The following is a 55279-nucleotide window of genomic DNA, read 5'->3' on the forward strand; positions in this document are numbered from 1 at the left end:
AGCTGCCGATCAAGGTGTTCTCCATCTTCAAGCCCGGTGCGCTCAAACGCGTGGCGATGGGTGAAGACGAAGGCACACTGGTATATATTTGAGCACTTGTCCCCGAATCAGATTCCGGAGAGTTCCATGTCCGTAGCCGACATCAAGAAAACCATGCAGACCAAGATGGATCAGTCCATCGAGGCATTCAAGAACAACCTGACCCGGATCCGCACCGGTCGTGCCAACCCGGCGCTGCTGGACAGCGTCCAGGTCGAGTACTATGGCTCCATGGTGCCGCTGAGCCAGGTGGCCAACGTGTCCGCCATTGATGCGCGCACCCTGAGCGTGCAGCCCTGGGAAAAGAACATGGGTGCCAAGATCGAGAAGGCCATCCGTGAAAGCGACCTGGGCCTGAACCCGGCCTCCATGGGGGACCTGATTCGCGTGCCGATGCCGCCGATGACCGAAGAGCGTCGCAAGGAAATGACCAAGCTGGTGCGCCACGAGGGTGAAAGCGCCAAGATCGCCGTGCGCAACCTGCGTCGTGACGCCAACGACGCAGTCAAGAAGCTGGTCAAGGACAAGGAAATTTCCGAGGATGACCAGAAGCGCTCCGAAGCGGATATCCAGAAGATCACCGACAAGGAAATTGCCACGATCGATCAGTTGGTAGCCGGCAAGGAACAGGATATCATGGCTGTTTGAGCCTAGCGCCACCGTGCAAGAGGTGGCGCCACCGAATCCCGAGATATGTCGAAACAAGCATCGGAAGCCTTAGTTCCCCACCACGTGGCCATCGTGATGGATGGCAATGGTCGCTGGGCCAAGAAACGTTTCATGAACCGGCTGGTTGGGCATCGACAGGGGTTGGAAGCCCTGCGCCTCTGTATCAGCCAGTGCATGAAGCGCGGCATCGGTGTGCTGACGGTGTTTGCCTTTTCCTCTGAAAACTGGAGCCGCCCACAAGAAGAGGTAAGTGGCTTGATGGAGTTGATGGGCAAGGCTTTGACACGTGAAGTCCCCAGGCTGCATGATGCTGGTGTACGCATACATTTGGTCGGTGAGCGCAAGGCGCTTAGCGCTAGGTTGCGCGAAGGCTTGGAACAGGCAGAGCGTCTGACCCGCGACAACGAGCGCCTGATCCTGAACGTCTGCTTCAATTACGGTGGCCGTTGGGACATTGTCCAGGCAGCAGCACGCCTGCATGAACAGGGTCTGCCCTTTACCGAAGACAACCTGTCTTCTGCCATGGCCATGAGCCATGTGCCCGATCCGGACCTGATCATCCGCACGGGGGGCGAGTACCGCATCAGCAATTTCCTGCTTTGGCAGAGTGCCTACAGCGAACTCTATTTCAGCGATATCCTCTGGCCCGATTTCGATGCCGCAGCACTGGATGCCGCCATCGAAGACTACGCGCAGCGTGAACGCCGTTTCGGCAAGACCTCAGCCCAGGTGAGCGACCAGGACGACGCATGCTGAAGCAGCGCATCATCACCGCCATCATCCTGCTTGTCGTCCTGCTGGGGGCCTTGCTGGCACCCGGCCATCAGGCCTTCAGCCTGCTCATGGCCCTGGCAATCGCCTGCGCGGCCTGGGAGTGGGCGCGCCTGAGCGGTTTCTCTGGCATGGCGAATATCCTCTGGGCGCTGGTCGCCGTAGCCGGCTGCCTGCTGATGGGCCTGGCGGGCTGGCAGTTGCAGGCAACGCCGGCTGCCACGGCACTGGTCACGGTGGTCAGCCTGCTCTGGCTGCTGGCCACACCGCTGCTGCTGCGCGCTGGCGTGCCCGTGTGGCAGCGCATCCCGCGCTGGCTGCGTATCGTTGCCGGCTTGTTGGTACTGTGGGCGGCCTGGCTGGCGATTGTCCAGCTGTTGGCCCAGCATGGGCCCTGGTATCTGCTGTCAGCCATGGCACTGGTCTGGGTGGCCGATATTGCCGCCTATTTCTGTGGCCGTGCCTTTGGCAAGCGCAAGCTGGCCCCCTCCATCAGTCCGGGCAAGAGCTGGGCCGGGGCGGTCGGCGGAGCGCTGTTTGTCCAGCTTTTTGCCCTGCTGTGCGCCTTCTTCACGACGCCGGAGCAGACGATTTATGCGGATCTGGCGGCACGCAGCCATCCGGTCGTTATGCTGCTGGCAGTGTTGCTGTTGACCATCATGAGCGTGACGGGTGACCTGGTCGAGTCCCTGATCAAGCGCAGTGCCGGCCTGAAAGACAGCAGCCAGCTGCTGCCCGGTCATGGTGGCGTACTCGATCGCATTGATGCCTTGCTGCCTGTCATGCCGATCGCGCTGGCGCTGCTGCTCTGGCTCTCCTGATTTCCGATTTGCGCATGAATGCTTCTTCCCTTGACTGTCTGCAGGTGACCGTGCTGGGAGCCACCGGCTCGATCGGCACCAGTACGCTGGACGTGATGGCACGTCACCCGGAGCGCTACCAGGTGTTCGCGCTGAGTGCGGCGACCCAGGTGGACAAGATGCTGCAACTTTGCAGCACGTATCAGCCGCGTTATGCCGTGATGGCTTCTGAACCCCATGCGCAGGCGCTGCGACAGGCCTGCCGTGAGGCCGGCCTGAAAACGGAGGTGCTTGCGGGCGAACAGGGCCTGATCGACATCTCCTGCCACCCCGAGGTGGATGCCGTCATGGCCGCCATTGTCGGCGCTGCCGGGCTGGCACCCTGTCTGGCCGCTGCGCGCGCCGGCAAACGGCTGATGCTGGCCAACAAGGAGGCACTGGTGGTGGGTGGCCAGGTGTTTCTGGAAGCCGTGCAGCAGGGCGGCGCCACGCTGCTGCCGGTGGACAGTGAGCACTCGGCCATTTTCCAGGCGCTGCCCGAAGACCCGGCCAGCTGGTCGCAGCGTGTCGACAAGATTATCCTGACGGCTTCAGGCGGTCCGTTTCGCATGGCGGATCCGGCCAGCCTGTGCCAGGTGACACCAGAGCAGGCTTGTGCCCATCCGAACTGGAGCATGGGGCGCAAGATTTCGGTCGATTCCGCCACCATGATGAACAAGGCGCTCGAAGTGATCGAGGCGCACTACCTGTTCGGCATGCCGCCAGAGCGCATGGGGGTGGTGATTCACCCGCAGAGCATCATCCACTCCATGGTGCAGTTCCATGACGCCTCCATCGTGGCACAAATGGGTACGCCGGACATGCGCGTACCGATTGCCTATGCCTTGTCCTGGCCGCAGCGCATTGCCAGTGGTGCTGCCACACTGGACTTTTCCAGTCTGGGCGCGATGACCTTCGAATCGGTCGATGCCCATGGCCATCCGGAACGTTTTCCTTCCCTGCCGCTGGTCTGGCAGGTGTTGCGGGCGCAACCGGGCAGCACGGCAGTGCTCAATGCGGCCAACGAGGTGGCTGTGGCCAGCTTTCTCGACGGTCGCATCCGCTTTGACCAGATTCACCGGATCAACGCCGATACCCTGGCGCAAACCAGCTTCCGCAGTCCGGCCTGCCTGGAAGATCTGCTGGAACTGGACCGTTCCTGCCGCGAACGGGCGCAAGCCCTGGTCGGGGCGCTGCAGCCATGACCACGCTGCTGGCCTTCCTGGTCACGCTGGGAGTGCTGATTACCATTCACGAATACGGCCATTACCGGGTGGCACGAGCTTGCGGCGTCAAGGTCCTGAAGTTTTCTGTCGGCTTCGGCAAGACCCTCTGGAGCCGCACGGATCGCCACGGCACTGAGTTTGCCGTTTCCTGGCTGCCGCTGGGGGGCTATGTGCGCATGCTGGACGAGCGCGAAGCGCCCGTGCCCGAAGCGCTGCGTGCGCAGGCCTTCAACACCCAGCCGGTCAGCCGCCGCATGGCGATCGTGGCTGCCGGCCCGGCGGCCAATCTGCTGCTGGCAGTGCTGCTGTATGCCGGTATCGCCTGGAACGGCATGCAGGAGTTCGCTCCGGTGATTGCCCAGCCGCCAGCCGGCAGCATCGCCGAACAGGCGGGGCTGCACAGCGGGCAACAGATCGTCTCGGCACAGGTGGGCAGCGCTGCCGAGGCCGAGCCGGTACTGTCACTGCAGCGCCTGCAGTGGACCGTGCTGCAGGCTGCCATGGATGAACAGGATGTCCAGTTGCAGGTACGTGAGCAGCAGGGCGGAGACACGCGGACGCTGATCCTGCCCCTGGCCGAAGCAGGTCTGGGCAAGGCAGAGCCGCAAGATCTGCAGCGCATTGGCCTGGGTGCTCCCTGGATGGCTCCGGTGGTTGGAGAAATCGTGCCTGGCAAGGCTGCAGAGCGCGCCGGACTGCGACAGGGGGATACTGTCCTGTCGGTGGATGACACGCGTATCCGGGATGCCATGCAGTTGCGCATGCTGATCCGGGACAACGCTGCGGGACAGGTACAGCGCTGGCAGCTGCGCCGTGACGACCAGCTGCTGGAAATCGAACTGAGTCCGGACAGCACACTGGACGGCGAGCAGCGCGTGGGGCAGATCGGTGCCTATCTGGGCGCGCCGCCAGCCATCAGCACGATCCGGCTGGGTCCGCTGGAGGGACTGGCCTATGGCATCGAGCGTACCTGGGATGTCTCGCTGTTCAGCCTGCGCATGATGGGGCGCATGATCACCGGCCAGGCCTCGCTGCAGAACATCAGCGGGCCGTTGAGCATCGCCGAGTTTGCCGGCCGCTCGGCACAGGCCGGAATCACCAGTTTCCTGGGCTTTCTGGCATTGGTCAGTGTCAGTCTGGGTGTACTCAATTTGTTGCCTGTTCCCATGCTGGATGGCGGACACCTGATGTATTATCTCTGGGAATCTGTTACCGGCAAGCCGGTGTCCGAGGCGTGGATCATGCGTTTGCAGCAAGCAGGCATGCTGCTGCTCCTCGGCCTGATGGGCCTGGCCCTGTTCAATGACCTGTCCCGCTGGATGACCTGAGGCCACACCTTGGCCAGCGATGTAGTACCGTACCTGACGAATTCCATGAAGCGACACTCCCTTCCTTTCCGCCGCACGGCTGCCGCCGCTGTTGCCAGCCTTGCCTTTGTCTCTCATGCCGCCTGGGCGGTTGATCCTTTTGTCGTCCAGGACATCAAGGTGCAGGGACTGCAGCGTGTCGATGCCGGCACGGTGTTCTCCTCCATGCCGGTGCGCATCGGCGAATCCTACGACGATGACAAGGGCGCAGCGACCATCCGCTCCCTGTACGAGCTGGGCCTGTTCAACGATGTGCAGGTGCAGACCCAGGGGCGCGACGTGATCGTGGTGGTGACCGAGCGTCCGACCATCAATACCATTGATGTCAGCTCGGCGAAGCAGTTCGACAAGAACACCGTGCTGGCGGCGCTGGCTGCCAGCGGCTTTGCTTCCGGCCAGCCCTACAGCAAGGCGGTAGAAGACCAGGCGATCCAGGACCTGAAGCGCATGTACCTGAGCCGTGGCTACTACAACCTGGATGTCGAAACCACCATGACGCCCATGGAGCGCAACCAGGTCAACGTCACGCTCAGCGTCCAGGAAGGCCCTTCGGCGCGCATCGATAGCATCAATTTCGTTGGCAACGAGGCTTTCAGCGATTCCACCCTGAAAGGCCAGATGCAGCTGGATACCGGCAACTGGATGTCCTGGTACACCAAGTCCGACCGCTATGCGTCCGACCGCCTCAACCAGGACGTGGAAGCCGTCACGCGCTTCTACAAGAACCGTGGCTACCTCGAATTCAAGGTGGACTCCACCCAGGTGGCCCTGACGCCTGACAAGACCGGCATCAACATCACCATGAATGTGACCGAGGGTCCGCGCTATGTGGTGTCCGGCGTGTCGCTGGCAGGGGACTACCTGCAGCGCGAGAACGAATTCCAGTCGCTGGTCAAGATCAAGCCGGGCGAAGCCTACAAGATTGACGATGTGGACGCCACCGTGCAGGCGATGGAAAACCATTTCGGCAACTACGGCTACGCTTTCGCCAAGGTCAATGCAGTGCCGCAGGTCGACCGCGAGCGCCAGCAGGTGGCCCTGATGCTGGAAGCTGTGCCCAGTGACCGTGCCTATGTGCGCAACATCAACATTTCCGGCAACGCCCGCACGCGTGACGAAGTCATCCGCCGTGAACTGCGCCAATACGAATCGTCCTGGTACAACTCCGACAAGATCCAGACCTCGCGTGCTCGGGTGGACCGCCTGGGCTATTTCACCGATGTGCAGGTCAGCACCCAGCCGGTACCGGGTACCAGTGATCAGGCGGACCTGAATGTCAACGTGAAGGAGGCACACACCGGCTCGCTGCAGCTGGGTCTGGGCTACTCCACCTCTGACAGCGTCTCCTTCCTGGTGGGCGTGTCACAGGACAACATCTTCGGTTCCGGCCAGTCGCTGGCATTCGAGGCCTCCAACAGCGAATACAACCGCACCTTCTCGCTGCGTTCCACCGATCCCTATTTCACCAGGAACGGTGTGTCCCGCAGCTTTGGCCTGAGCTACAGTGATATCGAGCCGTACGAGGCCCAGAGCGGCAACTATTACGACTACAAGATGCAGTACGCGAATGCCAACATGAATTTCGGCATTCCGTTCACCGAGAACGATACGGTGTACTTTGGTGCCGGTTTCGAACAGTACAAGGTCAAGCAGCAGAACCGTGCGCTGCCGAAGGAATACCAGGATTTCCAGAAGGAATATGGCGGCAATTCCGCATACGGTATTCCGCTGACGGTGGGCTGGTCGCGTGACCACCGTGACAGTGCACTGGCCCCGTCTTCGGGCAGCTACCATCGCCTGTTCGGAGCCGTCAGTCCGGCCGGTGACTTGAAGTACGCCCTGGCAACCTATCGCTACCAGTACTTCTACCCGATCTCCAGGAAGTACACCTTTGCTCTGAATACGGACCTGGCCTACGGCAAGGGCTTCGGCGGCAAGAGCTTCCCGATCTTCAAGAACTTCTATGCCGGCGGTCTGAGTTCGGTGCGCGGTTTTGAGCAGAGTTCGCTGGGGCCCAGGAACACGGACCTGAATGGGGATACCTACTCTATCGGCGGCTCCAAGAAATTCAACGTGAACATGGAAGTGGTGGCTCCGTTCCCGGGGGCCGGCACCGACAAGACGCTGCGCATGTTCGGCTTCATGGATGTGGGTAACGTCTATGCCGATGACAGCTCGGTCTACGATCAGCCGCAAAACAAGGATGCCAAGAGCCTGCGCGCTTCCGCCGGTGTCGGTATCCGCTGGATTTCGCCCATGGGTCCGCTGAGCCTGGCTTTCGGCTGGCCGCTGAAGAAGTACGAGGGTGATAAACTCGAAAAAGTCCAATTCCAGATCGGTACGCAATTCTGATGAACAAGATCCGCCCATACCTGATGCAAGCAGCGGCTACGCTGCTGACCTGTGCGGCAGTTGCAGCACCGCTTGCGGTGCAGGCACAGACTGCCGTGGCGACCACCCTGTCGGCGCAGCCGCTGACGGGCCGTATCGGCTTTGTGAACACCGATCGCCTGTTCAGCGAGACGCGTGCTGCCGTCGAGTCGCAGAACAAGCTCAAGCGCGAATTTTCCTCGCGTGAGCATCAACTGACCAATCTTGGCGAGCGCCTGCAGAAGGCGGTCAACAAGTTCGAGCGTGACCAGGCCGACTTGTCGGAAGCGCAGGCCAGCGAGCGTCGTCGCGAGCTGGTTGCCATGGACAACGAGTTTCAGCAGAAGCGCCAGGAGTTCCAGGAAGACCTGAACAACCGCAAGGCGGAAGAAATGCAGGCCCTGCTGGAGCGTGCCAACCGTGCCGTGATCCGGATTGCGGCGCAGGATGGCTACGATGTGATCCTGCAGGAAGTGGTGTTCATCAAGCCGCAACTGAACATCACCGACAAGGTGATTGCCGAACTCGACGCGGGCCGGTAAGCGGGCTGCTGCTGGCTCCCGACAGGGCACCAGCAGGTGCCCTTTTTTGATTGAAAGGCGAACGTATGGACAAGCAGGTGACGGTGGCACGGATCGTGGAAGCGCTGCAATCCCATGGTGGTGAGCTGCATGGTGACGGTAGTATCAGCGTCCAGGCACTGGCCGCCCTGGAGCATGCCCGGCACGGCAGCCTGAGTTTCGTCAACGGCCCACGCTATGCGGCGCAGATGGAGCAGTCGCAGGCATCCTGCCTGATCGTGCCGCCGGCCATGCTTGATGCCGCGCGCCGCGAGGGCAGGGCGTGTATCGTGACCGCCAACCCCTATGCCTACTATGCGCGCGTGACGCAGTGGTGGAAGCAGCACATGCTGCCGCAGCCCGATTACCGCATTCACCCGTCTGCCGTCGTGCATCCCGGGGCAGAGGTGCATCCGGATGCCATCATCGGTCCGCTGTGCGTGGTCGAGCGCGGGGCGCGTATCGGTGCCGGCAGCTGGCTCAAGTCGCGTGTCACCATCAGCGAAGACTGCAGCGTGGGTGCGCGCTGCATTTTGCATCCTGGCGTGGTGATCGGTGCCGATGGCTTTGGGTTTGCCCACGAAAACGGCCAGTGGGTCAAGATCGAGCAGCTGGGTGCGGTGCGCATCGGGGACGATGTGGAAATTGGTGCCAATACCTGTATCGACCGTGGTGCGCTGGATGACACCGTGATCGGCAATGGCGTCAAGATGGATAACCTGATCATGATTGCGCACAACGTGCAGATCGGCGAGCATACCGCCATGGCGGCCAATACCGGCGTGGCTGGCAGCGCCCGCATCGGCGCACACTGCACGATTGGCGGCGCTGCCAATATTGCCGGCCATCTGACGATTGCCGATGGCATCCATATCACGGCAACGTCCATGGTCACGCGCTCGCTGCGCAAGCAGGGCGCCTACACCGGATTCTTCCCGCTGGACGATAATGCCACCTGGGAGAAGAATGCCGCTGCCGTCAAGAGCCTGCACAAGCTGCGTGACCGTGTACGCGCCCTCGAACAACAACTTTCCGATAACAAGACACCATCATGACTGCTGCTGCCATCGACATCCACCAGATCATCAAGCGCCTGCCCCACCGTTACCCGATCCTGCTGGTGGATCGCGTGCTGGAGGTGGAGGGATCCACCCGCATCAAGGCGATCAAGAACGTCACCATCAACGAGCCGTTCTTCGTGGGCCATTTTCCCAGCCGGCCGGTGATGCCGGGCGTGCTGATCCTGGAAGCCATGGCACAGGCTTCGGCGCTGCTGCTGCTGCCGCCGGACAGCAACAAGCTGGATCCGGATGTGGTCTACTATTTTGTCGGTATCGACAATGCCCGTTTCAAGCGTCCGGTGGAGCCGGGCGACCAGCTGGTGATGGAATGCACCGCCGAGCGTTCGCGTGGCGGCATCTACAAGTTCCATGCCGTGGCCCGTGTCGACGGTGAACTCGCCTGCGAAGCCGATCTGATGTGTACGGTACGCCGTATCGAAGCCTGATTGCGGGAGACAGCATGGCACTGATCCATCCTACCGCCCTGATCGATCCTGCTGCGCAGCTGGCCGCCGATGTCGAGGTGGGTCCGTTTGCCATGGTGGGGCCGCATGTGCAGATCGGTGCCCGTACCCGTATTGGTGCCCATTGCGTGATCGACGGCCACACCACGATCGGCGAGGACAACGTCTTCCATCCGCACAGCACGATCGGCGGTCCGCCGCAGGACAAGAAATACGCCGGTGAACCGACGCGCCTCGAGATCGGCCATCGCAACACGGTGCGCGAATACTGCACCTTCAACACCGGCACGGCGCAGGATGTGGGCGTGACCCGCATTGGCGATGACAACTGGATCATGGCCTATGTGCATATCGCGCATGATGTGCAACTGGCCAACAAGACCATCCTGGCCAACAATGCCACGCTCGCCGGGCACGTGCATGTGGGTGACTGGGTCATCATCGGCGGCCTGACCGGGGTGCACCAGTTCGTCAAGATCGGTGCCCATGCCATGATCGGCTTTGCCTCCGCGATCAACCAGGACGTGCCTCCCTTCATCATGGCCGATGGCAATCCGCCGTCGGCGCGTGGTTTCAATATCGAAGGCTTGCGCCGCCGCGGCTTCGGCCCCGAGCGCATTGCCGCTGTCAAGGCGATGTACCGCCAGATCTATCGCAATGGCCTGACGCTGGAGCAGGCGCGCGAAGCTATTGACACCCTGGCGCAGGAGCATCCCGAAGCGCAGCAGGACGTGGCCATGATGCAGGCCTTTCTGCAGGGTTCCACGCGCGGCATCACGCGCTGATTCCGGGCAAGGAGACAGGGCGGATGGCGGGCGACTCCCTGCGCATGGCCATGGTGGCCGGCGAAGCTTCTGGCGATCTGCTGGCCGGCCTGCTGCTGGAGGGCTCGCGCCAGCGTTGGCCGCAACTGCAGTCTGACGGCATTGGCGGCCCGCGCATGCAGGAGCAGGGCTTTGTCGCGCACTGGCCGAGCGAGGCGCTGGCCGTGCATGGCTACAGCCTGGAAGTGCTGGGCAAGGTGTACGGCATCTGGAAGATCCGCAACCAGCTGCGCGAGCGTCTGCTGCGTGATCGCCCCGATGTGTTTGTCGGTGTCGATGCACCCGATTTCAATCTGGGACTCGAGCAATCCCTGCGTGAGCAGGGCATTCCGACCGTGCATTTTGTCTGTCCCTCGATCTGGGCCTGGCGTGCCGAGCGCGTGCACCAGATCCGGCGCAGCGCCGACCATGTGCTGTGCCTGTTCCCGTTCGAGCCGGAGCTGTTGCAGCAACACGGTATCCCGAGCACCTATGTTGGCCATCCGCTGGCAGCCGTGCTGCCGCTGGAGCCGGATCGCATGGCAGCCCGGCAGGCGCTGGGTTTGCCCGAATCGGGTGAAGTCGTGGCGCTGCTGCCAGGCAGCCGCGGTTCCGAGGTGCGCCATCTGGCCCCGCGCTTTCTGCAGGCCGCGCGCCTGTTGCTGGAGCAGCGCCCGGGTTTGCGCTGCATCCTGCCTGCCGTGCCGGCGCAATACGAGCGCCTGCAGCAACAGATCGCACAAGCCGGTCTGGCCGGCAAGGTCCAGTTGCTGCAGGGGCAGTCGCATGCGGCTCTGGCGGCCTGTGATGTCACCCTGATCGCCAGTGGCACGGCCACGCTGGAGGCAGCGCTCTTCAAGCGTCCGATGGTGATTTCCTATGCCATGGCCGACTGGTCCTACCGGCTGATGCAGCGCAAGCAGCTGCAGCCTTGGGTCGGCTTGCCCAATATCCTGTGCCAGGAGTTCGTTGTGCCGGAAATCCTGCAGGATCAGGCCACGCCTCAGGCGTTGGCCGCAGCCACCAGTGACTGGCTGGATCAGTCCGCCCGCGTGGCCGCGCTGCAACAGCGCTTTATCGACCTCCATCTGCTGCTGCGCCGCGATACGGCCGCACTTGCCACCGATGCCATCGCCCAGGTACTTGCTCGCTGAACAGGTGTCGCTGCCCTGGGACAGCCCCGGCTTGCTGGCAGGTGTGGATGAAGCCGGCCGCGGCCCGCTGGCCGGCCCGGTGGTGGCGGCCGCCGTGATCCTGGACGAGCGCCAGCCGATTGCCGGTCTGGCCGATTCCAAGAAGCTGACGGCACGTCGGCGTGAGCTGCTGTATGACGAGATCCTGGCCAAGGCCTTGTGCTGCAGCATCGCCCAGGCCAGCGTGGAAGAGATCGATCAGTTCAACATCCTGCATGCCACCATGCTGGCCATGCGCCGTGCCGTAGAAGGGCTGCGGCTGAAGCCATCCAAGGTGCTGGTCGATGGCAACCGCCTGCCCACGTTGCAGGTGCGTGCCGAAGCGATCGTGCAGGGCGATGCCAAGGTGCCCGCCATTTCCGCAGCCTCGATCCTGGCCAAGGTCACGCGTGACCGCTGGTGCCAGGAGGTGGATGCTCTTTATCCCGGCTATGGTTTTGCCCGCCACAAGGGCTATGGCACAGCCGAGCATCTGCAGGCGCTGCGCAGCCTGGGCGCCACCGTCCAGCACCGTCGCCACTTTGCCCCCGTGGCGCAGGCACTGCTGTGCCATTCCAGCGAGTAGCCCGCATGACCAGTCCGCAGAAACCCGTCTTTATCGCCAGCCGTGACAACGCGCTGGTCAAGTTGCTGCGCAAACTGGCACAGGATCCGGGGGCCTATCGCCGCCAGGGGGTGATCTGGGTCGAAGGTGATCACCTGTGTCGCGCGGCACTGACGCGAGGCGTGCAGCCGCAATGGGCAGTCATCGGCGAGCGTGCCTGGGGGCAGATTCCGGCAGACTGGTACGCAGGTGCCGAGCGCCTTGCAGTCATCAGCGATGCCTTGTTCGCCCAGGCCAGCACGCTGGAATCGCCGGCCAGTATCGGCTTTTTGCTGCCCTGGTCGGATCGGCAAAGCGTACTGCAGTCGCAGCAGGACAGCATTGTGCTGGACCGCGTGCAGGATGCCGGCAATGTCGGCTCCATCCTGCGCAGTGCCAGTGCCATGGGATTCCGGCAGGTGCTGGCGCTGAAAGGTACGGCCGCATTGTGGTCGCCCAAGGTGTTGCGTGCCGGCATGGGGGCGCATTTTGGCCTGCAGTTGCACGAAGGGCTGTCGCCCGAAGATCTGGATGCGCTGCAATTGCCGCTGCTGGTGACCCATCTGCAAGGGACGCAGCTGCTGCATGAGGCGCGCTTGCCGCGTCCCTGTGCCTGGGTCATGGGACACGAAGGGCAGGGCGTCCGGCAGGCGCTGGTCGATCGCGCCAGCCTGCTGCTGCGCATTGCCCAGCCGGGTGGCGAGGAGTCCCTCAATGTGGCCAGCGCGGCGGCCATCTGCCTGTATGCCAGTTCCATAGCCCGGTAAATGGATTTTCATCAGGGAAATCCATACGATGGCAATGCCTCTCGGATATAATGAGGGGCTTCACAGCACACCCGGCGCCTGCCGCGATTCAAGTTCTCATGCTAATTCGGTGCTGAGCCATGCACCCTTTACCCAGGGCATGGTGGTTCTTGCGTCTGCCTGGCGACCGTCCATTTGTCGACCCCGCATCCTCTTCTATCGGAGAACCACGTGCTCTTGTCCCAGCAGGCACCCTTTCCCACCGCTATCCTGACCCTGGCCGACGGCTCGGTTTTCATTGGCCAGTCCATTGGCGCAGCCGGCATCACCACTGGCGAGGTGGTATTCAACACCTCCATGACCGGTTATCAGGAAATCCTGACCGATGCCAGCTACGCCCGCCAGATCGTCACGCTGACCTATCCCCATATTGGCAACTACGGTACCAACCCGGAAGACGTCGAGTCACGCGATCTGTTCGCGGCCGGCCTGGTGATCCGTGACTTGCCGCTGGTGGCGTCCAACTTTCGTTCCACGGCCACGCTGCAGGAGTACCTGCAGCGTCACGGCACCGTCGCCATTGCCGGCATCGATACGCGCCGGCTGACGCGTCACCTGCGTGATCACGGTGCGCAGAACGGCTGCATCATGTCCCTCGACAGCGCACGAGAGCCAACGCAGCAGGAGATCGGGCAGGCGATTGCCGCAGCCAAGGCAGCCCCTTCCATGGCGGGACAGGATCTGGCCCAGGTAGTCACTTGCACCGAGCCCTACAGCTGGACCCAGACGGAATGGGTGCTGGGCGAAGGCTACGGCAACCTCGATGAACCCGAATTTCATGTTGTCGCCTATGACTACGGCGTCAAGCACAACATCCTGCGCATGCTGGCAGGCCGCGGCTGCAAGCTGACCGTGGTGCCGGCACAGACGCCGGCGGCCGAGGTGCTGGCCTTGAATCCGGATGGCGTGTTTCTGAGCAATGGCCCTGGCGACCCGCAACCCTGCGATTACGCCATTGCCGCCATCCGCGACATCGTTGACAGTGGCAAGCCGACCTTCGGCATCTGCCTGGGTCACCAGCTGCTGGCGTTGGCCAGCGGAGCCACGACTTACAAGATGAAGTTCGGCCACCATGGTGGCAACCACCCGGTCAAGGACCTGGACAATGGTCGTGTCAGCATCACTAGCCAGAACCATGGCTTTGCCGTGGACGCCGACCAGTTGCCGGCGAATCTGCGCGTGACGCACCAGAGCCTGTTCGACGGCACGCTGCAGGGCATTGCCCGCACCGACCGTCCGGCCTTCAGCTTCCAGGGTCACCCGGAAGCCTCCTGCGGCCCGCACGATATCGATTATCTGTTCGACCACTTCATCCAGCTGATGCGCGAAGCCCGGGCCTGATACGCCAGCGCTGCCCGGTCCTGCCCACAAGGCGCACCGGGCATCCACAGAACGCACTTCATTCGAAATACCATGCCAAAACGTTCAGACATCAAGAGCATTCTCATCATCGGTGCCGGCCCCATCATCATTGGCCAGGCCTGTGAATTCGACTACTCCGGCGTGCAGGCCTGCAAGGCGCTGCGCGAAGAGGGGTACAAGGTCATCCTGATCAATAGCAACCCCGCCACGATCATGACCGACCCGGCCACGGCCGATGTCACCTACATCGAGCCGATCAACTGGAAGACCGTCGAGAAGATCATCGCCAAGGAGCGTCCCGACGCCATTCTGCCCACCATGGGCGGCCAGACCGCACTCAACTGTGCGCTGGACCTGTGGCGCAACGGCGTGCTCAACAAGTACCGCGTCGAGCTGATCGGTGCTTCGCCCGAAGCCATCGACAAGGCCGAAGACCGCCAGAAGTTCAAGGACGCCATGACGCGCATCGGTCTGGGCTCTGCCCGTTCCGGCATTGCGCACAGCATGGCCGAAGCCTGGGACGTGCAGAAGAGCGTCGGATTCCCGACCATCATCCGCCCCAGCTTCACGCTGGGCGGTACCGGTGGCGGCATCGCCTACAACGCCGAAGAGTTCGAAACCATCTGCAAGCGCGGTCTGGAAGCTTCCCCGACCAACGAGCTGCTGATCGAGGAATCGCTGCTGGGCTGGAAAGAGTACGAGATGGAAGTGGTGCGCGACAAGGCGGACAACTGCATCATCGTGTGCTCGATCGAGAACCTGGACCCGATGGGCGTGCACACCGGTGACTCCATCACCGTGGCGCCGGCGCAGACGCTGACCGACAAGGAATACCAGCTGATGCGCAATGCCTCTCTGGCCGTGCTGCGCGAGATCGGTGTCGATACCGGTGGTTCCAACGTGCAGTTTGCCGTCAATCCCAAGGACGGCCGCATGATCGTGATCGAGATGAACCCGCGCGTGTCGCGTTCCTCGGCACTGGCCTCCAAGGCGACCGGTTTCCCGATTGCCAAGATTGCTGCCAAGCTGGCCGTGGGCTACACGCTGGACGAGCTGCGCAACGAGATCACCGGTGGTGCCACGCCGGCCAGCTTCGAGCCGACGATCGACTACGTGGTCACCAAGATTCCGCGTTTTGCGTTCGAGAAATTCCCGGCGGCAGACAATCGCCTGACCACGCAGATGAAGTCCGTGGGCGAAGTGATGGCCATTGGCCGCACCTTCCAGGAGTCGTTCCAGAAAGCGTTGCGCGGCCTGGAAGTCGGCGTGGATGGCATGAACGAAAAGACCCAGGACCGCGAGATCCTGGAGAAGGAGCTGGGCGAGCCCGGCCCCGAGCGTATCTGGTATGTGGGCGATGCCTTCGCTGCCGGCTGGAGCGTGGAAGAGGTGCACCAGCTGACCAAGATCGACGTCTGGTTCCTGGTGCAGATCGAGGAAATCGTCAAGATCGAACTGGCCATCGACAAGCTGTATGCAGAGCAGGGCGACGCCGCCCTGGCCGCCCTGGATCCAGACACCTTCCGCATGCTCAAGCAGAAGGGTTTCAGTGACCGCCGTCTGGCCAAGCTGCTGCACACCACCGACAAGGTCGTGCGCGAAGCTCGCCAGGCGCTGAACGTGCGCCCGGTCTACAAGCGCGTTGATACCTGTGCTGCCGAGTTTGCTACCGACACCGCCTACATGTACTCCACCTACGAGGAAGAGTGCGAGGCCGAGCCCACTGGCAACAGGAAGATCATGGTGCTGGGCGGTGGTCCCAACCGCATCGGCCAGGGTATCGAGTTCGACTACTGCTGCGTGCACGCCGCGCTGGCGATGCGCGAAGATGGTTACGAGACCATCATGGTCAACTGCAACCCCGAAACCGTCTCCACCGACTACGACACCTCCGACCGTCTGTACTTCGAGCCGCTGACGCTGGAAGACGTGCTGGAAATCGTCGACAAGGAAAAGCCCACTGGCGTGATCGTGCAATATGGTGGCCAGACCCCGCTGAAGCTGGCGCTGGGCCTGGAGGCCGCCGGCGTGCCCATCATCGGTACCTCGCCCGACATGATCGACGCGGCCGAAGACCGCGAACGCTTCCAGCAGCTGCTGCACGAGCTGAGCCTGCTGCAGCCGCCGAACGCCACTGCGCGTACCGAAGCCGAAGCGCTGGAAAAGGCCGCCGAGCTGGGTTATCCGCTGGTGGTGCGCCCCAGCTATGTGCTGGGTGGCCGCGCCATGGAAATCGTGCACGAACAGCGCGACCTGGAGCGCTACATGCGTGAGGCGGTCAAGGTCAGCAACGATTCCCCGGTGCTGCTGGACCGCTTCCTGAGCGATGCCATCGAGTGCGACGTGGACTGCGTGCGTGATGCCGACGGCCGTACCTTCATCGGCGGCGTGATGGAGCACATCGAGCAGGCCGGCGTGCACAGCGGCGACTCCGGCTGCTCGCTGCCGCCGTACTACCTGAGCCAGGCCACGGTAGACGAGATCAAGCGCCAGACGCGTGCCATGGCCGAGGCCCTGAATGTGGTCGGCCTGATGAACGTGCAGTTCGCCATCCAGGAAAAAGTCCAGGAAGACGGCAGCAAGAAGGACATCATCTACGTGCTGGAAGTGAACCCGCGCGCCAGCCGTACCGTGCCCTTTGTCAGCAAGGCCACCGGTGTGCAACTGGCCAAGGTGGCCGCGCGTTGCATGGCCGGCCAGACGCTGGACCAGCAGGGCATTGGCGAAGAAGTCACGCCCCCGTATTTCAGCGTCAAGGAAGCCGTGTTCCCCTTCGTCAAGTTCCCGGGCGTGGACACCATTCTCGGCCCCGAGATGAAGTCCACTGGCGAGGTGATGGGTGTGGGCAAGACCTTTGGCGAAGCCTTCCTGAAGGCACAGCTGGGTGCTGGCGAAAAGCTGCCTACCGCCGGCAAGGTGTTCCTGACCGTGAAGAACAGCGACAAGCCGACGGCGGTCAAGATCGCCGGCCAGCTGGTCGAGATGGGCTTCGAACTGGTCGCGACGCGCGGTACGGCCAAGGCCATCAACGATGCCGGCGTGCCCTGTGCCACCGTCAACAAGGTGGCAGAAGGCCGTCCGCACATCGTCGACATGATCAAGAACAACGAGATCGTGATGGTGATCAACACGGTGGAAGAGCGTCGCAATGCGATTGCAGACAGCCGTGCCATCCGCACCAGCTCGCTGGTGGCCGGTGTCACCACCTACACCACCATCGCGGCTGCGGAAGCCGTGGTGGAGGGCATGCAGTTCGTGGACAAGCTGGGCGTGATTTCCGTCCAGGAGATGCACGCGCACCTCAACGCTTGACCTTGCCTGCCATTTGGGCATAATGAGGCCCACTCATGACCGCCGGGACGCAAGACCCGGCGGTTTCGCTTTATTGGACCGATTCCGGTCATTACCAAGAACAACACGAGACCATGACTACCTATCCCATCACCGTCAACGGTGCCGAAAAACTCAAGACCGAACTGCAACGCCTGAAGAGCAAGGATCGCCCCGAGGTCATCAATGCCATCGCCGAAGCCCGTGCACAGGGTGACCTGAGCGAGAACGCCGAGTACGAGGCCGCCAAGGACCGCCAGGGCTTTATCGAAGGCCGCATCAAGGAAATCGAGGGCAAGCTGGCTGCTGCCAAGATCATCGACCCGGTGGCACTGGATGCCGGCGGCAAGGTGGTGTTCGGTGCTACCGTTGATCTGGAAGAGGAAGAATCCGGCGAAGCCGTTACCTACCAGATCGTGGGCGAAGACGAGGCCGACCTCAAGCTGGGCCTGATCAACGTCGGCAGCCCGATTGCGCGCGCGCTGATCGGCAAGGAAGAGGGCGATACCGCCGTGGTGCAGGCTCCTGGCGGCACCAAGTCCTACGAAATCGTGGGCGTGCGCTACATCTGATGCCGGGAGTTGCCATGAAAGAACGTCATCACCTGATCAGTACCATCGTGGCAGCCATCTGGCTGGGCAGCATGTCGGTGATCGGCTTCATGGCCGTGCCCCTGCTGTTCCGTTACCTGCCAAGCGCGGCCGTGGCCGGCAACATGGCGGGCCAGCTGTTTCTGGCGCAGGGCTGGGTTTCCATCATCAGCATCGTGCTGCTGCTGATGGTCTTCCGCGCCCGTCTGCGCGATTACGCCATGACACGCTATGAAGCGGATGGCCAGCTCAAGGCGCTGGACCCGGAACACAAGCCCAACATGCTCTACTTTGGCGTGCTGGTTGGTGGTCTGCTGCTGACCCTGCTGCTGGTCCTGGTGGCGGCACCGCGCATCCAGGCCAGGGACAACCTGGCGCTGTGGCATGGCGTGGGTACCTTCCTGTATGTGGCGCAGTGGCTGTGCGCCCTGATCGCCGTCATCAGGCTGCAGCAGCGCCGCACCTGATCAGCCAGCCCTGTCTATATCCCTCTAGCGCTGGCTTGGCTGTTGCGCTTCCGGGCGCGGTCGCTGGGCCGGCACCAGCTCCATGGCCTGCGTCTGGCCTTCACGCAGCACGGTGAAGCTGGCTGCCACGCCGGGTGTCAGGGCCGACACGGCCGACAGCACTTCCTGCACGTTGCGGATCGGTTTGCCGTTGACTGCCGTGATGATGTCGCCCGGACGCAGCAGCGCCAGCGCAGCCGGGCCTCCCTGCACGATGCCGGTCACGATCACGCCCTGGTTCGGCTTGGCCTTGAAGGCCTCCGCCATTTCCGGTGTGATGTCGTTCGGCTCCACGCCAATCCAGCCACGCGTGACATGGCCATTGGTGACGATGCTGTCCAGTACGTGCTTGGCGGTGCTGGTGGGCGTGGCAAAGCCGATACCCATGTAGCCGCCGGTACGGGAATAGATGGCAGTATTGATGCCGACCAGGTTGCCGTGGATATCCACCAGGGCGCCGCCCGAATTGCCCGGGTTGATGGCGGCATCGGTCTGGATGAAGTTCTCGAAGGTGTTGATGCCAAGCTGGCTGCGCCCCAGCGCGCTGACGATGCCGCTGGTCACGGTCTGACCGACGCCAAACGGGTTCCCGATGGCCAGTACCGGATCGCCCACCTGCAGGCTCTCGGAATCTCCCAGCGTAATGGCTGGCAATTCCTTGGTTTCGGTCTGCAGCACGGCCAGGTCGGTATCCGGATCGGTACCAACAACGCGTGCCATGGTGCGACGGCCATCGTGCAGCAGCACTTCGATGGTGGTGGCGCCTTCGACCACATGGTTGTTGGTCAGGATATAGCCGGACGGGCTGACGATCACGCCGCTGCCGACACCGGAAAACAGGTCTTCTTCTTCAGGGTTGCTGCCGTCCCCGGGACGGCCTGGCGCAGGCGGTGCCGGGCGCTCATCCGGGTTGGTCAGGATGCTGACCACGGAGGGAGCGGCTTTCTGCGCGGCCGTGCGCAGGGTTTCGGTACTTTCGCTGGCAACCGGCTTGTCGCGTGCCGGAGCCTCAATCACGGTCACGCTCTTGTAATCGCCAGCACCCTTGATCCAGTCCGGACGTACGGCCGAAACGACAAGGAACAGCGCCAGCGCAACCGTCACAACCTGCGAGAATAGCAACCAGAATCTTTTCATCCGGACATTGTCGCTGAAATTGCCTCACTCCACGGGAGAGGCTCAGGCGCAATGCCATCACGGGAGCCGAGCGATGTTGCGATCCGACTTGCTGCAGGAGCTGGACCAGATCCTGCAGCCCTGGAACTTCAAGGACTATGGTCCGAATGGCCTGCAGGTCGAGGGCCGAGCCGAGATCCGACGGCTGGTTACCGGTGTCACGGCCAGCCGGGCCCTGATCGAAGCGGCGATCGAGGCACAGGCCGATGCCATCCTGGTGCACCACGGCCTGTTCTGGCGCGGCCAGACCGGTGTTGTCACCGGCTGGATGCGCCGGCGCCTCGGCTTGTTGCTGGGCCATGACATCAACCTGCTGGCCTACCACTTGCCACTCGATGCCCACCCCGAGCTGGGCAATAACGCGCAGCTGGCGCGTCAGCTCGGCCTGGTCACGCAGCGCCAGTTTGGCGAGCAGAACCTGATCAGCATTGGCCAGCCGGAGCAGGGCGAGTTTGCCAGTGCCCAGGCGCTGGCCGATCATGTCAGTGCCCGGTTGGGGCGCTCCGTGATGTTGGCCGATGGCTTGCCGCCAGGCCGGCCGGTCCGCCGTATTGCCTGGTGCAGCGGCGGTGCCCAGGGCCAGTTCGAGGCGGCCCTCGAGGCTGGTGCCGATGCCTATATCACCGGTGAAATGTCCGAACCGCAGCCGCACTATGCGCGTGAATGCGAAGCGGCTTTCCTCGCCTGCGGGCATCACGCGACAGAGCGTTATGGTGTACAGGCCCTTGGGGCTGATATCGCCCGCCGCTGCGGTCTGGAACATCTGCACATCGATATCGACAATCCGGCATGAAGACGCAACTGCTGGCCCTGAGCATGGGCGACCCTGCCGGCATCGGTCCGGAAATCATCGTCAAGGCGTATGCCGAACAGCCGCAGCTGATGCAGCAGGTCTGTGTCCTGGGAGATGCGCAAGTCATGCGGCGAGCCCTGCAGCTCTGCCGCGAGCATGGGCCCGGACAGTCCTGGCCCGAGCTGCTGCCCGTGCCGGATTGGCAACAGGCCGTGCAGCAGGGCGGACAGGCAGGCCGGCTGCTGCTGTTGCAGGCATGCGACATGCCGGAAACGCTACCGGCATTCGGCCAGGTGCAGGCGCTGGCCGGCCGCATGGCAGCCGATTGCATTGTCGCCGGAGCCCGGGCTGCGCTCGAAGGCCATGCTGCTGCGCTGGTCACGGCCCCCATCCACAAGGAGGCCCTGGCCCTGGGCGGAGTCGACTATCCTGGCCATACCGAATTGCTGCAGGCCTGTGCAGCACGCCATGCCGGTGTGTCTGTGGCGGAGATGCCGGTACGCATGATGCTGGCCAACCCCGAATTGCGCACCGTGCTCAACAGCATCCATGTCAGCCTGCGCGATGCCATCGACCAGGTGACGGCGCAGCAGGTGCTGGAGACCATCCGCATCACGCATGATTTCCTGCAGCGCACGGTGTGCGCGCGCCTGTCGCGGCGGCCGCGCATCGCCCTGGCGGGTCTCAACCCGCACGCCGGCGAGGGCGGACTGTTCGGTCGCGAGGAAATCGATGCCATCCTGCCAGCCATGGCCGCAGCGCGGGACTTGGGCCTGGATGTGCACGGCCCGTATCCGCCCGATACCGTTTTCATGCAGGCGCGTGCCGGTGCCCGGCAGGAACCGCCATTCTGCGATGCCGTGATCGCCATGTACCACGATCAGGGCCTGATCCCGGTCAAGTACCTGGGGGTGGAGCAGGGCGTCAATGTCACGCTCGGACTGCCGCTGGTGCGCACCAGCCCGGACCATGGCACGGCTTTCGACCTGGCCGGCAGCGCGCGCGCCGACTGTGACAGTCTGGTAGCGGCCGTGCGCATGGCCCGCTGGATGACGGGCGACCAGCCCGACTGAACCGCAGGCGAAAAAAAGCCCCGCCGAAGCGGGGCTGAATACGGTGTCAACTGGAAGAATTACTTCTTCAGGCTGTCACGGATTTCGCGCAGCAGCACGATATCTTCCGCCGGAGCCTCGGGGGCTGCCTCTTCCGGCTTGCGCAGGCGGTTGACCTGCTTGATCATCATGAAGATCACGAATGCCAGCAGGAGGAAGTTGATCACGATGGTGATGAAGTTGCCATAGGCCAACACCGGTACACCGGCCTTCTGCAGGTCGGCCAGGTTATTGGCAACACCGGCAGGGATGCTGCCCAGCACGACGTACATGTTGGAGAAGTCGATGTTGCCGATCACGGCACCAATGACGGGCATCACGATGTCCTTCACCAGCGAATCGACAATCTTGCCGAAGGCCGCACCGATGATCACGCCAACGGCCAGATCCATCACATTGCCCTTGGTGGCAAATTCCTTGAATTCCTTGAGCATTCCCATGATTTTTCCTTTCTTTGGGTTGAGGGAGGTCAAAAGCGAGTGCGAGTATGGCACAAATAAAATTGCTGCGAACGCTCTGCTTACATTGAATAACACACTGTCACTGGGCTACAATCTGACGGTTAACCCTGTTGTGAACAAGCGTAACAGCGCATCGTGAGGATTCCCATGAGTAATACAGTAGAACCAGTAGACGCCAGCAAACGCACCTGGCTGATCGCATCCGGTTGTGCAGGTGTGGCAGGGGGTGTCGCTGCTGCAGTGCCCCTGGTGCGGTATTTCCAGCCCTCCGAGGCTGCCAAGGCCGCTGGTGCTGCGGTCCAGGCTGACGTCTCCGCCCTCAAGCCCGGTGAAATGATGACCGTCGAGTGGCGCGGCAAGCCGATCTGGATCCTGCGCCGCACGCAGGAAATGCTGGAGTCCCTGAAGAACATCGAAGGCCAGCTGGCAGATCCCCAGTCCGATCGCAACAACGTCCCGACGCCGGATTACGCCAAGAACCAGTGGCGCTCCACCAATCCGGAGTTCTTCGTGGCCATCGGCATCTGTACCCATCTGGGTTGCTCCCCGAGCAGCAAGTTCACGCCGGGTGCGCAGCCGTCCCTGCCGAATGACTGGCCGGGCGGTTTCTTCTGCCCCTGCCACGGTTCCACCTTCGACCTGGCTGGTCGCGTGTTTGCCAACAAGCCGGCACCCGACAACCTGGAAATCCCGCCCTATACCTTCCTGTCCGAGACGCAGCTGCTGATCGGCGAGACCCAACAGGCTTGAGGTGATTCAACATGGCTGAATTCAAAGAAATTTCTCCCAACGCGCCGGCAACGGCCAAGCTGGGCAACTGGTTCGAGAACCGCTTCCCGACGCTGTTCTCGGCTTATCGCGTGCACATGTCCGAGTACTATGCACCGAAGAACTTCAACTTCTGGTACGTCTTTGGCGTGCTGTCCATGGTGGTGCTGATCATCCAGATCGTGACCGGCATTTTCCTGGTCATGAACTACAAGCCGGATGCCAACCTGGCATTTGCTTCCGTCGAGTACATCATGCGTGACGTGCCGGCGGGCTGGTGGGTGCGCTACATGCACTCCACCGGTGCCTCCGCCTTCTTCGTGGTGGTCTACCTGCACATGTTCCGCGGCATGATGTATGGCAGCTACCGCAAGCCGCGCGAACTGGTGTGGCTGTTCGGTTGCGGCATCTTCCTGGCGCTGATGGCCGAAGCCTTCATGGGTTACCTGCTGCCCTGGGGTCAGATGTCCTACTGGGGCGCCCAGGTGATCGTGAACCTGTTCGCTGCCATTCCGCTGGTCGGTCCCGACCTGGCGCTGCTGATCCGTGGTGACTACGTGGTGAGCGATGCCACCCTGAACCGCTTCTTCAGCCTGCACGTGATTGCCGTTCCGCTGGTCCTGATTGGCCTGGTGGCTGCACACATCTTTGCGCTGCATGACGTGGGTTCCAACAACCCCGACGGCATCGAAATCAAGAAGGGCCCGAAGGGCAACCAGTGGTCTGCCACTGCCCCGGCCGATGGCGTTCCGTTCCATCCCTACTACACCGTGCATGACATCTTTGCCGTGTGCGTGTTCCTGTTCGTGTTCTTTGCCGTGGTGTACTTCGCTCCCGAAATGGGCGGCTACTTCCTGGAGTTCAACAACTTCATCCCGGCTGACCCGATGGTCACCCCGCTGCACATTGCTCCGGTGTGGTACTTCACCAGCTTCTACTCCATGCTGCGTGCCATCACCACCGAAATGGTGTATGTGCTGATGGCGTGTGCGCTGCTGGCGGCCCTGTTTGCCGTGCTGAAGCTCAAGCTGTCCAGCATCACCAAGGCCGTGGTCCTGGTGGCTGCTGTCGTGGCCTGCGTGCTGATGTACTTCCTGGATGCCAAGTTCTGGGGTGTGGTTGCCATGGGTGGTGCCGTGATCATCCTGTTCTTCCTGCCCTGGCTGGATCACAGCCCGGTCAAGTCGATCCGTTACCGCCCGACCTGGCACAAGGTGCTGTACGGCATCTTCGTGATCAACTTCATCGTGCTGGGCTACCTGGGTGTGCTGCCTCCGTTCCCGGTGGGTGAGCGTGTGTCCCAGCTGGGTACGCTGTTCTACTTCGGCTTCTTCCTGCTGATGCCCTGGTGGAGCAAGCTCGGCCAGTTCAAGCCTGTGCCGGAACGCATCACCTACAAGCCTCACTAAGCATGCGGACTGGAGATACCAACATGAAAACATTCAAGAAAGTCATTGCCGGTCTGCTGTGTGCTGCAGGCCTGATGATGGGTTCCAACGCCATGGCGGCCGGCGCAGAAGGCGTCAAGTGGGACAAGGCTCCGGTTGATGTCAACAACCTGCCTTCCCTGCAAAATGGTGTCAAGCTGTTTGCCAACTACTGCCTGAATTGCCACTCTGCGGCCTTCATGCGTTACAACCGCCTGGAAGAAATCGGCCTGACCGAGAAGCAGATCAAGGAAAACCTGATGTTCACCGACATGAAGTACGGTGAAGGCATGAAGGCTGCCATGACCAAGGCGCAGGGCAAGGAGTGGTTCGGCAACGCACCGCCGGACCTGACCTTGGTGGCACGCTCCCGTGCCGGTGCAGGCGGCAGCGGTGCTGACTACCTCTACACCTATCTGCGCGGCTTCTACCGTGACGACAATGCGCCCACGGGCTGGAACAACGTCGTGTTCAACAACGTGGCCATGCCCCACGCCATGTGGGAACTGCAGGGCGAGCGCAAGCCGGTCTTCGAAACCCACAAGGTAGGCGATACCGAAACCCATGTCTTTACGGGCAAGTGGGAGCAGGTGACAGAAGGCACCATGGAACCGGCCCTGTTTGACCAGGCCGTGGGCGATCTGGTCAACTACATGCAGTGGATGGCCGAGCCTGCCCAGCAGACGCGCAAGACCATCGGCTTCTATGTGCTGGCTTTCCTGGCCGTGTGCATTTTCCTGACCTGGCGTCTGAACAAGGCGTTCTGGAAAGAAGTGCGCTGAGCACCGTGCTAAGCTATCCCTGAACTGACAGGGTCATGCGGAGTGGACAGTCCTTCAGGAGGTCCACTCCTTTGGTTTTTTTGCCAATCGCATTCATTGCGTTGTCTTACAGGAGTTTTTTGCCATGATGGTTTTGTATTCGGGAACCACCTGCCCGTTTTCTCACCGTTGCCGTTTCGTGTTGTTCGAGAAGGGCATGGACTTCGAAATCCGTGATGTCGACCTCTACAGCAAGCCGGAAGACATCAATGTGATGAACCCCTACGGCCAGGTGCCGATCCTGGTCGAACGCGATCTGATCCTGTACGAGTCGAACATCATCAACGAGTACATTGACGAGCGCTTTCCGCATCCGCAGCTGATGCCGGGCGATCCGGTGGATCGTGCCCGTGTGCGCCTGTTCCTGCTGAACTTCGAGAAGGAGCTGTTCACGCACGTGTCCGTGCTGGAAAACCGTACGCTCAAGAGCACCGACAAGTCGCTGGACAAGGCACGCAGCCAGATCCGCGACCGCCTGACGCAACTGGCCCCGGTGTTCCTGAAGAACAAGTACATGCTGGGCGAGAATTTCTCCATGCTCGACGTGGCCATTGCACCGCTGCTGTGGCGCCTGGACTACTACGGCATCGACCTGAGCAAGAATGCCTCGCCGCTGCTCAAGTACGCCGAACGCATCTTCTCGCGCCCGGCCTACATTGAGGCGCTGACGCCGTCCGAGAAGGTGATGCGCCGCTGATCCGGAGGGCCACATGTCCGAGATGACCGATATCCGCCCCTACATGATCCGCGCCTGGCACGAATGGTGTACCGACAACGGCCTGACACCTTACCTGCTGGTCAAGGTCAACCATACGGTGGCCGTGCCACGCGAGTTCGTGCAGAACGGCGAGATCGTGCTGAATGTGGATATGGATGCCACCGGAGGCCTGAGCCTGGGCAACGACCTGATTCGCTTCAAGGCCCGTTTTTCCGGCAAGGTGCGTGACATCATCGTACCGGTAGACCGGGTGCAGGCGATTTATGCGCGTGAAAACGGCCAGGGCATGGGCTTCGAGGTAATTGACGCAGACGATGCGCAGACGGATGCACAGGATGCTGCCGAGGTGGATGCGGATGCTGCCGCCGACACGGCTCCTGTTGCAGGCCTGCAAGTGGTCGAAAAGACTGCTGCAGACGCACCAACCAAGGTGGGCGACAAGCAGCCTGCCGGCAAGTCGGGCAGCACGCTGCGCATTGTCAAATAAGTGTGACCTGCATGCGTAAGCATGTGTTTTCCGTGGCTATAATGCAAGCTTCGCCGGCTTAGCTCAGTTGGTAGAGCACCCGCCTTGTAAGCGGTAGGTCGTCAGTTCGAATCCGACAGCCGGCACCAGGCAAAAGGACTATTTTCTAAAAGAAAATGGTCCTTTTTTCATATCTGCTTCCAGGGTTGGCAGGTGCTGCGTCAAGTTTCTGTTTAGCGCCTGCAGGCCAGCGCCCCGCAGGTAGAATAGCGCCATGTCTTATCTGGTCCTCGCCCGCAAATATCGTCCGCGCAGCTTCCTCGAAATGGTGGGGCAGGAGCACGTGGTGCAGGCGCTGACCAATGCCCTGAACACGCAGCGCCTGCACCATGCCTACATGTTCACCGGTACGCGTGGTGTTGGCAAGACCACGGTATCGCGCATTCTGGCCAAGTCACTGAACTGTACCGGGCCGGACGGCCATGGTCAGGTCACGGCCGAGCCTTGTGGTGTGTGCCAGGCCTGTACCGAGATCGATGCCGGCCGCTTTGTCGATTACATCGAGCTCGATGCCGCCTCCAACCGTGGCGTGGACGAGGTGCAGGGTCTGCTGGAACAGGCCGTCTACAAGCCGGTGCAAGGCCGCTTCAAGGTCTTCATGATCGACGAAGTGCACATGCTGACCAATACCGCCTTCAACGCCATGCTGAAGACGCTGGAAGAGCCCCCCGAATATCTCAAGTTCGTGCTGGCCACGACCGATCCGCAGAAGGTGCCGGTGACGGTGCTGAGCCGCTGTCTGCAGTTCAATTTGCGCCCGATGGTGCCGGAAACCGTGTTTGCCCACCTGGAGCATGTGCTGGGTTCGGAGGGCATTGCGGCCGAGCCGGGGGCGTTGCATCTGCTGGCGCGCGCGGCGCGCGGCTCCATGCGCGATGCGCTGTCGCTCACGGATCAGGCGATTGCCTTCAGCGGCGGCCAGGGTGGTGACGGTGGTCTGCGCACCGAATCGATCCGCCAGATGCTGGGCAGTGTCGATGCCGGCTATGTGCATCGCATGGTCGAGGCGCTGGCGCTGGCGCAGCCGGCACAGCTACTGGAGCTGGTCAAGGCGCTGCAGACGCATGGCCTGTCGGCGGCGAATGCCCTGGAGGACATGACCCAGATCCTGCAACGCATGGCGGTCTACCAGATGGTGCCTGATGCGGCCGGGCAGCCGCATCCGGACGAAGAGGAAATCCGCCGTCTGGCAGCGCTGATGCCGGTGGACGAAACGCAGCTGCTCTACAGCATTTGTCTGCAGGGTGGCCAGGAGCTGGGTCTGGCTCCTGATGAATATGCGGCCCTGGTGATGGTGTTGCTGCGCCTGCTGGCCTTCAAGCCTGCGGTAGCCAGCGCAGAAAAAAAAACACTGAAGGCGCCTGAACAGGCTGCGGCTCCGGCTGCTGCGCCAGCCGGGGTGGCACCTGCAACGGTGGCTCCTGCGGAACAGCAAGCGCAGATGACCACCGGCGTGGAGCAGGCCGGGCCCGGCGATCAACCTGTCGCGCAGGCTGTGCCGACCGGGACAGCACGCGTTGCTGCGCCCGAAAAGACGGTTGTTGCCGTGCCGCCAGAGCCTGTGGCAGTGCCTGATGCTGAGGCGGTGGTGGCGGACATGCAACCAGCCGGAGAGCCGCAGGCCGGCATCCCTCCGTGGGAAGATATTCCTCCAGCAGTTCCTGGGGCCGAAATCGCAGTGGCGCCGGTACAGGAAGCTGCCACGGTGCCGGTGGAACCCGCACCGGAGCAGGCTGCCGATGCCGCACCGGCTGCATCGTCCATAGCGCCCCCCGCGGCAGAAGCGCTGGTGCGGCTGCCCGTGGTCAGCATGACAGCGCCGCGTGCAGAGCCGGCCGCGCCGGCTGACAGCAGGATCAGCGAGGCGCGCCGTTTGCTGCCGACCGAATACGGCGATCTCTGGAGCCAGCTCGCCGGACAGATCGTGCAGCAGGGCCTGGTGACAGCCTTCACGCGCGAATTGCTGCTGCAGTCGCAGCTGCTGGAGCAGACGCAGAACGACGGTGGACAGGCGCTCTGGACGCTGCGTGTCGAGTCCGAAACCCTGCAGCATGAGCCCAGCCGCAAACGGTTGGAGCAGGCACTGGCCGATATCGGCTATCCGGTGCTGCTGCAGGTGTCGCTCGGCCGGGTGGTGGACAGTCCGGCCATGCGCACGTCGCAGGCACGCGAAGAGCAGCGCCTGCATGCCGAGCAGCTGTTTGGCAGCCATCCCTTCGTGCAACAGATGGTGCAGCAGCTGGATGCCCAGATTGTGCCCGGCAGCGTGCAGCTGCTGGAATCCGTGGTGCCGGATCCTGAGGGTCCGGCTGCCTGAATCCCTGAATCCATGAAGCGGCCCTGAGCAGGGCTGCCTTGACAAGCAAAGGAAAGAACCATGTTCAACAAAGGACAACTCGCCGGCCTGATGAAGCAGGCGCAAGCCATGCAGGACAACCTGAAGAAGGCGCAGGACGAACTGGCCAACGTCGAAGTGACGGCCGAATCCGGGGCCGGTCTGGTCAAGGTCACCATGACCTGCAAGCATGATGTCAAGCGTGTCGAAATCGATCCGAGCCTGCTCGAAGACGACAAGGAGATGCTGGAAGACCTGGTGGCTGCGGCCTTCAACGCCGCGGTCCGCAAGGCCGAGGAAGTCAGCTCCGAAAAGATGTCCAAACTGATGCCCGCCGGCATGCCGGGTCTGCCGGGCGGCATGAAGTTCCCGTTCTGATGGCATCGTGAGCCAGGCCCACGCGCTGGATGCGCTGATCGAGGCCCTGCGGTGTCTGCCCGGGGTCGGGGTGCGCTCGGCTTCGCGCATGGCTTTTCATCTGCTGCAGCATGACCGTGCCGCGGCCGAACAGCTGGCGCAAGCGCTGCAGCATGCCTGCCAGAGCGTGCGTCATTGCCGTCTGTGCAATACCTTCACCGAGCAGGACATCTGCAGTACCTGCCAGGATCCGACACGCGATTCCGGTCTGCTGTGCGTGGTCGAAACGCCGGCGGACCAGTCGGCGCTGGAACGCACCCAGGCCTATCGCGGCCTGTACTTCGTGCTGATGGGCAAGCTCAGCCCGCTGGATGGCATCGGACCGAAGGATATCGGTCTGTCCCGATTGTTGCGGCGGGTGGAGGAGGGGCAGGTCAGGGAGGTGATTCTGGCCACCAATTTCACTGCCGAAGGCGAAGCCACCGCCCATGTGCTGTCCGAACTGCTGAAGACACGCGGCGTGCAGGTGACCCGACTGTCCCGCGGGGTTCCGGTGGGCAGTGAGCTGGAGTATGTCGATCTGGGTACCATTGCCTATGCGCTGAGTGACCGGCGCTGATACTGACAAGGACGACCCATGGCTGGACTGAGCCCCGATACCCCGCATCCCACCGGCATTACCGTACACACCCAATCGCGACAGCTGGAAATCGGCTTTGCCGATGGCAAGACCTTTCTGCTGCCGTTCGAGCTGTTGCGCGTGTATTCTCCTTCTGCCGAGGTCAAGGGCCATGGCGAGGGTCAGGAAGTGCTGCAGACCGGCAAGCGCCTGGTCGACATCGTGGATCTGACACCGGTCGGGCATTACGCGATCCAGCCACGCTTCAGTGATGGCCATGACAGTGGCATCTATTCCTGGGATTACCTCTACAAGCTCGGCAACGAACAGCAGTCGCTGTGGCAGGCCTACGAGCAGCGGCTGGAGCAGGCCGGTGCCTCGCGTGATCCCTTGCCGCACGAGCAGGTGGTGGCCAGCTCCGGCCAGGGGGGTGGCTGCGGATCGGGCGGTTGTGGCAGCAAGCACTGATCGGCACGGCTAGAATGGGGGTTCCGCTCCCCGTGAGCCCTATTTGCAGTAGCCAGCCATGAGCCAGACCCATTTCGGATTCCAGACCGTCGACGAACAAGACAAGGCCAAGCGTGTGCGCGGGGTGTTCGACTCCGTCGCGTCCAAGTACGACATCATGAACGACCTGATGTCGGGCGGAATGCATCGCGCCTGGAAAGCCTATACCGTGATGGTGGCCAACCTGAAGGAGGGCGATCGCGCACTCGATATCGCGGGCGGTACCGGTGACCTGTCGCTGGCATTCGCCAAAAAGGTCGGCAAGACCGGTCATGTGGTGCATACCGATATCAACTATGCCATGCTCAGCACGGGCCGTGAGCGCCTGCTGAACAAGGGACTGGTGTTGCCGACCGTGGTCTGCGATGCCGAGAAGCTGCCGTTTCCCGACGGTCACTTCGATCTGGTCAGCGTGGCGTTCGGCCTGCGCAACATGACGCACAAGGACGCGGCGCTCAAGGAAATGAACCGCGTGCTCAAGCCGGGCGGCAAGCTGCTGGTGCTGGAGTTTTCGCGCGTGGCCAAGCCGCTGGAAAAGGTCTATGACTGGTACAGCTTCAATGTGCTGCCGCGCATGGGCAGCATGGTGGCGGGCGATGCCGAAAGCTATCGCTATCTGGCGGAATCGATTCGCATGCACCCGGGTCAGGAAGAACTCAAGGCCCTGATGAAGCAGGCCGGTTTTGGTCATGTGGACTACCACAACATGACGGCCGGTGTGGTGGCGCTGCATGTGGGCATCAAGTGCTGATGCAATCCATAGACCACAATTCACATTGATATCGCTTGCAAATGGGGTCCTGGGACCCCATTTGCTTCATAATCAAGCGAATCATTTTCATTATCAGGAGATCCCTTATGCGACGACTTCCGACCATCCTGCTGGCACTGACGCTGGCCCTGACCAGCGTACACGCCGAAGCCAAGCGCATGGGCGGTGGCAAGTCCATGGGTCGCCAGTCTTCCAATGTCACGCAGCAGCAGTCCACCACGCCTCCGGGTGGTGCAGCCCAGGGTACGGCCACGCAGGCACAGCAGCAGCCTGGCCGCCAGGCCAACCAGACGGCTCCGGCAGCCAACGCGGCTCCCAAGCGTCCGTGGGCCGGCATGCTGGGTGGCCTGGCTGCAGGTCTGGGCCTGGCCTGGCTGGCGAATGCACTGGGCTTTGGCGAAGGCCTGGCCAATGTGATGCTGATCCTGCTGGTGGTCATGGCTGGCGTGTTCCTGTGGCGCATGTTCCGCCGCAATACGGCATCGGCACGTCCGAATCGGCCGGATCTGGCCTACCAGGGGGCTGCCGAAGCGCCGCGCAGCTACAACCCCAAGAACGTGGGTAATGACGCTTCCGCCCGCCCGTGGGAGCAGCAGACCAGCAACTTCCAGGCCAGCCAGCCGGCCGCCAGTGGCAGCATGATTGGCTCGGCCCTGTCCGGTTCGCAGAACTGGGGCGTGCCGGCAGGTTTTGACATCGACGGCTTCCTGACGGCAGCCAAGCGCAACTTCACCACGCTGCAGGACGCCTGGGATCGTGCCGATGCCAGCAGCCTGCGTGCCATGATGACCGACGAGATGCTGGCCGAGGTGCGCCAGCAACTGGCCGAGCGCGAGGCAGCGGGCAAGACCAGCAAGACGGTGGTCGAGAAGCTGGACGCCCAGCTGCTGGGGATCGAGGAAACCGCTGATGACTACCTGGCCAGCGTCGAATTCTCCGGCATGGTGAACGAGGACGACTCCGGTCTGAGCCCGTTCCGCGAAGTCTGGAACATGAGCAAGTCCAAGTCCGGCCAGAGCGGCTGGCTGGTGGCGGGTATCCAGTCCATGCAGTAAGAGCCAGTCCGGCCGTGGCGCCCGGCCACGGTTTGTGACACGGCAGTGTCGCCCGGGGCGGCAGCTGTCATCAAAATCAGGGAGAATGGGGGACTATGGAAACACCACAGTCCCCCTTTTCTATTCTTGGCCGTCTGGCCGACTCCGCGTCCGGCCTGCTGGACAAATTCTCCCTGCCTGCAGGTCTGGTGCAGGAGCTGCAACGCCGTGTCGTGCTGCTGCTCAATCATGTCGTGATGCAGGAGCCCGAGGCGCAGCAGCGTCTGGTGCGCCAGAAGGGCCGTGTCGTGCTGGCGCAGTGGCGCCAGTTCGACATGCGGCTGCAGATCACGCCGGCCGGCCTGTTCGATCTGGCCGATGCTGCCGGCACGCCGGATCTGCTCATCACCATTGACCAGACTTCGCCGCTGGATCTGGCGAAAACGGCGATCCAGGGAGACAAGCCGGCCGTGCGCATCGAGGGTGATGTGCAGCTGGCTGCCGAAATCAACTGGATGGCCGATCACCTGCGCTGGGATATCGAGGAAGACCTGGCGCGCCTGGTAGGCGATGTACCGGCGCATACGCTGGCACGCGTGGGCCGTGGCGTGGCCGATGCGGCGCGCAGCGTGATCGGCAAGGTGGTACCGGGGGCGGACGCTGCCGGTACGCCGAAGCAGGGCGGCGGGCAATGAAATTTGCACGTGGCCTGTACATCATCTGGGTCTTTTTCCGCTACGGGCTGGATGAACTGCTGCTGAGTTCCGTGCCGCACCGGGGCTTGCGCATGGTGTCGCGCGTGCTCACGGTGGGACGCAAGCTGGATGAACCGCGTGGTGTGCGGCTGCGCATGGCGCTGCAGACCCTGGGCCCGATCTTCGTCAAGTTCGGCCAGGTGCTGTCTACCCGACGTGACTTGCTGCCGCCGGATATTGCCAATGAGCTGGCGCTACTGCAGGACCAGGTCGAACCGTTTCCGGCCGAACAGTCGGTAGCCATCATCGAGCGCTCGCTGCGCAAGCCGGTCAATGTGTTGTTCACGGCGTTTGAACGTGAGCCGGTAGCCAGCGCCTCGATTGCCCAGGTGCACTTTGGCCGCATGCGGGACCGCCACGGGGTGGAGCGCGATGTGGCGGTGAAGGTGCTGCGACCGGGCATGCGTCAGGTGATCGGCAAGGATCTGGACCTGATGCGCATGATGGCTGGCTGGGTCGAGCGCCTGAACGAGGATGGCCGCCGCCTGAAGCCGCGTGAGGTCGTGGCCGAATTCGACAAGTATCTGCACGACGAGCTGGACCTGGTACGCGAGGCGGCCAACGCGGCGCAGCTGCGACGCAACATGGAAGGCCTGGATCTGGTGCTGATTCCGGAGATGTACTGGGAGTGCATCACCCAGGACGTGCTGGTGATGGAGCGCATGCGCGGCATCCCGGTGAGCCAGACGGAGCGCCTGCGCGAACTGGGCGTGGATATTCCGCAACTGGCGCGTGATGGCGTCAACATCTTCTTCACCCAGGTGTTCCGCGACGGTTTTTTCCATGCCGACATGCACCCGGGCAACCTGCTGGTCAGTGTCGAGCCGGGCAGCTTCGGCCGCTTTATCCTGCTGGATTTCGGTATCGTCGGTACGCTGACCGAGTACGACAAGGAGTACCTGGCGCAGAATTTCACGGCCTTCTTCCGCCGTGACTACAAGCGTGTGGCCGAACTGCACGTGGAAAGCGGCTGGGCTCCGGCCACAACCCGTATCGACGAGCTCGAGGCCGCCATCCGGAGCGTGTGCGAACCGTATTTCGACCGTCCGCTGAGCGAGATTTCGCTGGGCATGGTGCTGATGCGCCTGTTCCAGACCTCGCGCCGCTTCCAGGTGGAAATCCAGCCGCAACTGACGCTGCTGCAGAAGACTCTGCTGAATGTGGAGGGTCTGGGCCGTGACATGGATCCGGATCTGGACCTGTGGAGTACCGCCAAGCCCTTCCTGGAAAAGTGGATGATGGACCAGATGGGGCCGAAGCGCTTTATCGAGGAGCTCAAGCGCGAGGCGCCTTCGTATGCGCGCATGCTGCCCGAGCTGCCGGTGCTACTGCACCGCTTTCTGCGTGAGCAGGGCAAGCCGGCACAGCAGCAGGCCCTGCAGCTGCAGCAGAAAGAGCTGCTGGCCCTGCTGAAGGAGCAGCGCCAGACCAACCGTCTGTTGCAGGCGGTGCTGTACGGCGCTGTCGGCTTCGCACTGGGCTTGCTGTCGATGCAGCTGCTGTCGCACTTCGGCATGTTCCTGAGGCTGTAAGCAGCTGCGGCAATTGTCGCAAATATGCTGCATTCGGTGGCCGGAATAGGCTACTGTCCAAGGCCCGGACGGGTTTCTGCCTGTCCGGGCCTTGCTTTGCCCGGATAATGCGCTCCATGGAAATCAGGCTTGATGTCTGAGGGATAACTCTATGCTGCTTTTTCTTGTCTTCCTGTACCTGACGGTGACTATCGGCATCGGCCTGTACGCTGCCCGCCGCGTGAAGAATACGGCGGACTTTGCCGTGGCCGGCCGCCATCTGCCGTTGACCATGATCATCACGCTGACCTTTGCCACCTGGTTTGGTTCCGAGCTGGTACTGGGCATTCCGGCCAAGTTCATGCAGGACGGCATGGGCGGCATCGTGGAAGACCCGTTTGGCGCAGGCATGTGCCTGATTCTGGTTGGCGTGTTCTTTGCGGCCCGGCTGTACAAGATGGACCTGCTGACCATCAGCGACTACTACAAGGTGCGTTACGGCACGTTCGTCGAAGTGTTCTGTTCGATCCTGATCATGATCAGCTACCTGGGCTGGGTGTCTGCGCAGGTGGTGGCGCTGGGCCTGGTGTTCAACCTGCTGTCGAATGACCTGATTTCCGTGCCCTGGGGCATGGCACTGGGTATGGTGTCCATCCTGGCCTATACGCTGATCGGCGGCATGTGGTCGGTTGCCGTGACCGACTTCGTGCAGATGATCGTGCTGATCGTCGGTCTGCTGATCCTGGCCTACTTTGCCAGCGATATGGCCGGTGGCGCCGACAAGGTGATCGAACTGGCATCGAGCAAGGACCTGTTCAAGTTCTGGCCGGAGCCGACCTATGGCGAAATCATGGCCTTTGTTGCGGCGGCGATCACCATGATGCTGGGCTCGATTCCGCAGCAGGACGTGTTCCAGCGCGTGATGTCGGCGCGTGACATGCGCGCTGCCACCGTTGGCCCGGTGATCGGCGGCAGCATGTATATCCTGTTTGCCTTTGTGCCAATTTTCCTGGTGGCCACGGCACTGATCGTGATGCCGGAGCAGGCCGCCGCGCTGATTGCCGATGACCCGCAGAAAGTGCTGCCGACGCTGGTGATGGAGAAGATGCCTTTCATCATGCAGGTGATCTTCTTTGGTGCGTTGCTGTCGGCGATCAAGTCCTGCGCCTCGGCCACCTTGCTGGCCCCGACCACGACCTTTGTGGAAAACATCCTGCGCCACTTCGTGCAGATGGATGACCGCACCACGCTGAAGGCGATGCGCCTGTCCGTGCTGGGCTTTTCCGGCATCGTGCTGGCCTATGCGATTGCGATGGAAGGCACCTCGATCTACGAGATGGTGTCCGGAGCCTACCAGGTGCCGCTGGTGGGGGCCTTCATTCCGCTGACTTTCGGCCTGTACTGGAAGCGTGCGACCAGCCAGGGGGGCATTTTTGCCTGTGTGCTGGGTGTGTCTGTCTGGCTGCTGTTCATGTTCATGCCCGGCTGGGACGCCGCTTTCCCGCAGCAGCTGGCCGGTGTGCTGGCCTCGCTGACCGGCATGCTGGCCGGTTCGCTGCTGCCGCAGTGGATACCCAATATGCAGGGCCATGTGCCGCACTTTGAAGGCACGCCGCCGCAGGAAGGTCGCCTGATTGCCTGAGCATTCTGCTGCGCTGCGGGGACAGTGCGGCAGTTTTCGCCCCAGACTTTATAATCGGGGATGGCTTGCCTGCGCTTGCAGGTTTCGCGTTTTTCCGTATTGATTATTCCATGCCGATTTATGCCTATGGCTGCCAAGCGTGCGGCCACACCTTCGATGTGCTCCAGAAAATCAGCGATGCGCCGCTGACCACCTGTCCCCAGTGTTCCGCCGAGGCCCTGCAGAAGCAGGTGACCGCCGCCGGCTTCCAGCTCAAGGGATCCGGCTGGTACGTGACCGATTTCCGCGGCGGTGCCAGTGGCAGTGCCGGCTCCAAGCCGGCTGAGACCAGCCCGGCTCCGGCAGCATCCGGCAGCACTTCCTCCACTTCTACCGACTGAGCGCCTGACGGCGCCTGGTCTCCAAGACACAAACCAAGCATGTGCCCGTTGCAACGGGCCAGAAAGACTGAAAAATGGCAATGCGTTCGATGTACTGCGGTCAGGTGACCGAAGCCCAGATGGGCGAAACCGTGACCCTGTGTGGCTGGGTCAACCGCCGTCGCGACCACGGTGGCGTGATCTTCATCGACCTGCGTGACCGCGAGGGTTATGTGCAGGTGGTGTGCGATCCGGATCGTCCCGAGATGTTCCAGGTTGCCGAAGACATCCGCAACGAGTTCTGCGTGCAGATCAAGGGCCTGGTGCGCGCGCGCCCCGAGGGCACGACCAATGACAACATCGCCTCCGGCAAGATCGAGGTGCTGTGCCACGAGCTGAACGTGCTGAATGCATCGGTGACACCGCCGTTCCAGCTGGACGACGACAACCTGTCCGAGACGACGCGCCTGACGCATCGCGTGCTGGACCTGCGTCGCCCCTACATGCAGCGCAACCTGATGCTGCGCTACAAGGTGGCCATGGAGGTGCGCAAGTTCCTGGATGCCAACGGTTTCATCGACATCGAGACGCCGATGCTGACCAAGAGCACGCCCGAAGGTGCGCGTGACTACCTGGTGCCGAGCCGTGTGCATGATGGCCACTTCTTTGCGCTGCCGCAGTCGCCGCAGCTGTTCAAGCAGCTGCTGATGGTGGCCGGCTACGATCGCTACTACCAGATCACCAAGTGCTTCCGCGACGAAGACCTGCGCGCCGACCGTCAGCCTGAATTCACGCAGATCGACATCGAGACTTCCTTCCTGGGCGAAGACGAGATCCGTGCGCTGTTCCAGGAAATGATCAAGACCGTGTTCCGTAACACCATGGATGTGGATCTGGGCGAATTCCCGGTGATGCAGTTCTCCGAGGCGATGCACCGTTTCGGCTCCGACAAGCCGGACCTGCGTGTCAAGCTCGAATTTACCGAGCTGACCGACGTGATGGCCGATGTGGACTTCAAGGTGTTCAGCACGCCTGCCACCATGGCCGGAGGCCGCGTGGTGGCCCTGTGCGTACCGGATGGTGGCAAGATGAGCCGCGGCGACATCGATGGCTACACCGAGTTCGTCAAGATCTACGGTGCCAAGGGTCTGGCCTGGATCAAGGTCAACGAGAAGGCCAAGGGTCGCGAAGGCCTGCAGAGCCCGATCGTGAAGAATCTGCACGATGCCGCGCTGCAGTCGATTCTGGAGCGTACCGGTGCCAAGGATGGCGACCTGATTTTCTTCGGTGCCGACAAGGCCAAGGTGGTCAACGATGCGATCGGCGCGCTGCGCCTGAAAATTGGCCACAGCGAATTCGGCAAGACCAACGGCCTGTTCGAGGATCGCTGGGCTCCGCTGTGGGTGGTGGACTTCCCGATGTTCGAATACGACGAGGACGAAGACCGCTGGAACGCCATGCACCACCCCTTCACCTCGCCCAAGGACGGCCACGAGGATTACATGGACAGCGATCCGTCCAAGTGCGTGGCCAAGGCCTATGACATGGTACTGAACGGCTGGGAGCTGGGTGGCGGCTCCGTGCGTATCCACCGTGCCGACGTGCAGAGCAAGGTGTTCAGCGCGCTCAAGATCGGTCCGGAAGAGGCGCAACTCAAGTTCGGCTTCCTGCTGGATGCGCTGCAGTACGGTGCGCCGCCGCACGGTGGCCTGGCTTTCGGTCTGGACCGCCTGATCACGCTGATGACGCGTGCCGAGTCGATCCGTGACGTGATCGCCTTCCCGAAGACGCAGCGCGCCCAGTGTCTGCTGACGCAGGCCCCGAGCACGGTGGACGAGAAGCAGCTGCGCGAGCTGCACATCCGCCTGCGCAACCCGGTCGCCAGCGAAGCGCGCCAGGGCTGATCCGGCTCGTCCATGACGCCGCCGATTCCAACCGACCTGCCACGCGAGCAAGTGCTGCGCGTGGCCACCTACAACATCCACAAGGGTGTGCAGGGCATGGGTCCGATGAGCCGGCTGGAAATCCACAACCTGCAGCAGGCGATTCGCCAGCTCGATGCCGATGTGGTCTGTCTGCAGGAGGTGCGCAAGCTGAATCGCCAGTGGGAGCGCAAGTTCAACGACTGGCCGCGCCAGAGCCAGGCCGACTTTCTGGCCGATACGCATTACCAGGCGGTGTACGTCACCAATGCCACCACCAAGCACGGCGAGCATGGCAATGCGCTGCTGACACGCGGCGAGGTGGCGCGTCACCAGCATGAGGATATGTCGGATCACCGCTTCGAGCAGCGCGGGCTGCTGCACAGCGAAATCACGATGCGGGGCCAGCGTATCCATGTGATCGTGGTGCATCTGGGCCTGATTGCCGCCAGCCGTGTGCGTCAGATCCAGCAGCTGATCCAGTTCGTACTGCGCGAAATTCCGGAAGAGGAGCCGCTGGTGATTGCCGGCGACTTCAACGACTGGGGCAAGCGCCTCACCCGTTTCATGGACCAGGCCGGCCTGTTGTGCGAACACGGGCTGCCGGCCTACCGCACTTATCCGTCCACGCTGCCGCTGACGCAGCTGGATTTCATCTATTACCGCGGCCTGCAGATGCTGCGCCAGTTCGTGCCGCAGAAGACCACACTCGAATCCAGTACCGGCATCCGTTCCTGGGCGCGTCTTTCCGACCATTTGCCTTTGGTCGCCGATTTCGTTCTCGAATAAACGCCTGTCTGTCAGGACTTGCCACAAGTCCGCTCAGGCGGGGCAGGGTGATGGTATCCTGTGCTTTTGCCATTCTGTTGCGATAACCCCGAATCCATGACTACTCCCCAGCCTCCCCAAGACGAAGGGACACCGGTATCGGTGAAGATCCGCGAGCGCCTGCTGGCCGCCCGCAAGCGTTTCCATGCCAACGACAACATTGCCGACTATCTGCAGCCGGGCGAGCTGGAGTTGCTGCTGGACGAGGTCGAGCAGAAGATGCAGGGCGTGCTCGACAGCATGGTGATCGATACCACCAACGATCACAACACCGACAACACGGCACGCCGGGTTGCCAAGATGTACCTGAAGGAAGTCTTTGCCGGGCGCTACGTCAAGCCGCCGGTGCTGACCGAGTTTCCGAATGCAGAGCACCTCAACGAGCTGATGATTGTCGGCCCCATTACCGTGCGCAGCGCCTGCTCGCACCATCTGGTGCCGGTGATCGGCAAGCTGTGGATCGGCGTCATGCCGAACGAGCACACCAACGTGATCGGCCTGTCCAAGTATGCGCGCCTGGCCGAGTGGGTGATGAGCCGTCCGCAGATCCAGGAAGAGGCGGTGATCCAGCTGGCCGACCTGATCCAGAAAAAAACCCATCCCGATGGCCTGGCGCTGGTGATGCAGGCCAGCCATTACTGCATGGCCTGGCGCGGCGTGAAGGACATGGACAGCAAGATGCTGAACTCGGTGATGCGCGGCGTGTTCCTGAAGGACCCCAACCTGCGTCGCGAATTCCTGTCGCTGATTCCGTTCAAGGACTGATGTTTCCCGATTTTCCAGGAGAGAGACCATGCTGGTCAGATTGTTGTATGTAAGCCGCGCCACCGAGTTCACCACCGAGAGTCTGGAGGCGATCCTGCAGCGTGCGCGCCGCCACAACGCCGAGCACGGCATTACTGGTATCCTGTGCTACAGCAACAACATCTTCATGCAGCTGCTGGAAGGCAGTCGCGAAGAGGTCAATTGCCTGTACAGCGAAATCCAGCGCGACAGCCACCATACCAATGTGCAGCTATTGCATTACGATGAAATCACCGAGCGCGAGTACCCGGGCTGGACCATGGGCCTGGTGGATATCGATCAGCTCAACACCTCCATCATCCTGAAGTACTCCGAAGGGCCGGATTTCAACCCGTACGCCAATTCCGGCTGGATGTCGCTGGCGATGCTGGAAGAGCTGGCTGCCACGGCCCAGGTGGTGGGGCGCGGCTGAAGGCCTTGCCTGCCTGGCCTGCTGCATCTGCCGCATGAAAAAAGCGCCGTACCCGCAAGGGACGGCGCTTTGTCATGGCTGGCGTCTGGGCGTGGTCAGTTCGACTTGCCGTTGCGCAGCAGGCTGTCGGTCACCATGCCCCACAGGGAGGACAGGCGCAGGCGACGGATTTCGCGGTTGACGCTGCTGCGGGCCAGCAGGCGAGTGCGGTTCCAGCACCACGGGCGCAGTACCACGACAGCAGCACCCACGGCTGCGGCCAGCGCCAGTACCTGCAGCGGCTTGCGTTTGGCATAGCGCGTCAGCAGCGGCGTACCGATCGTCAGGGCCATCCGGGCCGGGTGACGTGCCCACCAGGCGCGCAACAGCTGCTGGCCGGCCGACAGCGCGGCCGTGGCTACCGGCCCCAGATCACGTTCCTGCAGCGAAAAACCGCTGCCCGAGGTTGCCTGGCGTGCCTTGCGGGCGCTGGCAGGATGATCGTCCTGCCGTGGCACTGCGGGCATGGCGGCAACTGCTTGCGGCGGGCGTGGCGCGATCGGCTCAGGGGGCGGGGCGGGAGCGGGTTCCGGCTCAGGGGGTTGACCGGTGCTGGCGGTTTCCGGCAGGGTGACGGCAGGCTGGGGCAGCGAGGCATTCCAGGCCTTTTCCAGCTCCAGCAGGCGCTGCAGATCGGGATCGTCCTCAATCGATACCGGCTGGTTCAGGCTGCGGCGCAGCTTGTAGCGCGACAGCGCCAGGCGCAGCTGGGGCGGCAGGGTATCGATGAACTGGAGTTGTGGCGGTGCTTTATCGGTCACGACGATCTCCTGCAGCTTGCAGCAATTCGATATCGGCGCTGAACTGGCGCTTGACTTCGGCCACTTCCAGTTGCACCACGGGTTTGCGCGTCATGGACCAGCCGATCAGTGCCAACAGCAGGAACAGGCAGGGCACGACAGCCAGGATCCAGTGGAAACTGCCTTGCAGCAGCCCCAGCATGAGGGCGATGCTACCCAGGATCAGGAACAGCAACAGGCCGGCGGCCAGTAGAACCCATCCGATCAGGACATGGACCAGATTGGATGCGGCACCACGGGTTTCCTGCTTGAACAGGTCCAGGTAGTTGTGCAGGTGATCGATGATCAGTTCCGGACGCTTGATCATCACCTTGAGCAGAGGGTGAAGCATAGTGGCAGCGGGTAAGGGTTCCGGAGGTGCGAAAAGGCCGAGACCGCTTTCGCAAGAAAAAAGACCGCAGTAGCAACGTACAGGATAGAAGTTCCTGCACGGCAGGCTGCGGTCTGTGCTGGCCGGGACTGCCGGAGGTGTCAGCCCATCAGCGGACGGGCTTGCTCTTCACGGCAGTCTGCAAGCCGGATCAGCGGTCGCGGCCACGCAGCATCAGCAGAACGGCAGCCGTCAGGGCACCCACGCCAGCGGCGATGGCCACGGACCTCAGCGGCTGCTCTTCCACGTAGTGGCTGGTGACGTCAGCAGCATGCTGGACCTGGCGCTTGGCGCGATCACGTGTCTCGCCAGCCTTTTCCAGGCCAACGCGGGCGTACTCGTGGGCACGCTGGTTCAGGCTGTCGATAGCTTCACCTGCACGCGAGCGGGCAGCGGTCAGGCGCTCGCTGGCGGAATCCAGCACATTGCTGGCAGTACGCAGGGTCTTGTCAGCAGCTTCCTGGGTGGTGTTTGCAGCGTCGTCGATCAGCTTCTCGGCAGAGTGTTGCAGGTTGTTTTCCATCGAAGTCTCCTTAAGTGAGGGAAATGGGCTTGTCGATATGTATATGGTACCTGTATCCGTGAGTTCAAGCGTAGTCGGGCCGTGACAAGACGTGTAGGACTAGGCCGGGCGATCCTGCGGCAGCCGCGCCGAGATGCGCGAGCCCTGACCCGGAGCGGAGTCGATCTGGATGCTGCCCTGCTGGGTTTCCACGCGGTAACTCATGCCGGCCAGACCGTGCGAACCCGGTGGCAGGTGGTCCGGCTCAAAGCCGATACCGTTGTCTTCCACCAGGATGCGCGCCATTTCCCCCTCGTCTGTCAGCGTGATGCGGACTTCGCTGGCCCTGGCGTATTTGGTGATGTTGGTCAGGGCTTCCTGGATCAGGCGGTAGACCGTCAGCGCCTTGTCCTTGCCCATCGTGACCGGATCGAAATGCGTGACGACTTTCAGGCCGCTCTTGTCAGCGTATTCGCGCGCCTGGATTTCCAGGGCCGGAATCAGGCCCAGATTGCTCAGTGCAGAAGGCGACAGGTCCTCGATGATGCGGCGCTTCAGGGCGATGCCCTGGTTCAGCGTATCGGTCAGGTGCTGGATGCGCCCCGACAGTTCACCACTATCGGGCAGCTGGTTGATGCGCGATTTCAGGCGCGCCACATCGAGCTTGGCGGCGGTCAGCAGGGCGCCCAGTTCGTCGTGCAACTCGCGTGACAGGCGGGCACGCTCGTTCTCGCGTACCTGCTGCAGGTTGGCGGCCAGCTTGCGGAGGCTGGAAGTGCGTTCCTGCACCATGTGATCCAGCTTGTTGCGCTCGTCGGCCAGCTGCTGGCGCGAGCTGGCCTCGAAATCCTGGTGCTTGTTGGTTTCGCGCCAGAGCAGCAGAAACAGGGCAATCACCAGCAGGATGGCGCTGCCCATGGTGATGCGGGTGGTGGTCAGGGCATCCTGCATGCGGTTTTCGAAACGCTGGATGCGCAGGGTGTTGAAGCTGATCAGCTGCATGCCCTGGGCACGGATTTGCGTCATCACGCGTTTCTTGTGCGGGATAGTCGTGATGCGCACCCAGGGCTGGGTGTCACCGGCCAGATACTTGTCGAGTGTGCCCTGCATCAGCGACTTCTTGTCGCGGATCAGCCCGACCAGGTTCTGCATGCCCTTGAGTGTGCTGATGTAGCCGGCATCGGCCCCGGGCTGGGGCGTTTCGGCAATCAGCGACTCGATGCTGGCGAGCTGTTTGTCCACATGGATCATGTAGGCAATGAAGTCGTTGTGGAACTCTTTGTCGCCGGTGAGCATGAAGCTGCGCTGGCTGGATTCGGCATTGGTCACGCCCAGCAGCAGGTTGGTGATGACCAGGTTGCTGCGTTCGGCGTGGGTGGCATCGCGAAACGCGGCCAGGTTGCTGCGATAGGACATCTCGTTCAGTATCAGCATGCCGATACAGGACAGCAACACCAGGACGGTGAGAATTTTTCGCATGCGCGGACTGGGGGTCCAGTTGCCGCTGGAGTCTCGGGTTAACATCGCGTCAGAAGAGGGGAGCAGGTGCTGCCTTCACGCATGGCCATCGCAGCAGCGTATCGGCAGGGAGTTCTTGGATCATGATCAAGGTAGGTATCGTAGACGACCACGCGATTGTTCGTGCAGGCTTGCGCCAGTTTTTTTCCGAACAGGTGGATTTGCGCGTCGTGGGTGAGGCTGCCAGTGGCCGTGAAGCCATCGATCTGGTGCGCCAGGAAGAGCTGGATGTGCTGGTGATGGACTTGTCGATGCCGGAGCAGAGTGGCATGGATGCGCTGGGCATGATCCGCGCCAAGGCTCCGGATCTGGGCGTGCTGATCCTCAGCGGCTATCCGGAGGAGCATTACGCGACCAACCTGATTCGTCAGGGCGCCAGCGGCTTCCTGAACAAGGAGTGCGAACCGGACGAAATCGTGACGGCGATTCGCACGATTGCCACCGGCAAGCGCTATATCAGTGCCAGTGTGGCGGATCTGCTGGCACAGCAGCTGGGCAAGTCCGGTGACGGCCTGCCGCACGAGCAGCTGTCCGAGCGCGAGTTCCAGGTGTTCCTGAAGCTGGCCAAGGGCGTGACGGCCAGCGATATCGCCGAGGAATTGTCGCTGAGCGTGAAGACGGTGAGTACCTACCGCACGCGTCTGATGGAAAAGATGAACCTCAATACCAACAGTGATTTGACCTATTACGCGCTGAAAAACCGGCTGATCGACTGAAGGCCGCCGCATGGCGTGGCGCGGCAGCGCCAGTCTGCGGCCACATTCAGGTCGAAATCTCGACAAAGTATTCGATCAGCGCATCGATTTCCTTGGACTTGTCAAAGAAACGGTCCACCCCCAGGTGGTGGCAGCGTTCGCGCACGTCTTCGTTGGCGTAGTTGCTGAACACCACCATTTTCTTGTCGATCGGGCGATCCTTGCAGGCTTCGAGCACGCCAAGACCGCTACCCTCCTTGAGAAACAGGTCGACGATGGCGACATCCCATTCGGGCAGGTGCTGGTGCAGCCAGTCGACGCCTTCCTGTTCGGTTTCGGCCATGCCGACGGTCTCGACAGAGGCCAGCTCTTCGAGGGTATCGACCAGGTTGTCACGAATGACGGGATTGTCTTCGACGATGAAGATTTTGAGTCCCACGGCTATCTCGGGTTGGTACGGCAAACAAGGTTCGGGCATGGTGCTGAGGTATTGGGCTGGACAAGAAGGGCTTGTCCATGGGCACCATGATCACCTTCGCAAGGAAGAAAGTATGCCAGCGTTGCGACCCTTGGCATGTCAGACCTTTCCGACAGCCTGTGGCATTTCTGCAGCACATACCGGACAGGTCGGGCGACGCTGCAGGCCGATCGGCATGAAGGACATGCGCAAGGCATCTACCAGCAGCATGGCGCGGTGCAGTTCGCTGTCATGCATGCCGAGCAGCAGCTTGAGGGCTTCGGCGGCCTGGATGCAGCCGACTATGCCGACGATAGGCGCGAAGACCCCCATGGTGGCACAACGTTCCTCTTCCGGCGGGTGGGCCGGGTCAAAGGTGCAGGCATAGCATGGGCTGTCGGCATCGTGCGCGGCGCGCACGCCGAGCTGTGCCTGGAAACGGATGGCTGCGCCCCAGACCAGATGCGTGCCCTGGGCAACACAGGCCTGGTTGACCAGTTGGCGCGTGGCAAAGTTGTCGGTGCAGTCCAGCATCACGTCGGCTTCGGCAGCCAGTCCGTTGAGCAGGGCGGCATCGGCGCGCTGGTGCAGCGCACGGATGTCGATGGTGGAGTTGACCTGTTGCAAGGCCTGGCGCACCGACAGCGTCTTTTCCATGCCGACGCGCTGTTCGGTGTGGGCGATCTGGCGCTGCAGGTTGGTCAGGTCCACCGTATCGTGATCCACCAGGGTGATGCGGCCGACGCCGGCGCTCGCCAGGTAGAGGGCAGCCGGTGAGCCGAGGCCACCGGCACCAATGATCACGACATGCGCGTCCAGCAGCTTCTGCTGTCCGTCCACGTCGATTTCGGGCAGCAGGATATGGCGCGAATAGCGCAGCAGTTGGCTGTCATCCATGGCCGGAATCAGCGCGAGGCGGGTTTGCTGGCAGGCTTGGCGCTGTCGTTGCCGGAGGATTCGCTGTTTTCTTCAGGTTCGCGCACTTTCTGTGTCTTGCTGACCTGGACCGGCTGGCCCTTGAGCTGGTTCAGTGCCTGGATCAGCGGGAAGTCCTTCTCGCTGCCATATTCGGGCAGGCGCAGCTCCTCGGGGTTTTTCTTCGAATCCGCCTCGAGCTGTTTCAGGGCCTCGTCGCGTGCTTCCTCGCGTGCCTTTTCGGCCGCCGGATCCAGCTTGTCGGTACTGGACTGGCCGTTGCTGATGTGGTGGTCCAGATCGGCTTCGCGGGTGCGCAGGGCGGCATAACGCGTGCCTTCGGCCGATTCATCGACCATCACATCGGGCACGATGCCGGTGGCCTGGATCGCCTTGCCGGTGGGGGTGTAATAGCGGGCGGTGGTGATCTTCAGGGCGGTGTCCGGGCCCAGCGGACGCACGGTTTGCACCGAGCCCTTGCCAAAGGTCTGGCTGCCCATGATGGTGGCGCGCTTGTAGTCCTGCAGCGCACCGGCCACGATTTCGCTGGCCGAGGCCGAGCCTTCGTTCACCAGCACCACCAGTGGCACCTTCTTCAGGGCTTCGGGCAGATCCTTCAGCGGATCGCCGGCGGTCAGCGTGCGCACATAGTCCTGCGGCACGGCGCGGTAGGTCTGGTTGCTTTCGGGAATCTGTCCCTTGGTGCTGACGATGACCTTGCCCTGGGGCAGGAAGGCCGCAGAGATGGCGATGGCGGCATCGAGCAGGCCACCCGGGTCATTGCGCAGATCCAGTACCAGGCCCTTGAGGTTGGGGTCGGCAGCGTAGAGTTCGTTGACCTTGCGCACGAAGTCGGGCACGGTGCGTTCCTGGAACTGCGTCAGGCGCACCCAGCCGTAGCCGGGCTCGATCATCTTGCTGCGCACGGATTGCGTACGGATTTCGGCACGCGTGATGGTGACCGGGAAGGTGCGGCTCTCGGACTTGCGCCAGACTGTCAGCACCACCTTGGTGTTGACCTGGCCGCGCATGCGCTTGACCGCGTCGCTGAGTGACATGCCGCGTACCGCCTTGTCGTCCACGCGGGTGATCATGTCACCGGCCAGGATGCCGGCCTTGTCGGCCGGGGAGCCTTCAATCGGGGAGACGACCTTGATCAGGCCGTCTTCCTGCGTGATTTCGATGCCGACACCGACGAACTTGCCGGAGGTGCTTTCGCGGAATTCCTTGTAGGCCTTCTTGTCGTAGTACTGGGAGTGCGGATCCAGGCCGGACACCATGCCGGAGATGGCATCGGTGATCAGCTTCTTGTCATCAACGGGCTCCACATAGCTGTTCTTGACCATGCCGAAGACGGCAGCCAGCTGCTGCAGCTCTTCGAGTGGCAGCGGATCAGTCGTGCCACGCGCCAGCGACTGTACCGAAACGGTGGCCATGGCACCTGCCAGGATGCCGGCCGATACCCAGCCTGCCGCTTTCAACTTGGAACCCATGTATGCCCTCTCCTGTAGGGGAATGTTTTGCTTGCAGGACCGACAGGAGGCTTGTCAGTCAACGGCATCCACTATACACGCTGCATAAAAACCACACGGGCATGCACTCGCCGACAGTTGTAACGCATCGTCAGGCGGGCATGCCCGGTGGCAGGGGGCAGCGGCTTATTGCTTGCCTTGCGCGGCCACGGCCTTGGCAGCCGCTTCGGCAGCGGCGGAGTCGCCCAGGTAATGGTGGCGGATCGGCTTCAGGTTGGCGTCCAGTTCGTAGACCAGCGGAATGCCGTTGGGGATGTTCAGGCCGACGATATCGGTTTCGGAGATGTCGTCCAGGTACTTGATCAGGGCGCGGATGGAGTTGCCGTGGGCCGCGATCACGACGCGCTTGCCGGAGGTGATGGCGGGCGCAATGGAATCGTTCCAGAACGGCAGCACACGGGCCACGGTGTCTTTCAGGCACTCGGTCAGCGGTACCTCGACGCCGGCGTAGCGGCGGTCATCGCGTTCGCTGCGCGGATCGTCGGCAGCCAGGGACGGCGGCGGCGTATCGTAGCTGCGGCGCCAGACCAGCACCTGCTCGTCGCCATATTTCTGTGCGGTTTCGGCCTTGTTGAGGCCCTGCAGGCCGCCATAGTGGCGCTCGTTCAGGCGCCAGGACTTGATGGTGGGCAGCCACTGGCAGTCCATGGCGTCCAGGCAGTGCCACAGCGTGTGGATGGCGCGCTTGAGCACGCTGGTGTAGGCCAGGTCGAATTCGTAGCCGTTCTCACGCAGCAGCTTGCCGGCCTGCTGGGCCTGCTGCACGCCGGTGTCGGTCAGGTCGACATCGGTCCAGCCGGTAAAACGGTTTTCGAGGTTCCAGGTGGATTCGCCGTGGCGGATCAGGACGAGTTTGTACATGTCAGTGCTCACAATACTGGGGGAACAGGGACTTTTCCGTGCGCGTTACGCACGGGGCAATCTGCTATTCTAGAATCCATCCTTGTCCCATGGACACAATTAACTCCCAAAAGAGGTTTTACGTGGATTTTTTGCTGAATAACTGGATGCTGATCCTGGTTGCACTGCTGTCTGGCGGCATGCTGATCTGGCAGGCGAAGAATGGTGGCGGTGCCCAGGCCGGCCTGACGGTGGCCGATGCGGTGCAGAAAATGAACCGCGAGAAGGCCGTGATGGTCGATGTGCGCGACGCGGCCGAATACGCTGCAGAACGCATCGCCCAGTCCAAGCATGTGCCACTGGCCGAGCTGGCCGACAAGCTGCCGCAGGTGGTCAAGAACAAGAAGACCCCGGTGCTGTTCATCTGCTCCACCGGCATGCGCTCCGGCCGTGCTGCTGCCGTGGCCCGCAAGATGGGCTACGAGGAGTGCCACAATGTGGCTGGCGGCATGCGCAGCTGGAAGGCGGCCAACATGCCGCTGCAGACGGCCAAGGCCTGAGACCCCCGGTGCCGGCAGCCCGGTGGCAGCCGGTATCGCTTTTACGAGAACAAGAAGATGCAACCCGTCACCATTTACACCACGCCGTACTGCCCGTACTGCATCCGTGCCAAGATGCTGCTGGATGAACGCGGCGTGACCGAACTGAACGAAATCCGTATCGACCAGGATCGTGAGCTGCGCAAGCAGATGATCGAGCGCACCGGTCGCCGCACAGTGCCGCAGATTTATATCGGCGATCACCACGTGGGTGGCTGCGACGATCTGGTCGCCCTGGACCGCGAAGGCAAGCTCGAGGCTCTGCTGCAGGGCTGATGCCCGCCCTCATCGTTGTCGCAGATATGTCCTGAACAGCTGCGATAATGTTTTTTTACCGTAACCGCAAGGCAGATGACCATGGCAGAAACCGATAACCAAGATCCCGTATTCAGCATTCAGCGCATGTACCTGAAGGAAGCATCGCTGGAGCAGCCCAACTCGCCCGCCATCCTGCTGGAGCAGGTGGCTCCTGGCGTGGACATCCAGCTCAGCGTGGGCAGCGAACAGGTGGCTGACGGCATCTACGAAGTGGTGGTGACCGCCAATGTGCATACCAAGCTGGAAAACCGCACCGTGTTCATGATCGAGGCGCGTCAGGCCGGCATCTTCGAGATCCGCAACCTGCCCGAAGAGCAGATGGGTGGCGTGCTCGGCGTGGCCTGCCCGCAAATCATCTACCCCTATCTGCGTGGCAATGTGGCTGACCTGATCCAGCGCGCCGGCTTCCCGCCCGTGCATCTGGCCGAGATCAACTTCCAGGCCATGTACGAGCACCAGCTGGCCGAAGCGGCCGAGCAGCCGCAGGTGCAATAATGGCTACCGGCGCAAGCCGGTGTTCCATGTGGTTCGGGGCGCTGCGGCGCCCTGAACTGTTTCTGCGTCGTCCGTGACGGCGTTTCGGGAGAAAGGAATGAAGATTGCCGTCCTGGGTGCCGGCGCGTGGGGCACAGCGGTCGCCATCAGCGCAGCACAAGGCCACAGCGTCGATCTGTGGACGCGCCAGCCGGCGCATGCCGATGCCATGCGCAGCGAAGGCGTGAACACGCGCTACCTGCCGGGCATTGCCTTGCCGCCAGCGCTGCGTGTGCATGGCGGGCAGGCCACGGTGGCCGCGCTGCAAGAGCACGATCTGGTGATCGTGGCAACGCCGACGGCGGCGCTGCGTGAGCAGCTGCTGCAATTGCGCGGCTGCCAGGTGCCGCTGGTCTGGCTGTGCAAAGGGTTCGAGCAGGTGCAGCCGGGAGCGGGCTTTGGCCTGCTGCCGCATGAGGTAATGGCCGAAGTGGCGCCGGAACTGCAGGCCGGCGTGCTGAGCGGGCCGAGCTTTGCCCAGGAGGTGGCGCATCTGCAGGCCACCGCGCTGGTGGTGGCGAGTCCGAACGAGGGCGTGTGTGAGCGCGTGGTGGAGACACTGCACAACAGCACCTTGCGCGTCTACCGCAGCCAGGACTGGATTGGCGTGGAAGTGGGCGGAGCTGTCAAGAACGTGCTGGCGATTGCCACCGGCGTGCTTGATGGCCTGCGCGAGTTGCAGCAACCCGGTCGCAGCGTGCCGGGCCTGAATGCGCGTGCGGCGCTGCTGACACGTGGTCTGGCCGAAATGACGCGGCTGGGCGTCGCCATGGGGGCGCAGCCGGCGACCTTCATGGGCTTGAGCGGCATGGGCGATCTGGTACTGACGGCGACTGGCGAGCTGAGCCGCAACCGCAAGGTCGGCCTGCTGCTGGCGCAGGGCATGCGTGCCGAACAGGCCGTGCAAAGCCTGGGCCATGTGGCCGAAGGGGCATACAGTGCGCACACGGTGCTGGCACGTGCACGCACGCTGGGAGTGGACATGCCGATTACGCGCTGCGTGGTGGGCCTGCTTGATGGCAGTATCGACGCCGAGCGTGCCGCGCGCTTCCTGATGGAGCGCGACGCCAAGACCGAGCACGGATAACAGGCGGATTCAGCTGGGGGTAAAGGCCAGGCGCACGTAGATCGGCGCAAAGGCCTCGCCCTGGGTGATGTCGACCAGGCCTTCCTTGGCCAGTTCCAGCAGGGCGACGAAGGTGACGACCAGTACCGGTACGCCACGCGAGGGATCGAACAGTTCGCCAAACTCCAGGAAGCGGCGGCCCTGCAGCCGCTTGAGCACCTGGCTCATGTGCTCGCGTACGCTGAGGTGTTCGCGGCCGATGCGGTGGTGCTGCACCAGCCGGGCGCGCTTGAGGATGTCGGCCCAGGCCTGACGCAGATCATCCAGATGGACATCGGGAAAGCGTGGCTGCAGCGATTGCTCGACATGGCCATGGGCACGGAAGAAATCGCGGCCGTATTGCGGCAGCGTGGCCAGCTGTGCGGCTGCCAGCTTGATGCGCTCGTATTCCTGCAGGCGGCGTACTAATTCGGCACGCGGGTCTTCGGCTTCTTCGCCGTCGGCGCTCTTGCGCGGCGGCAGCAGCATGCGCGACTTGATCTCGATCAGCATCGCGGCCATGAGCAGGTATTCGGCGGCCAGTTCGAGGTTGCGGCTGCGGATTTCATCGACATATTCCAGATACTGGCGCGTGACAGCGGCCATGGGAATGTCGAGGATATTGAAGTTCTGCTTGCGGATCAGGTAGAGCAGCAAGTCCAGCGGGCCCTCGAAGGCTTCGAGGAAGATCTCGAGGGCATCGGGTGGGATGTAGAGATCCTGCGGAACGGAAAACAGCGGCTCGCCGTACAGCCGTGCCACGGCCACGTGGTCGATGACATCGGGAAGCTGCAGTTCAGGGTCAAGGCTTACCTGACCCGCGTTGGATAGCGGGGTACTCACGCCAGGGGTGGGCGACCAGCGGGCCGCCGCGGGGATCAGTCGGCGTTGGTGCCGTAGACGTAAGGCTTTTGCGCAACGCGGCCGGCTTCGTACTGGGCACGGATTTCCGGATCCTGCTCGCGGTCCCACAGCAGGGAGCGGCCATGTCGTTGCTGGGCTTCGAGTTCGGGGTTCTGCTTTTTCAGGGCGTTGATGAACTCGGTGGCGTCGGAGCGGTAGTCAGGGCGGCGGAACAGATACATGATGCGACAATCCAGAGAAAATGAGGCGCGCAACAATGCGCAATATCCTGTATTTTAGCGTTTCCCGCAGCGCTTGCGGGCTATCGGGCCTTGCGTCCATCTGAAGGAGTGTCTGACATGCGTTTTCCGTTCCGTTCTTCCCGTGGCTGGTGGCTGGGTGCTGCGGCAGCCACCCTGTGCAGCGTGCTGCTGCTGCAGGGCTGTGACAACGAACGCATCACCACCACCGAAGAGGGCTTTACCACCGAGAACGAGGTGTACGCCAAGTGGGGGCAGCCGGAGAACGTGTGGGATGGCCCGGATGGCGAGCGCATTCTGGAGTACAACCGCCAGCCGCAAGGCGTGGTGAACTACATGATCAGCGTGGGTCCGGATGGCAAGGTGTCGGCGCTGCGCCAGGTGCTGACGCGCGTCAATTTCGACAAGGTGCAGCCGGGCATGATGATGGAAGATGTGCGCCGCATGCTGGGCAAGCCGGCCAAGCAGACGACTTACCCGATCAAGGGCGAGACAGTCTATATCTGGCGTTTCCGCGAAGGCAATGCGCTGAGCAACCAGTTCGTGGTGACCTTTGACCGCGACCTGCGTGTGCTGTCCACTGCCATTACCGACGATCCGATGGATCCGCACAGCCCGGACAAGTCCTGAGCCGTGTCGGGCCTGAACTGATCAGGCCTGTGCCGGCGTGGCTTCAGGCTCCGGATCGGCAGCCCCGAGGGACGAGGCCGGCAGCAGGGCGGTGGCCTGCTGCAGGGCATCGTGCAGCTTGCTGGCGTGCCGTACGCCTTGCCGCTGCAGCAGCTGCACGCGCTGCACCATATCCTGCGGCTGGCGCTTGATGCCGCACAGGATCAGCGTGATGCCGCGGCTGTGGCAGACCTTGGCCAGGTGCAGCAGCTCGTCGGCCCCCGAGCTGTCGAGGTAGAGCACACCGTCCAGATCCAGCACGATCACGCGGCGGGGCAGCTGTTTTTCCAGATCCTGGATCAGCTTGACCGCGCCGAAGAACAGTGCACCGTGCAGCTGTCGCACCTGCATGTCACCCGGATCCCAGCGCGGAATGTCCTGGTACTGGCCGGGCTCGATGGTATCGGCATAGGACAGGCTGGAAATGCGGTAGATGAAGGTCAGACAGGTGGCTACCAGGCCGACCTCGACCGCTACCGTGAGGTCAAACACCACGGTCAGCAGGAACACCGCCAGCAGCGTGATGCGGTAGGGCATGCGGTAGCTGCGCAGGCGGGAGAATTCGCGCCACTGGCCGATGTTCCAGGCGGTGAACATCATGATGGCGGCCAGCGTGGGCAGCGGAATATTGGCCGCCAGCGGGGCAGCCACCAGCACGATCAGCGCCAGCGCCAGTGCATGCACCATGCCGGCAATCGGACTGGTGGCACCGCTGCGGAAGTTGGTATAGGTGCGCGAAATGGTTCCGGCTGCCGGCATGCCGCCAAACAGCGGCGTGATGAAGTTGGCCGTGCCCTGTGCCATCAGTTCCTGGTTGGGGTTGTGGCGCTCATCCAGCAGGTTGTCGGCCACGCGCGCGCACAGCAGCGATTCGATGGCGCACAGAATGGTCAGCGTCAGCGCCGGCATGAACAGGAAGCGCGCCGTTTCCCAGTCCATGCTGGGGATGCTGAGACTGGGCAGGTGGGCCGGAATGCCGCCAAAGCGTGTGCCGATGGTATCGACCGGCAGCTGCAGCAAGGTGGTGGCCAGGCTGCCCACCACCAGGGCGATGATGGTTCCGGGGATGATGGTCAGTTTGCCGCGGGCGCTGGGCTGGTCCGGCCCGAGCGCCGGCATCAGGCGCTGCCAGCCCAGCAGCACCAGCGATGTCACCAGCGCCAGGCCCAGGGCGTAGTAGTTGATGGTGTGCAGGTGGTTGCCCAGCGTCGACACGATGCCGAAGAAGTTGCCCGGCATCTTCTCGATGCGCAGACCGAGGAAATCGCGCAACTGCGACAGGATGATGAGCGCTGCAATGCCGTTGGTAAAGCCGATGACCACCGCCACCGGGATGAAGCGTACCAGCGTGCCGAGCTTGAACAAGCCCATCAGGAACAGCATGATGCCGGACATCAGGGTCGCAATCAGCAGGTTGGGAATGCCGTAGCGTTCAACGATGCCGTAGACGATGACGATGAAGGCGCTGGACGGGCCGCCGATCTGGATGCGGCAACCGCTGAACAGCGCGATCAGGAAACCGGCGATGATGGCAGTGACCAGTCCGGTCCCCGGTGGCAGGCCGCTGGCAATGGCAAAGGCCAGGGCGACCGGCAGCGTCATCAGGCCCACGGTGATGCCGGCGGTGGCATCATGCGCCAGGCGCGAGCGGTTGTAGCCCTGCAGCGAGCGCAGGATGCTGGGCTTGAAGATCAGGATCGAGGTGGGCAGTCGTCGCATGCGGCAAGCTATGGGGCCAGCCGGGGCGGGGCTGGTGGTCGGTTCGGGAATCGCGCGGGAGGCGCGGTGGCGGGGCCTGGGGCGGCGTTCAGGCGGCGGGCGGGGCTCCGGCTGGGACAAGGGGCAGCAAAGTCTGGGCACGTGCCAGGGCGCTGGCGAGATCCGGTTCGTGCAGCACGCCGGGCTGATGGAGCAGGCGCATGCGGCGTACCATGTCCAGCGGCTGTTCGGTGATGCCGCACAGGATCAGGGTCACGCCGCGCTTGTGGGCGCTGCGGATCAGGTGCAGCAGCTCTTCGGCGCCGGAGGAGTCGAGGTAGATCACGTGCTCCAGATCCAGGATGGCAACCTGGCGCGGCAGCTGGCGCTCGATGTCTTCCAGCAGCTTGACGGCACCGAAGAACAGCGCGCCGTGCAGGCGCCAGGCCCGCAGCTGCTGCGGGTCCCAGGGGGTGGAGAGCACGACCGGCGGTGCCGGAGCTGCGTTGGCCGGCGTCACCTGTTCCGAGCGTGACAGGCTGGAAATGCGGTAGATGAAGGTCAGGCAGGCCGCTACCAGACCGACCTCGACCGCCACCGTCAGGTCGAATACCACGGTGAGGAAGAACACCGCCAGCAGCGTCAGGCGGTAGGGCAGACGGTAATCGCGCAAATGGGCGAATTCGCGCCATTCGCCCATGTTCCAGGCCACGAACATGAGTACTGCAGCCAGCGTGGGCAGCGGCACCAGCGCCGCCAGCGGTGCGGCCACCAGCACGATCAGCAGCAGGACCAGCGCATGCACCATGCCGGCAACCGGGCTGCTGGCGCCGCTCTTGATGTTGGTGACAGTACGGGCAATCGTGCCTGTGGCCGGCATGCCGCCAAAGAAGGGGGTGATGAAGTTGGCCGTGCCCTGCGCCATCAGCTCCTGGTTGGGGTCGTGGCGCTCATCGGTCATGCCGTCGGCCACGCGCGCGCACAACAGTGATTCAATGGCGCCCAGAATGGCCAGCGTCAGTGCCGGAATGAACAGGAAGCGCGCCGTGTCCCAGTCGATGGCGGGTAGCACGAAGGCCGGCAGTTCGGCAGGAATGCCGCCAAAGCGGCCGCCAATGGTCTCGACCGGCAGCTGCAGTGTGGTGACGATCACGCTGCCCAGGATTAGCGCCACGATGGAGCCGGGGATGATGGTGAGCTTGCCGTTCAGCACCTGCTTGCTGGGCCCGAGCGCCGGCAGGAGTTTCTGCCACACGATGATGACCAGCAGCGAGCCGACCGATAGCGCCAGCGCGTAGGGGTTGAAGGTGTGCAGGTGGGCCCAGAGTGTGGATAGCACACCGAAGAAATCGGCTGGCATCTTGGGAATATCCAGGCCGAGGACATC

At 62.5% G+C, this 55279-nt stretch carries 59 protein-coding genes and 1 tRNA gene (2 of these 60 running past the window's edge); 46 read left to right on the forward strand and 14 right to left on the reverse strand.

Annotation, left to right across the window (positions count from 1 at the left end):
- The 18 genes from pyrH to C513_RS0105600 all read left to right on the forward strand — a co-directional run.
- A protein-coding gene (gene pyrH, locus C513_RS0105515; RefSeq protein WP_018715036.1) for a UMP kinase crosses the window boundary here: on the forward strand, positions 1–92 show its end. Its footprint begins 631 nt before the window's first position; the window shows 92 of its 723 coding nt (coding positions 632–723); its start codon lies beyond the left edge, outside the window; its stop codon occupies positions 90–92.
- 34 nt (positions 93–126) lie between these two features.
- Positions 127–687: a ribosome recycling factor gene (gene frr / locus C513_RS0105520; RefSeq protein WP_018715037.1), complete on the forward strand. Its 561-nt coding sequence runs from the start codon at positions 127–129 to the stop codon at positions 685–687.
- A gap of 45 nt (positions 688–732) precedes the next feature.
- Positions 733–1464, forward strand: a complete 732-nt coding sequence (gene uppS, locus C513_RS0105525; RefSeq protein WP_026320585.1) for a polyprenyl diphosphate synthase — start codon at positions 733–735, stop codon at positions 1462–1464.
- Positions 1458–2300 carry a phosphatidate cytidylyltransferase gene (locus C513_RS0105530; RefSeq protein ID WP_018715039.1) on the forward strand — a complete coding sequence of 281 codons (843 nt, stop codon included), beginning with the start codon at positions 1458–1460 and terminating at the stop codon, positions 2298–2300. Before uppS ends, C513_RS0105530 begins: the two co-directional genes overlap by 7 nt.
- Before the next feature lie 14 nt (positions 2301–2314).
- A complete protein-coding gene (gene ispC, locus C513_RS0105535) occupies positions 2315–3523 on the forward strand; it encodes a 1-deoxy-D-xylulose-5-phosphate reductoisomerase (protein ID WP_018715040.1) in 1209 nt (402 codons plus the stop codon).
- Positions 3520–4872: an RIP metalloprotease RseP gene (gene rseP, locus C513_RS0105540; protein WP_018715041.1), complete on the forward strand. Its 1353-nt coding sequence runs from the start codon at positions 3520–3522 to the stop codon at positions 4870–4872. The genes ispC and rseP overlap by 4 nt, the downstream gene beginning before the upstream one ends.
- A gap of 45 nt (positions 4873–4917) precedes the next feature.
- Positions 4918–7263, forward strand: a complete 2346-nt coding sequence (bamA, locus tag C513_RS0105545) for an outer membrane protein assembly factor BamA (RefSeq protein WP_018715042.1) — start codon at positions 4918–4920, stop codon at positions 7261–7263.
- Entirely contained in the window at positions 7263–7823 is a 561-nt protein-coding gene (locus C513_RS0105550) for an OmpH/Skp family outer membrane protein (RefSeq protein ID WP_018715043.1), read from the forward strand. Before bamA ends, C513_RS0105550 begins: the two co-directional genes overlap by 1 nt.
- 65 nt (positions 7824–7888) lie before the next feature.
- A complete protein-coding gene (lpxD, locus tag C513_RS0105555) occupies positions 7889–8896 on the forward strand; it encodes a UDP-3-O-(3-hydroxymyristoyl)glucosamine N-acyltransferase (protein WP_018715044.1) in 1008 nt (335 codons plus the stop codon).
- A complete protein-coding gene (gene fabZ / locus C513_RS0105560; RefSeq protein ID WP_018715045.1) occupies positions 8893–9348 on the forward strand; it encodes a 3-hydroxyacyl-ACP dehydratase FabZ in 456 nt (151 codons plus the stop codon). Before lpxD ends, fabZ begins: the two co-directional genes overlap by 4 nt.
- 14 nt (positions 9349–9362) lie before the next feature.
- Positions 9363–10151, forward strand: coding sequence for an acyl-ACP--UDP-N-acetylglucosamine O-acyltransferase (gene lpxA, locus C513_RS0105565; protein WP_018715046.1), 789 nt, complete (start codon positions 9363–9365; stop codon positions 10149–10151).
- 23 nt (positions 10152–10174) lie between these two features.
- Positions 10175–11323 carry a lipid-A-disaccharide synthase gene (lpxB, locus tag C513_RS0105570; protein ID WP_018715047.1) on the forward strand — a complete coding sequence of 383 codons (1149 nt, stop codon included), beginning with the start codon at positions 10175–10177 and terminating at the stop codon, positions 11321–11323.
- The gene (gene rnhB, locus C513_RS0105575; RefSeq protein ID WP_026320588.1) at positions 11295–11927 is read left to right on the forward strand and encodes a ribonuclease HII; all 633 of its coding nucleotides are present in this window, start codon (positions 11295–11297) and stop codon (positions 11925–11927) included. Before lpxB ends, rnhB begins: the two co-directional genes overlap by 29 nt.
- Positions 11928–11932: 5 nt before the next feature.
- Positions 11933–12712: a TrmH family RNA methyltransferase gene (locus C513_RS0105580; protein WP_018715049.1), complete on the forward strand. Its 780-nt coding sequence runs from the start codon at positions 11933–11935 to the stop codon at positions 12710–12712.
- Between the two features lie 210 nt (positions 12713–12922).
- Positions 12923–14092: a glutamine-hydrolyzing carbamoyl-phosphate synthase small subunit gene (carA, locus tag C513_RS0105585; protein WP_026320589.1), complete on the forward strand. Its 1170-nt coding sequence runs from the start codon at positions 12923–12925 to the stop codon at positions 14090–14092.
- Between the two features lie 72 nt (positions 14093–14164).
- Complete coding sequence (carB, locus tag C513_RS0105590; protein WP_018715051.1) at positions 14165–17425, forward strand: carbamoyl-phosphate synthase large subunit; 3261 nt, start codon at positions 14165–14167, stop codon at positions 17423–17425.
- Between the two features lie 113 nt (positions 17426–17538).
- Positions 17539–18015, forward strand: a complete 477-nt coding sequence (greA, locus tag C513_RS0105595; RefSeq protein WP_018715052.1) for a transcription elongation factor GreA — start codon at positions 17539–17541, stop codon at positions 18013–18015.
- A gap of 14 nt (positions 18016–18029) precedes the next feature.
- The gene (locus C513_RS0105600) at positions 18030–18500 is read left to right on the forward strand and encodes a DUF4149 domain-containing protein (protein WP_018715053.1); all 471 of its coding nucleotides are present in this window, start codon (positions 18030–18032) and stop codon (positions 18498–18500) included.
- A gap of 24 nt (positions 18501–18524) precedes the next feature.
- Here the strand turns inward: C513_RS0105600 and C513_RS0105605 are convergent, their stop codons facing one another.
- Positions 18525–19676 carry a S1C family serine protease gene (locus C513_RS0105605; protein WP_026320590.1) on the reverse strand — a complete coding sequence of 384 codons (1152 nt, stop codon included), beginning with the start codon at positions 19674–19676 and terminating at the stop codon, positions 18525–18527.
- 73 nt (positions 19677–19749) lie between these two features.
- On the opposite strand from C513_RS0105605, the gene C513_RS0105610 reads away from it, so the two are divergent.
- Both C513_RS0105610 and pdxA read left to right on the forward strand, forming a co-directional pair.
- Entirely contained in the window at positions 19750–20508 is a 759-nt protein-coding gene (locus C513_RS0105610; RefSeq protein WP_018715055.1) for a Nif3-like dinuclear metal center hexameric protein, read from the forward strand.
- Positions 20505–21581, forward strand: coding sequence for a 4-hydroxythreonine-4-phosphate dehydrogenase PdxA (gene pdxA, locus C513_RS0105615; protein WP_018715056.1), 1077 nt, complete (start codon positions 20505–20507; stop codon positions 21579–21581). Before C513_RS0105610 ends, pdxA begins: the two co-directional genes overlap by 4 nt.
- Before the next feature lie 59 nt (positions 21582–21640).
- Here pdxA and mscL read toward each other — a convergent pair whose 3' ends face one another.
- Positions 21641–22060, reverse strand: a complete 420-nt coding sequence (mscL, locus tag C513_RS0105620) for a large conductance mechanosensitive channel protein MscL (RefSeq protein WP_026320591.1) — start codon at positions 22058–22060, stop codon at positions 21641–21643.
- Between the two features lie 168 nt (positions 22061–22228).
- On the opposite strand from mscL, the gene petA reads away from it, so the two are divergent.
- From petA to C513_RS0105720, 20 genes are all read left to right on the forward strand, one after another.
- Positions 22229–22831, forward strand: a complete 603-nt coding sequence (gene petA / locus C513_RS0105625; RefSeq protein ID WP_026320592.1) for a ubiquinol-cytochrome c reductase iron-sulfur subunit — start codon at positions 22229–22231, stop codon at positions 22829–22831.
- Between the two features lie 11 nt (positions 22832–22842).
- Positions 22843–24258 carry a cytochrome b gene (locus C513_RS0105630; RefSeq protein WP_018715059.1) on the forward strand — a complete coding sequence of 472 codons (1416 nt, stop codon included), beginning with the start codon at positions 22843–22845 and terminating at the stop codon, positions 24256–24258.
- 23 nt (positions 24259–24281) lie between these two features.
- On the forward strand, positions 24282–25058 hold the full coding sequence (locus C513_RS0105635; RefSeq protein ID WP_018715060.1) for a cytochrome c1: 777 nt from the start codon (positions 24282–24284) through the stop codon (positions 25056–25058).
- Between the two features lie 124 nt (positions 25059–25182).
- Positions 25183–25794 (forward strand): glutathione S-transferase N-terminal domain-containing protein, encoded by a 612-nt coding sequence (locus tag C513_RS0105640; protein ID WP_018715061.1) that lies wholly within the window; start codon positions 25183–25185, stop codon positions 25792–25794.
- 13 nt (positions 25795–25807) lie between these two features.
- Positions 25808–26302 (forward strand): ClpXP protease specificity-enhancing factor, encoded by a 495-nt coding sequence (locus C513_RS0105645; protein ID WP_018715062.1) that lies wholly within the window; start codon positions 25808–25810, stop codon positions 26300–26302.
- Between the two features lie 52 nt (positions 26303–26354).
- A tRNA-Thr gene (locus C513_RS0105650) sits at positions 26355–26430 on the forward strand.
- Between the two features lie 125 nt (positions 26431–26555).
- On the forward strand, positions 26556–28658 hold the full coding sequence (gene dnaX / locus C513_RS0105655) for a DNA polymerase III subunit gamma/tau (RefSeq protein ID WP_018715063.1): 2103 nt from the start codon (positions 26556–26558) through the stop codon (positions 28656–28658).
- Positions 28659–28718: 60 nt separating this feature from the next.
- On the forward strand, positions 28719–29054 hold the full coding sequence (locus C513_RS0105660) for a YbaB/EbfC family nucleoid-associated protein (protein ID WP_018715064.1): 336 nt from the start codon (positions 28719–28721) through the stop codon (positions 29052–29054).
- A 7-nt stretch (positions 29055–29061) separates the two neighbouring features.
- Positions 29062–29652 carry a recombination mediator RecR gene (gene recR / locus C513_RS0105665; RefSeq protein WP_018715065.1) on the forward strand — a complete coding sequence of 197 codons (591 nt, stop codon included), beginning with the start codon at positions 29062–29064 and terminating at the stop codon, positions 29650–29652.
- An 18-nt stretch (positions 29653–29670) separates the two neighbouring features.
- Positions 29671–30120 carry a gamma-butyrobetaine hydroxylase family protein gene (locus C513_RS0105670; protein ID WP_018715066.1) on the forward strand — a complete coding sequence of 150 codons (450 nt, stop codon included), beginning with the start codon at positions 29671–29673 and terminating at the stop codon, positions 30118–30120.
- Positions 30121–30178: 58 nt separating this feature from the next.
- A complete protein-coding gene (ubiE, locus tag C513_RS0105675; RefSeq protein WP_018715067.1) occupies positions 30179–30910 on the forward strand; it encodes a bifunctional demethylmenaquinone methyltransferase/2-methoxy-6-polyprenyl-1,4-benzoquinol methylase UbiE in 732 nt (243 codons plus the stop codon).
- Between the two features lie 107 nt (positions 30911–31017).
- Complete coding sequence (locus C513_RS0105680) at positions 31018–31986, forward strand: Tim44 domain-containing protein (protein WP_018715068.1); 969 nt, start codon at positions 31018–31020, stop codon at positions 31984–31986.
- A 95-nt stretch (positions 31987–32081) separates the two neighbouring features.
- The gene (locus tag C513_RS0105685) at positions 32082–32660 is read left to right on the forward strand and encodes a ubiquinone biosynthesis accessory factor UbiJ (protein WP_018715069.1); all 579 of its coding nucleotides are present in this window, start codon (positions 32082–32084) and stop codon (positions 32658–32660) included.
- Positions 32657–34252, forward strand: coding sequence for a ubiquinone biosynthesis regulatory protein kinase UbiB (gene ubiB / locus C513_RS0105690; protein ID WP_018715070.1), 1596 nt, complete (start codon positions 32657–32659; stop codon positions 34250–34252). The genes C513_RS0105685 and ubiB overlap by 4 nt, the downstream gene beginning before the upstream one ends.
- Before the next feature lie 151 nt (positions 34253–34403).
- Positions 34404–35873, forward strand: coding sequence for a high affinity choline transporter 1 (locus tag C513_RS0105695; protein ID WP_018715071.1), 1470 nt, complete (start codon positions 34404–34406; stop codon positions 35871–35873).
- Between the two features lie 110 nt (positions 35874–35983).
- Complete coding sequence (locus C513_RS0105700) at positions 35984–36253, forward strand: FmdB family zinc ribbon protein (RefSeq protein WP_018715072.1); 270 nt, start codon at positions 35984–35986, stop codon at positions 36251–36253.
- Between the two features lie 74 nt (positions 36254–36327).
- The gene (aspS, locus tag C513_RS0105705) at positions 36328–38136 is read left to right on the forward strand and encodes an aspartate--tRNA ligase (protein WP_026320593.1); all 1809 of its coding nucleotides are present in this window, start codon (positions 36328–36330) and stop codon (positions 38134–38136) included.
- Between the two features lie 12 nt (positions 38137–38148).
- Entirely contained in the window at positions 38149–38943 is a 795-nt protein-coding gene (locus C513_RS0105710) for an endonuclease/exonuclease/phosphatase family protein (protein ID WP_018715074.1), read from the forward strand.
- Between the two features lie 96 nt (positions 38944–39039).
- Positions 39040–39747 (forward strand): GTP cyclohydrolase I, encoded by a 708-nt coding sequence (gene folE / locus C513_RS0105715; protein WP_026320594.1) that lies wholly within the window; start codon positions 39040–39042, stop codon positions 39745–39747.
- Between the two features lie 28 nt (positions 39748–39775).
- Positions 39776–40198, forward strand: a complete 423-nt coding sequence (locus C513_RS0105720) for a BLUF domain-containing protein (RefSeq protein WP_018715076.1) — start codon at positions 39776–39778, stop codon at positions 40196–40198.
- 95 nt (positions 40199–40293) lie between these two features.
- Here C513_RS0105720 and C513_RS13660 read toward each other — a convergent pair whose 3' ends face one another.
- The 4 genes from C513_RS13660 to C513_RS0105740 form a co-directional block, all read right to left on the reverse strand.
- Positions 40294–40998, reverse strand: a complete 705-nt coding sequence (locus C513_RS13660) for a hypothetical protein (RefSeq protein WP_018715077.1) — start codon at positions 40996–40998, stop codon at positions 40294–40296.
- Complete coding sequence (locus tag C513_RS12835; RefSeq protein WP_156816051.1) at positions 40988–41368, reverse strand: hypothetical protein; 381 nt, start codon at positions 41366–41368, stop codon at positions 40988–40990. Before C513_RS12835 ends, C513_RS13660 begins: the two co-directional genes overlap by 11 nt.
- 190 nt (positions 41369–41558) lie before the next feature.
- Positions 41559–41930, reverse strand: a complete 372-nt coding sequence (locus C513_RS0105735; RefSeq protein ID WP_018715079.1) for an ElaB/YgaM/YqjD family protein — start codon at positions 41928–41930, stop codon at positions 41559–41561.
- A 99-nt stretch (positions 41931–42029) separates the two neighbouring features.
- Positions 42030–43388, reverse strand: a complete 1359-nt coding sequence (locus tag C513_RS0105740; protein WP_018715080.1) for a sensor histidine kinase — start codon at positions 43386–43388, stop codon at positions 42030–42032.
- Between the two features lie 122 nt (positions 43389–43510).
- On the opposite strand from C513_RS0105740, the gene C513_RS0105745 reads away from it, so the two are divergent.
- Complete coding sequence (locus C513_RS0105745) at positions 43511–44143, forward strand: response regulator (RefSeq protein ID WP_018715081.1); 633 nt, start codon at positions 43511–43513, stop codon at positions 44141–44143.
- 46 nt (positions 44144–44189) lie between these two features.
- On the opposite strand, the gene C513_RS0105750 is transcribed toward C513_RS0105745, so the two are convergent.
- The 4 genes from C513_RS0105750 to gpmA all read right to left on the reverse strand — a co-directional run bounded on the left by C513_RS0105750 (position 44190) and on the right by gpmA (position 47887).
- Complete coding sequence (locus C513_RS0105750; protein WP_018715082.1) at positions 44190–44561, reverse strand: response regulator transcription factor; 372 nt, start codon at positions 44559–44561, stop codon at positions 44190–44192.
- A gap of 138 nt (positions 44562–44699) precedes the next feature.
- Positions 44700–45476 carry a HesA/MoeB/ThiF family protein gene (locus C513_RS0105755; RefSeq protein WP_018715083.1) on the reverse strand — a complete coding sequence of 259 codons (777 nt, stop codon included), beginning with the start codon at positions 45474–45476 and terminating at the stop codon, positions 44700–44702.
- An 8-nt stretch (positions 45477–45484) separates the two neighbouring features.
- Positions 45485–46987, reverse strand: coding sequence for a S41 family peptidase (locus C513_RS0105760; RefSeq protein ID WP_018715084.1), 1503 nt, complete (start codon positions 46985–46987; stop codon positions 45485–45487).
- Between the two features lie 165 nt (positions 46988–47152).
- The gene (gpmA, locus tag C513_RS0105765; protein WP_018715085.1) at positions 47153–47887 is read right to left on the reverse strand and encodes a 2,3-diphosphoglycerate-dependent phosphoglycerate mutase; all 735 of its coding nucleotides are present in this window, start codon (positions 47885–47887) and stop codon (positions 47153–47155) included.
- Between the two features lie 146 nt (positions 47888–48033).
- On the opposite strand from gpmA, the gene C513_RS0105770 reads away from it, so the two are divergent.
- The 4 genes from C513_RS0105770 (at position 48034) to C513_RS0105785 (ending at position 50404) form a co-directional block, all read left to right on the forward strand.
- Positions 48034–48426: a rhodanese-like domain-containing protein gene (locus C513_RS0105770; protein ID WP_018715086.1), complete on the forward strand. Its 393-nt coding sequence runs from the start codon at positions 48034–48036 to the stop codon at positions 48424–48426.
- Between the two features lie 57 nt (positions 48427–48483).
- Complete coding sequence (gene grxC, locus C513_RS0105775; protein ID WP_018715087.1) at positions 48484–48741, forward strand: glutaredoxin 3; 258 nt, start codon at positions 48484–48486, stop codon at positions 48739–48741.
- Between the two features lie 81 nt (positions 48742–48822).
- Complete coding sequence (secB, locus tag C513_RS0105780; protein WP_026320596.1) at positions 48823–49278, forward strand: protein-export chaperone SecB; 456 nt, start codon at positions 48823–48825, stop codon at positions 49276–49278.
- A gap of 97 nt (positions 49279–49375) precedes the next feature.
- Positions 49376–50404 carry an NAD(P)H-dependent glycerol-3-phosphate dehydrogenase gene (locus tag C513_RS0105785; RefSeq protein ID WP_018715089.1) on the forward strand — a complete coding sequence of 343 codons (1029 nt, stop codon included), beginning with the start codon at positions 49376–49378 and terminating at the stop codon, positions 50402–50404.
- 9 nt (positions 50405–50413) lie between these two features.
- Here the strand turns inward: C513_RS0105785 and C513_RS0105790 are convergent, their stop codons facing one another.
- Both C513_RS0105790 and C513_RS0105795 read right to left on the reverse strand, forming a co-directional pair.
- The gene (locus C513_RS0105790; protein ID WP_026320597.1) at positions 50414–51265 is read right to left on the reverse strand and encodes a segregation and condensation protein A; all 852 of its coding nucleotides are present in this window, start codon (positions 51263–51265) and stop codon (positions 50414–50416) included.
- A 35-nt stretch (positions 51266–51300) separates the two neighbouring features.
- A complete protein-coding gene (locus C513_RS0105795) occupies positions 51301–51507 on the reverse strand; it encodes a DUF3460 family protein (protein WP_018715091.1) in 207 nt (68 codons plus the stop codon).
- Between the two features lie 117 nt (positions 51508–51624).
- Between C513_RS0105795 and bamE the strand changes: the two genes are divergently transcribed.
- Entirely contained in the window at positions 51625–52155 is a 531-nt protein-coding gene (bamE, locus tag C513_RS0105800; RefSeq protein WP_018715092.1) for an outer membrane protein assembly factor BamE domain-containing protein, read from the forward strand.
- 21 nt (positions 52156–52176) lie between these two features.
- On the opposite strand, the gene C513_RS0105805 is transcribed toward bamE, so the two are convergent.
- Together C513_RS0105805 and C513_RS0105810 are read right to left on the reverse strand one after the other, a co-directional pair.
- On the reverse strand, positions 52177–53913 hold the full coding sequence (locus tag C513_RS0105805; RefSeq protein ID WP_018715093.1) for a SulP family inorganic anion transporter: 1737 nt from the start codon (positions 53911–53913) through the stop codon (positions 52177–52179).
- Between the two features lie 88 nt (positions 53914–54001).
- A protein-coding gene (locus C513_RS0105810; RefSeq protein WP_018715094.1) for a SulP family inorganic anion transporter crosses the window boundary here: on the reverse strand, positions 54002–55279 show its 3' portion. It continues 450 nt past the right edge of the window; the window shows 1278 of its 1728 coding nt (coding positions 451–1728); its start codon lies beyond the right edge, outside the window; the stop codon is at positions 54002–54004.

Origin of the sequence: Allobrachymonas chironomi DSM 19884 (assembly GCF_000374625.1) — a bacterium.
GTDB lineage: Bacteria > Pseudomonadota > Gammaproteobacteria > Burkholderiales > Burkholderiaceae_C > Brachymonas > Brachymonas chironomi.

Bases quoted from the DNA above. Each gene is read 5' to 3' on its own strand.
- frr (WP_018715037.1), top strand. From the start codon at position 127: ATGTCCGTAGCCGACATCAAGAAAACCATGCAGACCAAGATGGATCAG.
- uppS (WP_026320585.1), top strand. From the start codon at position 733: ATGTCGAAACAAGCATCGGAAGCCTTAGTTCCCCACCACGTGGCCATC.
- C513_RS0105530 (WP_018715039.1), top strand. From the start codon at position 1,458: ATGCTGAAGCAGCGCATCATCACCGCCATCATCCTGCTTGTCGTCCTG.
- ispC (WP_018715040.1), top strand. From the start codon at position 2,315: ATGAATGCTTCTTCCCTTGACTGTCTGCAGGTGACCGTGCTGGGAGCC.
- rseP (WP_018715041.1), top strand. From the start codon at position 3,520: ATGACCACGCTGCTGGCCTTCCTGGTCACGCTGGGAGTGCTGATTACC.
- bamA (WP_018715042.1), top strand. From the start codon at position 4,918: ATGAAGCGACACTCCCTTCCTTTCCGCCGCACGGCTGCCGCCGCTGTT.
- C513_RS0105550 (WP_018715043.1), top strand. From the start codon at position 7,263: ATGAACAAGATCCGCCCATACCTGATGCAAGCAGCGGCTACGCTGCTG.
- lpxD (WP_018715044.1), top strand. From the start codon at position 7,889: ATGGACAAGCAGGTGACGGTGGCACGGATCGTGGAAGCGCTGCAATCC.
- fabZ (WP_018715045.1), top strand. From the start codon at position 8,893: ATGACTGCTGCTGCCATCGACATCCACCAGATCATCAAGCGCCTGCCC.
- lpxA (WP_018715046.1), top strand. From the start codon at position 9,363: ATGGCACTGATCCATCCTACCGCCCTGATCGATCCTGCTGCGCAGCTG.
- lpxB (WP_018715047.1), top strand. From the start codon at position 10,175: ATGGCGGGCGACTCCCTGCGCATGGCCATGGTGGCCGGCGAAGCTTCT.
- rnhB (WP_026320588.1), top strand. From the start codon at position 11,295: ATGCCATCGCCCAGGTACTTGCTCGCTGAACAGGTGTCGCTGCCCTGG.
- C513_RS0105580 (WP_018715049.1), top strand. From the start codon at position 11,933: ATGACCAGTCCGCAGAAACCCGTCTTTATCGCCAGCCGTGACAACGCG.
- carB (WP_018715051.1), top strand. From the start codon at position 14,165: ATGCCAAAACGTTCAGACATCAAGAGCATTCTCATCATCGGTGCCGGC.
- greA (WP_018715052.1), top strand. From the start codon at position 17,539: ATGACTACCTATCCCATCACCGTCAACGGTGCCGAAAAACTCAAGACC.
- C513_RS0105600 (WP_018715053.1), top strand. From the start codon at position 18,030: ATGAAAGAACGTCATCACCTGATCAGTACCATCGTGGCAGCCATCTGG.
- C513_RS0105605 (WP_026320590.1), bottom strand. From the start codon at position 19,676: ATGAAAAGATTCTGGTTGCTATTCTCGCAGGTTGTGACGGTTGCGCTG.
- C513_RS0105610 (WP_018715055.1), top strand. From the start codon at position 19,750: ATGTTGCGATCCGACTTGCTGCAGGAGCTGGACCAGATCCTGCAGCCC.
- pdxA (WP_018715056.1), top strand. From the start codon at position 20,505: ATGAAGACGCAACTGCTGGCCCTGAGCATGGGCGACCCTGCCGGCATC.
- mscL (WP_026320591.1), bottom strand. From the start codon at position 22,060: ATGGGAATGCTCAAGGAATTCAAGGAATTTGCCACCAAGGGCAATGTG.
- petA (WP_026320592.1), top strand. From the start codon at position 22,229: ATGAGTAATACAGTAGAACCAGTAGACGCCAGCAAACGCACCTGGCTG.
- C513_RS0105630 (WP_018715059.1), top strand. From the start codon at position 22,843: ATGGCTGAATTCAAAGAAATTTCTCCCAACGCGCCGGCAACGGCCAAG.
- C513_RS0105635 (WP_018715060.1), top strand. From the start codon at position 24,282: ATGAAAACATTCAAGAAAGTCATTGCCGGTCTGCTGTGTGCTGCAGGC.
- C513_RS0105640 (WP_018715061.1), top strand. From the start codon at position 25,183: ATGATGGTTTTGTATTCGGGAACCACCTGCCCGTTTTCTCACCGTTGC.
- C513_RS0105645 (WP_018715062.1), top strand. From the start codon at position 25,808: ATGTCCGAGATGACCGATATCCGCCCCTACATGATCCGCGCCTGGCAC.
- dnaX (WP_018715063.1), top strand. From the start codon at position 26,556: ATGTCTTATCTGGTCCTCGCCCGCAAATATCGTCCGCGCAGCTTCCTC.
- C513_RS0105660 (WP_018715064.1), top strand. From the start codon at position 28,719: ATGTTCAACAAAGGACAACTCGCCGGCCTGATGAAGCAGGCGCAAGCC.
- C513_RS0105670 (WP_018715066.1), top strand. From the start codon at position 29,671: ATGGCTGGACTGAGCCCCGATACCCCGCATCCCACCGGCATTACCGTA.
- ubiE (WP_018715067.1), top strand. From the start codon at position 30,179: ATGAGCCAGACCCATTTCGGATTCCAGACCGTCGACGAACAAGACAAG.
- C513_RS0105680 (WP_018715068.1), top strand. From the start codon at position 31,018: ATGCGACGACTTCCGACCATCCTGCTGGCACTGACGCTGGCCCTGACC.
- C513_RS0105685 (WP_018715069.1), top strand. From the start codon at position 32,082: ATGGAAACACCACAGTCCCCCTTTTCTATTCTTGGCCGTCTGGCCGAC.
- ubiB (WP_018715070.1), top strand. From the start codon at position 32,657: ATGAAATTTGCACGTGGCCTGTACATCATCTGGGTCTTTTTCCGCTAC.
- C513_RS0105695 (WP_018715071.1), top strand. From the start codon at position 34,404: ATGCTGCTTTTTCTTGTCTTCCTGTACCTGACGGTGACTATCGGCATC.
- C513_RS0105700 (WP_018715072.1), top strand. From the start codon at position 35,984: ATGCCGATTTATGCCTATGGCTGCCAAGCGTGCGGCCACACCTTCGAT.
- aspS (WP_026320593.1), top strand. From the start codon at position 36,328: ATGGCAATGCGTTCGATGTACTGCGGTCAGGTGACCGAAGCCCAGATG.
- C513_RS0105710 (WP_018715074.1), top strand. From the start codon at position 38,149: ATGACGCCGCCGATTCCAACCGACCTGCCACGCGAGCAAGTGCTGCGC.
- folE (WP_026320594.1), top strand. From the start codon at position 39,040: ATGACTACTCCCCAGCCTCCCCAAGACGAAGGGACACCGGTATCGGTG.
- C513_RS0105720 (WP_018715076.1), top strand. From the start codon at position 39,776: ATGCTGGTCAGATTGTTGTATGTAAGCCGCGCCACCGAGTTCACCACC.
- C513_RS12835 (WP_156816051.1), bottom strand. From the start codon at position 41,368: ATGCTTCACCCTCTGCTCAAGGTGATGATCAAGCGTCCGGAACTGATC.
- C513_RS0105735 (WP_018715079.1), bottom strand. From the start codon at position 41,930: ATGGAAAACAACCTGCAACACTCTGCCGAGAAGCTGATCGACGACGCT.
- C513_RS0105740 (WP_018715080.1), bottom strand. From the start codon at position 43,388: ATGCGAAAAATTCTCACCGTCCTGGTGTTGCTGTCCTGTATCGGCATG.
- C513_RS0105745 (WP_018715081.1), top strand. From the start codon at position 43,511: ATGATCAAGGTAGGTATCGTAGACGACCACGCGATTGTTCGTGCAGGC.
- C513_RS0105755 (WP_018715083.1), bottom strand. From the start codon at position 45,476: ATGGATGACAGCCAACTGCTGCGCTATTCGCGCCATATCCTGCTGCCC.
- C513_RS0105760 (WP_018715084.1), bottom strand. From the start codon at position 46,987: ATGGGTTCCAAGTTGAAAGCGGCAGGCTGGGTATCGGCCGGCATCCTG.
- gpmA (WP_018715085.1), bottom strand. From the start codon at position 47,887: ATGTACAAACTCGTCCTGATCCGCCACGGCGAATCCACCTGGAACCTC.
- C513_RS0105770 (WP_018715086.1), top strand. From the start codon at position 48,034: ATGCTGATCCTGGTTGCACTGCTGTCTGGCGGCATGCTGATCTGGCAG.
- grxC (WP_018715087.1), top strand. From the start codon at position 48,484: ATGCAACCCGTCACCATTTACACCACGCCGTACTGCCCGTACTGCATC.
- secB (WP_026320596.1), top strand. From the start codon at position 48,823: ATGGCAGAAACCGATAACCAAGATCCCGTATTCAGCATTCAGCGCATG.
- C513_RS0105785 (WP_018715089.1), top strand. From the start codon at position 49,376: ATGAAGATTGCCGTCCTGGGTGCCGGCGCGTGGGGCACAGCGGTCGCC.
- C513_RS0105795 (WP_018715091.1), bottom strand. From the start codon at position 51,507: ATGTATCTGTTCCGCCGCCCTGACTACCGCTCCGACGCCACCGAGTTC.
- bamE (WP_018715092.1), top strand. From the start codon at position 51,625: ATGCGTTTTCCGTTCCGTTCTTCCCGTGGCTGGTGGCTGGGTGCTGCG.
- C513_RS0105805 (WP_018715093.1), bottom strand. From the start codon at position 53,913: ATGCGACGACTGCCCACCTCGATCCTGATCTTCAAGCCCAGCATCCTG.